The sequence below is a fragment of the Hyphococcus luteus genome (assembly GCF_002943565.1).
Classification (GTDB): Bacteria; Pseudomonadota; Alphaproteobacteria; order Caulobacterales; family Parvularculaceae; genus Hyphococcus; species Hyphococcus luteus.
This window is the reverse complement of record NZ_PJCH01000006.1, coordinates 57672-113756: the sequence shown is the minus strand read 5'-3', so window position 1 is coordinate 113756 and position 56085 is coordinate 57672. Positions and strand designations below refer to the sequence as shown.

General features: G+C 57.4%; 53 protein-coding genes (2 of these 53 running past the window's edge). 28 read left to right on the top strand and 25 right to left on the bottom strand.

The annotated features are described in order from the left end of the window. Together CW354_RS11270 and CW354_RS11265 are read left to right on the top strand one after the other, a co-directional pair. Positions 1–618 carry the 3' portion of a TetR/AcrR family transcriptional regulator gene (locus CW354_RS11270; protein ID WP_104830187.1) on the top strand. It extends 57 nt beyond the left edge of the window, so the window shows 618 of its 675 coding nt (coding positions 58–675); its start codon lies beyond the left edge, outside the window; the stop codon is at positions 616–618. Between the two features lie 35 nt (positions 619–653). After that, positions 654–2009: a spinster family MFS transporter gene (locus CW354_RS11265; RefSeq protein WP_104830186.1), complete on the top strand. Its 1356-nt coding sequence runs from the start codon at positions 654–656 to the stop codon at positions 2007–2009. A 130-nt stretch (positions 2010–2139) separates the two neighbouring features. On the opposite strand, the gene CW354_RS11260 is transcribed toward CW354_RS11265, so the two are convergent. Genes CW354_RS11260 through CW354_RS11250 form a run of 3 tightly spaced genes read right to left on the bottom strand, consistent with a single transcriptional unit; the run spans position 2140 to position 5740 of the window. Next, positions 2140–3537: a sulfatase family protein gene (locus tag CW354_RS11260; protein ID WP_104830225.1), complete on the bottom strand. Its 1398-nt coding sequence runs from the start codon at positions 3535–3537 to the stop codon at positions 2140–2142. A gap of 11 nt (positions 3538–3548) precedes the next feature. Beyond that, positions 3549–4937, bottom strand: a complete 1389-nt coding sequence (locus tag CW354_RS11255) for a sulfatase family protein (RefSeq protein ID WP_104830185.1) — start codon at positions 4935–4937, stop codon at positions 3549–3551. A 59-nt stretch (positions 4938–4996) separates the two neighbouring features. Then, positions 4997–5740, bottom strand: coding sequence for a TetR/AcrR family transcriptional regulator (locus tag CW354_RS11250; protein ID WP_104830184.1), 744 nt, complete (start codon positions 5738–5740; stop codon positions 4997–4999). 262 nt (positions 5741–6002) lie between these two features. Between CW354_RS11250 and CW354_RS11245 the strand changes: the two genes are divergently transcribed. Beyond that, positions 6003–8879: a TonB-dependent receptor plug domain-containing protein gene (locus tag CW354_RS11245; protein ID WP_104830183.1), complete on the top strand. Its 2877-nt coding sequence runs from the start codon at positions 6003–6005 to the stop codon at positions 8877–8879. A gap of 131 nt (positions 8880–9010) precedes the next feature. Here the strand turns inward: CW354_RS11245 and CW354_RS11240 are convergent, their stop codons facing one another. The 5 genes from CW354_RS11240 to CW354_RS11220 are packed head-to-tail and all read right to left on the bottom strand — an operon-like array spanning position 9011 to position 12980. Next, positions 9011–10675 carry a carboxylesterase/lipase family protein gene (locus CW354_RS11240; RefSeq protein ID WP_104830182.1) on the bottom strand — a complete coding sequence of 555 codons (1665 nt, stop codon included), beginning with the start codon at positions 10673–10675 and terminating at the stop codon, positions 9011–9013. Positions 10676–10705: 30 nt separating this feature from the next. Further along, a complete protein-coding gene (locus CW354_RS11235) occupies positions 10706–11395 on the bottom strand; it encodes a 4-carboxy-4-hydroxy-2-oxoadipate aldolase/oxaloacetate decarboxylase (protein WP_104830181.1) in 690 nt (229 codons plus the stop codon). Positions 11396–11401: 6 nt separating this feature from the next. Next, positions 11402–12256 carry a class III extradiol dioxygenase subunit beta gene (locus tag CW354_RS11230; RefSeq protein ID WP_104830180.1) on the bottom strand — a complete coding sequence of 285 codons (855 nt, stop codon included), beginning with the start codon at positions 12254–12256 and terminating at the stop codon, positions 11402–11404. A 3-nt stretch (positions 12257–12259) separates the two neighbouring features. Beyond that, on the bottom strand, positions 12260–12643 hold the full coding sequence (gene ligA, locus CW354_RS11225; protein ID WP_104830179.1) for a protocatechuate 4,5-dioxygenase subunit alpha: 384 nt from the start codon (positions 12641–12643) through the stop codon (positions 12260–12262). 19 nt (positions 12644–12662) lie between these two features. Further along, the gene (locus CW354_RS11220; RefSeq protein WP_104830178.1) at positions 12663–12980 is read right to left on the bottom strand and encodes a 2Fe-2S iron-sulfur cluster-binding protein; all 318 of its coding nucleotides are present in this window, start codon (positions 12978–12980) and stop codon (positions 12663–12665) included. 244 nt (positions 12981–13224) lie between these two features. Here CW354_RS11220 and CW354_RS11215 point away from each other — a divergent pair, with 244 nt between their 5' ends. Next, complete coding sequence (locus tag CW354_RS11215) at positions 13225–14679, top strand: MFS transporter (RefSeq protein ID WP_104830177.1); 1455 nt, start codon at positions 13225–13227, stop codon at positions 14677–14679. Here CW354_RS11215 and CW354_RS11210 read toward each other — a convergent pair. After that, positions 14642–16114: an MFS transporter gene (locus CW354_RS11210; protein ID WP_104830176.1), complete on the bottom strand. Its 1473-nt coding sequence runs from the start codon at positions 16112–16114 to the stop codon at positions 14642–14644. The genes CW354_RS11215 and CW354_RS11210 overlap by 38 nt on opposite strands. A gap of 144 nt (positions 16115–16258) precedes the next feature. Here CW354_RS11210 and CW354_RS11205 point away from each other — a divergent pair, with 144 nt between their 5' ends. Genes CW354_RS11205 through CW354_RS11195 form a run of 4 tightly spaced genes read left to right on the top strand, consistent with a single transcriptional unit; the run spans position 16259 to position 17589 of the window. Continuing rightward, positions 16259–16729, top strand: coding sequence for a hypothetical protein (locus CW354_RS11205; RefSeq protein WP_104830175.1), 471 nt, complete (start codon positions 16259–16261; stop codon positions 16727–16729). Between the two features lie 10 nt (positions 16730–16739). Next, entirely contained in the window at positions 16740–16886 is a 147-nt protein-coding gene (locus CW354_RS23415) for a hypothetical protein (protein WP_165793664.1), read from the top strand. Then, positions 16879–17340 carry a hypothetical protein gene (locus CW354_RS11200; protein WP_133162286.1) on the top strand — a complete coding sequence of 154 codons (462 nt, stop codon included), beginning with the start codon at positions 16879–16881 and terminating at the stop codon, positions 17338–17340. The genes CW354_RS23415 and CW354_RS11200 overlap by 8 nt, the downstream gene beginning before the upstream one ends. A gap of 9 nt (positions 17341–17349) precedes the next feature. Next, positions 17350–17589, top strand: coding sequence for a hypothetical protein (locus CW354_RS11195; protein WP_104830173.1), 240 nt, complete (start codon positions 17350–17352; stop codon positions 17587–17589). A gap of 26 nt (positions 17590–17615) precedes the next feature. Here the strand turns inward: CW354_RS11195 and CW354_RS11190 are convergent, their stop codons facing one another. Further along, a complete protein-coding gene (locus CW354_RS11190) occupies positions 17616–18260 on the bottom strand; it encodes an NADPH-dependent FMN reductase (RefSeq protein WP_207764769.1) in 645 nt (214 codons plus the stop codon). A gap of 30 nt (positions 18261–18290) precedes the next feature. Next, the gene (locus CW354_RS11185) at positions 18291–19514 is read right to left on the bottom strand and encodes an acyl-CoA dehydrogenase family protein (protein ID WP_104830171.1); all 1224 of its coding nucleotides are present in this window, start codon (positions 19512–19514) and stop codon (positions 18291–18293) included. A 186-nt stretch (positions 19515–19700) separates the two neighbouring features. On the opposite strand from CW354_RS11185, the gene CW354_RS11180 reads away from it, so the two are divergent. The 5 genes from CW354_RS11180 (at position 19701) to CW354_RS11160 (ending at position 23104) form a co-directional block, all read left to right on the top strand. Further along, positions 19701–20702 (top strand): amidohydrolase family protein, encoded by a 1002-nt coding sequence (locus CW354_RS11180; protein ID WP_104830170.1) that lies wholly within the window; start codon positions 19701–19703, stop codon positions 20700–20702. 13 nt (positions 20703–20715) lie between these two features. After that, complete coding sequence (locus CW354_RS11175) at positions 20716–21381, top strand: RraA family protein (RefSeq protein ID WP_104830169.1); 666 nt, start codon at positions 20716–20718, stop codon at positions 21379–21381. 4 nt (positions 21382–21385) lie between these two features. Further along, a complete protein-coding gene (locus CW354_RS11170; RefSeq protein WP_104830168.1) occupies positions 21386–22042 on the top strand; it encodes an RraA family protein in 657 nt (218 codons plus the stop codon). A gap of 34 nt (positions 22043–22076) precedes the next feature. After that, positions 22077–22370 carry a YciI family protein gene (locus CW354_RS11165; RefSeq protein WP_165793663.1) on the top strand — a complete coding sequence of 98 codons (294 nt, stop codon included), beginning with the start codon at positions 22077–22079 and terminating at the stop codon, positions 22368–22370. A 77-nt stretch (positions 22371–22447) separates the two neighbouring features. Then, the gene (locus CW354_RS11160) at positions 22448–23104 is read left to right on the top strand and encodes a GntR family transcriptional regulator (RefSeq protein ID WP_165793662.1); all 657 of its coding nucleotides are present in this window, start codon (positions 22448–22450) and stop codon (positions 23102–23104) included. Here CW354_RS11160 and CW354_RS11155 read toward each other — a convergent pair. Further along, positions 23099–23413, bottom strand: coding sequence for a hypothetical protein (locus CW354_RS11155; protein ID WP_104830165.1), 315 nt, complete (start codon positions 23411–23413; stop codon positions 23099–23101). The two genes, CW354_RS11160 and CW354_RS11155, sit on opposite strands and share 6 nt — an antisense overlap. A gap of 80 nt (positions 23414–23493) precedes the next feature. On the opposite strand from CW354_RS11155, the gene CW354_RS11150 reads away from it, so the two are divergent. Together CW354_RS11150 and CW354_RS11145 are read left to right on the top strand one after the other, a co-directional pair. After that, entirely contained in the window at positions 23494–24762 is a 1269-nt protein-coding gene (locus tag CW354_RS11150) for a Rieske 2Fe-2S domain-containing protein (RefSeq protein WP_104830164.1), read from the top strand. A 6-nt stretch (positions 24763–24768) separates the two neighbouring features. Next, positions 24769–25566: an amidohydrolase family protein gene (locus tag CW354_RS11145; protein WP_104830163.1), complete on the top strand. Its 798-nt coding sequence runs from the start codon at positions 24769–24771 to the stop codon at positions 25564–25566. Between the two features lie 5 nt (positions 25567–25571). Here the strand turns inward: CW354_RS11145 and CW354_RS11140 are convergent, their stop codons facing one another. Both CW354_RS11140 and CW354_RS11135 read right to left on the bottom strand, forming a co-directional pair. Continuing rightward, a complete protein-coding gene (locus CW354_RS11140) occupies positions 25572–26219 on the bottom strand; it encodes a GntR family transcriptional regulator (protein ID WP_104830162.1) in 648 nt (215 codons plus the stop codon). Between the two features lie 44 nt (positions 26220–26263). Next, on the bottom strand, positions 26264–27373 hold the full coding sequence (locus CW354_RS11135) for a zinc-dependent alcohol dehydrogenase (protein ID WP_104830161.1): 1110 nt from the start codon (positions 27371–27373) through the stop codon (positions 26264–26266). 267 nt (positions 27374–27640) lie between these two features. On the opposite strand from CW354_RS11135, the gene CW354_RS11130 reads away from it, so the two are divergent. From CW354_RS11130 to CW354_RS11115, 4 genes are all read left to right on the top strand, one after another. Next, positions 27641–28486, top strand: a complete 846-nt coding sequence (locus CW354_RS11130) for an amidohydrolase family protein (protein ID WP_165793661.1) — start codon at positions 27641–27643, stop codon at positions 28484–28486. A gap of 90 nt (positions 28487–28576) precedes the next feature. Continuing rightward, on the top strand, positions 28577–29620 hold the full coding sequence (locus CW354_RS11125) for an aromatic ring-hydroxylating dioxygenase subunit alpha (RefSeq protein ID WP_207764768.1): 1044 nt from the start codon (positions 28577–28579) through the stop codon (positions 29618–29620). A gap of 38 nt (positions 29621–29658) precedes the next feature. Then, positions 29659–30081 carry a VOC family protein gene (locus CW354_RS11120; protein ID WP_133162285.1) on the top strand — a complete coding sequence of 141 codons (423 nt, stop codon included), beginning with the start codon at positions 29659–29661 and terminating at the stop codon, positions 30079–30081. Continuing rightward, positions 30078–30620, top strand: coding sequence for an SgcJ/EcaC family oxidoreductase (locus CW354_RS11115; protein WP_104830158.1), 543 nt, complete (start codon positions 30078–30080; stop codon positions 30618–30620). The genes CW354_RS11120 and CW354_RS11115 overlap by 4 nt, the downstream gene beginning before the upstream one ends. 10 nt (positions 30621–30630) lie before the next feature. Here the strand turns inward: CW354_RS11115 and CW354_RS11110 are convergent, their stop codons facing one another. From CW354_RS11110 to CW354_RS11090, 5 genes are all read right to left on the bottom strand, one after another. Next, a complete protein-coding gene (locus tag CW354_RS11110; RefSeq protein ID WP_104830157.1) occupies positions 30631–31704 on the bottom strand; it encodes a TAXI family TRAP transporter solute-binding subunit in 1074 nt (357 codons plus the stop codon). 95 nt (positions 31705–31799) lie between these two features. Further along, complete coding sequence (locus CW354_RS11105) at positions 31800–33011, bottom strand: multidrug effflux MFS transporter (protein WP_133162284.1); 1212 nt, start codon at positions 33009–33011, stop codon at positions 31800–31802. Positions 33012–33035: 24 nt separating this feature from the next. Beyond that, positions 33036–33278 (bottom strand): hypothetical protein, encoded by a 243-nt coding sequence (locus CW354_RS11100; protein ID WP_133162283.1) that lies wholly within the window; start codon positions 33276–33278, stop codon positions 33036–33038. A 29-nt stretch (positions 33279–33307) separates the two neighbouring features. Beyond that, on the bottom strand, positions 33308–34735 hold the full coding sequence (locus tag CW354_RS11095) for an aldehyde dehydrogenase family protein (protein ID WP_104830154.1): 1428 nt from the start codon (positions 34733–34735) through the stop codon (positions 33308–33310). Positions 34736–34750: 15 nt separating this feature from the next. After that, entirely contained in the window at positions 34751–35605 is an 855-nt protein-coding gene (locus CW354_RS11090) for an MBL fold metallo-hydrolase (RefSeq protein ID WP_207764767.1), read from the bottom strand. A 130-nt stretch (positions 35606–35735) separates the two neighbouring features. Here CW354_RS11090 and CW354_RS11085 point away from each other — a divergent pair, with 130 nt between their 5' ends. The 3 genes from CW354_RS11085 to CW354_RS11075 are packed head-to-tail and all read left to right on the top strand — an operon-like array spanning position 35736 to position 39688. Next, positions 35736–37406, top strand: coding sequence for a GMC family oxidoreductase (locus CW354_RS11085; protein ID WP_104830153.1), 1671 nt, complete (start codon positions 35736–35738; stop codon positions 37404–37406). Beyond that, positions 37406–38608: a cobalamin-independent methionine synthase II family protein gene (locus tag CW354_RS11080; RefSeq protein ID WP_104830152.1), complete on the top strand. Its 1203-nt coding sequence runs from the start codon at positions 37406–37408 to the stop codon at positions 38606–38608. The genes CW354_RS11085 and CW354_RS11080 overlap by 1 nt, the downstream gene beginning before the upstream one ends. A 15-nt stretch (positions 38609–38623) precedes the next feature. Next, positions 38624–39688, top strand: coding sequence for an aldo/keto reductase (locus CW354_RS11075; RefSeq protein ID WP_104830223.1), 1065 nt, complete (start codon positions 38624–38626; stop codon positions 39686–39688). Positions 39689–39692: 4 nt separating this feature from the next. Here the strand turns inward: CW354_RS11075 and CW354_RS11070 are convergent, their stop codons facing one another. The 3 genes from CW354_RS11070 to CW354_RS11060 are packed head-to-tail and all read right to left on the bottom strand — an operon-like array spanning position 39693 to position 43731. Then, positions 39693–40787, bottom strand: coding sequence for an LLM class flavin-dependent oxidoreductase (locus CW354_RS11070; protein ID WP_104830151.1), 1095 nt, complete (start codon positions 40785–40787; stop codon positions 39693–39695). An 18-nt stretch (positions 40788–40805) separates the two neighbouring features. Beyond that, complete coding sequence (locus CW354_RS11065; RefSeq protein WP_104830150.1) at positions 40806–42338, bottom strand: SDR family oxidoreductase; 1533 nt, start codon at positions 42336–42338, stop codon at positions 40806–40808. Positions 42339–42342: 4 nt separating this feature from the next. After that, on the bottom strand, positions 42343–43731 hold the full coding sequence (locus CW354_RS11060; protein ID WP_165793660.1) for an MFS transporter: 1389 nt from the start codon (positions 43729–43731) through the stop codon (positions 42343–42345). A gap of 278 nt (positions 43732–44009) precedes the next feature. On the opposite strand from CW354_RS11060, the gene CW354_RS11055 reads away from it, so the two are divergent. From CW354_RS11055 to CW354_RS11030, 6 genes are all read left to right on the top strand, one after another. After that, a complete protein-coding gene (locus CW354_RS11055; protein ID WP_207764766.1) occupies positions 44010–45224 on the top strand; it encodes an acyl-CoA dehydrogenase family protein in 1215 nt (404 codons plus the stop codon). A gap of 314 nt (positions 45225–45538) precedes the next feature. Then, complete coding sequence (locus tag CW354_RS11050; protein ID WP_165793659.1) at positions 45539–48334, top strand: TonB-dependent receptor plug domain-containing protein; 2796 nt, start codon at positions 45539–45541, stop codon at positions 48332–48334. A 188-nt stretch (positions 48335–48522) separates the two neighbouring features. Continuing rightward, a complete protein-coding gene (locus tag CW354_RS11045) occupies positions 48523–49710 on the top strand; it encodes a WD40/YVTN/BNR-like repeat-containing protein (protein WP_108723958.1) in 1188 nt (395 codons plus the stop codon). Between the two features lie 23 nt (positions 49711–49733). Continuing rightward, positions 49734–51251, top strand: a complete 1518-nt coding sequence (locus CW354_RS11040) for an ethanolamine ammonia-lyase reactivating factor EutA (RefSeq protein ID WP_104830147.1) — start codon at positions 49734–49736, stop codon at positions 51249–51251. Then, on the top strand, positions 51244–52464 hold the full coding sequence (locus tag CW354_RS11035) for a cupin domain-containing protein (protein ID WP_104830146.1): 1221 nt from the start codon (positions 51244–51246) through the stop codon (positions 52462–52464). The genes CW354_RS11040 and CW354_RS11035 overlap by 8 nt, the downstream gene beginning before the upstream one ends. Positions 52465–52482: 18 nt before the next feature. Beyond that, the gene (locus CW354_RS11030) at positions 52483–52893 is read left to right on the top strand and encodes a DoxX family membrane protein (protein WP_104830145.1); all 411 of its coding nucleotides are present in this window, start codon (positions 52483–52485) and stop codon (positions 52891–52893) included. 19 nt (positions 52894–52912) lie between these two features. Here CW354_RS11030 and CW354_RS11025 read toward each other — a convergent pair whose 3' ends face one another. From CW354_RS11025 to CW354_RS11015, 3 genes are all read right to left on the bottom strand, one after another. After that, positions 52913–54073, bottom strand: coding sequence for an alpha/beta hydrolase (locus tag CW354_RS11025; RefSeq protein WP_104830144.1), 1161 nt, complete (start codon positions 54071–54073; stop codon positions 52913–52915). A gap of 31 nt (positions 54074–54104) precedes the next feature. Continuing rightward, positions 54105–55406 carry a spinster family MFS transporter gene (locus tag CW354_RS11020; protein ID WP_165793658.1) on the bottom strand — a complete coding sequence of 434 codons (1302 nt, stop codon included), beginning with the start codon at positions 55404–55406 and terminating at the stop codon, positions 54105–54107. A 224-nt stretch (positions 55407–55630) separates the two neighbouring features. After that, positions 55631–56085: the 3' portion of a hypothetical protein gene (locus CW354_RS11015; RefSeq protein WP_133162282.1), read on the bottom strand. It continues 94 nt past the right edge of the window; 455 of the gene's 549 nt are visible here — the last part of the coding sequence; the start codon falls outside the window, past its right edge; the stop codon is at positions 55631–55633.

Sequence of the window (56085 nt, the reverse complement as noted above, 5' to 3'; positions counted from 1 at the left end):
AAACGTGAAACAAACAGCCGCGATCGTATCTTGAACGCAGCCATGCAAGAGTTTTCTGCTTACGGATATTCTGGTGCGCGGATCGACAGGATAACACGCAATGCGGAAGCCAATCCCCGCATGCTTTACCATTTTTTCGAGTCCAAGCGCGGGCTTCTTGATGCTGTACTAAGTGAAATATTCAAACGTCGTCTGACTGAAATGGCGGAAACGCCGCACAGTATTTATTCGCTTTTGGAGCTTTACTTCGATGGCTTTGCAGCAGACCGTCATCGCGTGCGTCTTCTCGAATGGGAAGCGTTGGAAGCGAAATTACGCAAAGACGATTCTGATCTGACTAATTTCGACGACAGGCGCGATGTAGTGGCTAAGCGCGTGAAAATAATTTCTGACCTTCAAAGCGAAGGAAAACTGCCGAATGGCATAGATGCGGATTTGCTGTACCTGATTTTCGTCGCTCTCACCATTTATCCAATGAGTTATCCGCAGTCTGTCATGATTACGACCGGGGAAGATGCTTTTTCCGAGCGGTTTCGGGCCCGTTACCGCGCCGCACTTTTGAAGCTGGCTTTGCTTTTGGATACCGCAACCCGGGAAGAAAAAAGAGACAACAAATAAAGCCGCCAGCGCGTGAAGGCGTCACGCGCTCAGGCATGACGATTGTCGATTTAAATCGAACAATACAACTATGTCACGGGGTTGGATGGATGACAGATAACCATTTAAAGAATGCCGGCTCACAGAGCGGGTGGACGCCGTCTAATATCTATACGCTTATTCTCCTTACGCTAATTTATGCAATAAATACTGTTGACCGAAATTTGCTTGGACTTCTTATTCCGCTCATTAAAGGCGACCTCAATCTTTCGGACACTACAATTGGGTTGTTATCCGGGTTTGCTTTTGCCGCATTTTATGCAACTGCAGCGCTCCCTATTGCGTCGCTGGCGGACAGATGGAACCGTAGGAACATCATTGCAGCGGGCTTGGCGTTTTGGAGCGTCATGACGTTGTGTCATGGTCTTGTTCGCAATGCTTGGCAGTTGGCGTTGACCCGCTTCCTCCTCGGCGCTGGCGAAGCTTCCAGCGTTGCGCCGTCTAATTCCATTATCGCTGATCTTTTCAATTCAGAGCAACGGCCTGCCGCGCTTGGCTTTCTGGCGGCGTCGACATCAATTGGCGTACTGATTGCGTTTCCTGTGCTCGGTTTTGTCAGCGAGGAATATGGATGGCGAGTGAGTTTTATAGCGGCTGGCGCGCCGGGGATTGCGCTGGCGCTTATATTGTTTTTGACGGTGCGTGAACCGAAACGCATTGCGGATGCGTCCCATTCTGGATCGACTTCGCCGGTTGCGCTTGGCGAGGCGCTGACCCGCTTGGCGTCAAAACCGGCGTATGTTTTTGCGGTCGCAGCAGGGACGCTAATCAGTCTTAACATGGCCGTGATGCATACTTGGGTGCCGACATTTTTGTCACGCGTTCATGACCTCAGTCAGACTGAAATTGGAAGCTTTATTGGCGTTTTGCGTGGAGGCGGCGGTATTATTGGGGGGCTTGGCGGCGGCTGGTTGGCGACTTACCTGGGTCGGAAGGATCCGCGTTGGCGTTATCGTGTGCCCGCCTTTGCGATGTTGCTTATCGCTCCCGCGCAACTTCTTTTGATATTCGGCGGCGACTCGCTCTGGAAGGTCGGGTTGGCGCTTGAGACGCTTCTGGTGATGGCGCAGATCGGGCCGTTATTTGCGCTCCTTTTGGCGTCGTCGGACGAGCGCACACGTGCAGTAGCGATCGCCACCTTTTTGTTTGTCTCTAATATCATTGGTCAAGGCGGCGGACCCGTTATTTCCGGATTGGTGAGCGACGTCCTGACGCCTGCTTACGGCAATGAAGCTATTCGCTATGCGATGCTAATCTCGGTAGTGGTTGCGCTTGTCGCCGGCCTTTTTACGCTGATCGCTGGCAAGCTTCTCAAGGCGCCGCCGCCGCCAGTATTCCATTTGCAACGCTAATGCCGCAGCGTTTGCGAGCGTTACGCACGCCGGCCGCACCCGACCCAACTTATCGTGTTGCGACCCGCGGGAATGACGCGACGGCTATACGATTAATTTGTTGATCGAGATTGGCGCCAATTTAAAGGCGCTAATAACGATCGGAATAATTTCCCTTTTTGACATCATGGCTGTAGCTGTCTTCCGGATAAGGAAGCATCGTTGCATCCCATTCTTGATACGCAGTCTTCAGTTGCGCGAAGCGTTCGGGTTCTTTGTCTTTCAGATCGGCCCGCTCGCGCTCATCTTCCGCAAGGTTGAACAGATGTTCGAAACCGCCGATTTTTAGATATTTCCAGTCTCCATCGCGGATCGCGGATTGTTCGTTCGCCTTGAACCGCCAACACAGTTTGCGCTCGACGGCTGGCGCTTGCCCGGTGAGTTGGTCGAGGAGATTCTCGCCGTCGGAAGGAAAGCCAGGATCTTGTTGCGCGCCCGCCGCGGCGAGCAGGGTGGGCATCCAGTCCATCGACGTGATAACCTGTTCAGAGCGCCGGTTTTTCTTGATGTGACCCGGCCAGCGAACGATCCCCGGCACGCGTATCCCGCCCTCCAGAAGTTCGCCTTTGACGCCGACAAACGGCCAGACATCTGAATAACGCTCGCCGCCATTGTCGCTGGTGAATACGACGATGGTGTTTTGATCGAGGCCGGCGCGCTTCAATGCGTGCAGGACTCTTTCGATGTTTGCGTCCATGCTTTTGACCATGGATGCGAAGATGCGGATATTTCCGCCATCTTCATGATTCAAATCGGTCAGTGTTTCCGAAACTTGTTCATCATTCGGGCCGATCCAAGGCCAGTGCGGGGAAGTGAAGTGGAGACTGACGAAAAACGGCGTGTCCGACTTCGCTGAGTCTTCTATGATGTTGATCGCACGGTCGGCGAGCAAGTCCGTAAGGTAGCCTTCATCCAACGCAGGCGCGTCCTGGTCGATCAGCACAGTTTGTTCGGCGTAGTTTTCACTTACGGTGTTGTCCGGGGAGTGCCTGAAATAATCCGTACCCCCGCCATATATGCCGTAAAAACTGTCATAGCCGCTTTTGAGCGGGCCGTATTCAGGCGGCGCTCCCATATGCCATTTTCCGATAAGCGCAGTTTTGTAACCGGACTTTTTCAGGAGAGACGGAAGCGTCGGATGATCGGGCGGAAGCCCCAGATTGCGTCCTCCCGGCTCTTGCAGCCCGAATGGAAGGCGATACTGGTAACGTCCCGTAATAAGAGCGGTCCTCGTGGCCGAACACACCGCAGAGTTCGCGTAGGTCTGCATAAGCTGCAGGCCGTCCGATGCCAGCGCATCGATCGCCGGCGTTTCGAAATCCGTTCTGCCGTAACAGCTCAGGTCAGCGTAACCGAGATCGTCAGCCATGATGAATAGAATATTCGGCTTTTCTCCGCCTTGTTGTTTGGCGTTTGCGGCGGGGCTGATCGAAGCCGCCCCGATCGCAGCGCCGCCGGCGAGTACGGCGCGTCGGTTCCAGTTATGCATGCTAAACTCCATTAGTATCTGTCGCTGTAATTGCCCATCGTCACATCATGACTGAAGGTTGAAGCTTCATAGGGCAGCATCGTTTCGTTCCAGGCTTCGTAGTCGGCTTTGAGGCTGGCGAAGATATCGAGATTTCGTTCCTTGAGGTCTGCGCGCTCACGCTCGTCTTCCTTCAGATTAAACAAATGTTCGGCGCCGCCGATGCTGAGATATTTCCAGTTGTCTGATCGCAGAGCGGCCTGATCGTTCGCCTTAAAACGCCAGTAGAGCTTTCGCGAGCGGGTCGACCCGTTCTGAAACTCAGGCAATAGATTGACGCCGTCCGGCGGGTATGCCGGATCGGGAGACGCGTCCGCAGCGGACAGCAATACCGGCATCCAGTCCATTGACGTGACGATCTGGTCTGAAACGCTTTCCTTTTTTATTCGTCCCGGCCAGCGGATAAGACCCGGCACGCGGATGCCGCCTTCCAGCACCTCTCCTTTGACGCCGACAAAAGGCCATGAATCGGAAAAACGTTCGCCGCCATTGTCGCTTGTGAAGACCACGATCGTATCGCGATGCAGCCCCGCCTTGCGCAATGATTGCAGGACCCGGCCAATATTAGCATCGAGGTTTTTAACCATACGGGCGTATGTGGCGATGCTGCCGCCATCGAAATGGAAAAGGTTTGAGAGATTTTCCGATACTTCTTCGTCATCGGGCCCTTCCCAGGGCCAGTGCGGCGCCGTGAAATGCAGGCTGATGAAAAACGGCTTGCGGTGCTTATGGGCGGTTTCTATTTCCAGAACGGCCCGATCGGCGAGAAGATCGGTCATGTATCCCTCGTCCAAGGACGGTTCATCCTGATCCGTTAGAACGCCGTCGTTGCGCGACGCCGTTTCCGGCGCGTGCTGAAAATAATCGCCTCCTCCATAGACGCCGTAAAATCTGTCATAGCCGCTTTTCAGTGGTCCATAGTCCGGCGGCGATCCCAGATGCCATTTCCCGATGAGCGTAGTGCGATATCCAGCATCGCGAAGCAGCGAAGGAAGCGTTGGATGATCTGCGGGCAATCCTGCGCCGGACTTTCCCGGGCTGGGTTCTTCCAGTCCGAAAGGAAGCCGATATTGGTATCTGCCTGTAATGAGCGCAAGGCGCGTTGCCGAACATACCGGCGAGTTCGAGTAGCAGTCCGTGAGACGCAATCCGTCTTCGGCTAAGGCGTCTAATACTGGCGTTTCGAAATCCCTGCGGCCATAACAACTCAAATCCGCATAACCGAGATCGTCGGCCATGATGAACAGGATGTTCGGTTTGTCTTGTTTGGAACCCGCGGATGCGCCAAACGGAGCAAAAGAAGTCGTGGCGGCGGTTGCAGCCGCAACATTCAAGACCTTGCGGCGGTCCCATCTTGGCATCTTGCGCCCTCCCGTCGATTTTTTTCGTTCCTCTACTTTTGTAGAGAATCGGGGCGCGGTCAAGAGGCGATCGTTTTTATTATATTTGCATCGAGCGGCAGGTCTTCTTGCATCTTGTCGGTATCTGCGATGATCTTACGGATTACATTTTCATAGTATTCGATAGTGCGGTCGCGGCCGAAAACGGCGTTGGGCACGAGCACAAACGTCATGAAGCTGCCGCGCCTGAAATCGCCATACTCGGCGGCCGCGTGACGCGGATTTTTAGCTCCCAACAGACGGAACATTTTTTCATCGAGATCGAATATAGGCTGCATTGTTCGGCGCTGTGCTTCCATCAGCGACTTGTCGCGAATCGCCATGATGAAAAACTCGACCCGCGCAAGATTTCGATAGAGCGGAGGCGAGCTAATATATTGCTTATATGTTTCGAATTCTGTTTCCGCAAAATCGCTAAGTTTGACCTGTTTTTTTGAGGCGGCCTTTTGGAAGACGGTCTCGTAGCGTTTTCGATGCCGTTCGAGCGTTAGTGCGTTCAACCGTTCAAGGCCGGCGGCGATCAGATCGTCCTTGCGGCGGAAATAATAAGATGTCGAACCGTCGGGCAGGCGCAAAAAACGGTCTATTTCACGATGGGTAAGACCGCGGGCGCCGGCGCGACCAAGCACCTCAATAACAGCATCCGCGATCAGTTCCTGCCTCGATCGTTTCGCACGGGGCTTCTTCACGGAGGGTTTTTTGGTGGTTTTTTTTCGCCGACTGGTTCGCGTTGTTTTTGTGGAGGCGTTCATGGTCGCAGACATTTAGGTCAATCTATTGCGGTGCACAACCATGATCGCTTTCCAGAGCGTCCGTTCATCCGTGTCCGCATTTAAATTTGCACCTTTGCCTTGGGCTGTCTTGTGCGCCGCAGCAAATGCGCTCGATCATTACGGACCGAACATATGGTTATACAAAATCGACTAATCATATTGACAGCTGTGAAAAAGTCTGTTCGATTCCAGGCCATCTACAGAAGTAGAGGCGCGCTAGAAAAATCAGCGTCGCGTTGGGAGGGATCAGGAAATGCAAGGCTCAAATCATTACAGGACGCTGCGTTCGCAGCGCCGGCTATCTTTGTTATTGGGATCGGCATCGGCGGTTTCGATAATTGCTTTAACGCCAGTCTACGCTCAGGACGACGAAAGCGACGAGAACCGGGACGTAGTGACGGTGACGGGGACCCGCATCCAAGGCATCGACCCGGTCGGCTCGGAAGTTCTTACTGTCGGCGGCGATGACATCGCAAAGAGCCGCTATTCCAGCACTGCGGACCTTTTGCGCAAAGTTCCACAAGTGCTCTCATTCGGGGGCAATGAAGGGCGTGCGGGCGGCGCCGGCTTTCAAGGCGACGTTGTTAACGTTTCTTACGCCAACAGCCCCAACCTTCGCGGTCTTGGCACTGCGGCGACATTGAGTCTTGTGAACGGCCACCGCACGCCGGCGGTCGGCCCCAACAGCGACATCTTCGAACCGGACACGGTGCCGTCAATCGCCCTGTCGCAAATTCAGATCGTCGCCGACGGCGCCTCCGCCATATATGGTTCGGACGCTGTTACCGGCGTGATGAACTATATTATGCGCGAACCTTTTGACGGCGCGCAGGTTTCGGGCCGCGTAGGATTCGCGGACGACCACATGGACTGGAAAGCCGCGGTGATGCTCGGCAAGACTTGGGACACTGGCGGGATCATGGTCGCCTATGAGCACATCGATCGCGAAGCGCTCGCCGCGTCTGACCGGCCAAAACTTTATAATGACGATTTCTCGGAATATGGCGGGGACGGACTATCGCTCGCCACCGCGCCGGGCAATATCCTGACGCCGTCGGGCTACATGGGCATTCCTGCGGGCTCGTCGACGACGCTGACTCTGTCCGATCTTTTGGCGTCGCCGAATACGCAATCACGCTGGACGAATACCGATGCATTGCCGGCGATCGATTCCAACAGCTTTGTCGCAAAGTTCAATCAAGAGCTGGCGCCCGGGTTTGAGCTTTACGGCGACGGCATATTTTATCGCCGCAATATTACGATCCGGCAAACCCCCTATGACACCTTGGCAGGACCGCTCGTCGTTCCCGTGACGAACCCTTACCACCCGTGCAACAACGGCGGATCGGCTAATGGAATCACTTGTCCCGATCCGGTCACCGTTCAGTATAATTTCTTTGGCGACCTCGGTCCGCACTTGCGCGACGGTTATGAGCAGACCTGGAACGGCACGGCCGGTTTCCGGTTTGACCTTCCTATGCCGGACTGGACGGGTGATGTTTACTTCAGCTACGGCAAAGCGAAGAACAGCGTCAGAACGGATGATGGCGGCACTGCCCGCGGCACTCTTCCCAATGTTCTGGCAGGGGACTTCGGCGCCATTCCCGCCTTCAACCCGTTTTGCGACGGCACGCCGGGATGCAATGATCAGGCGACGCTCGATTATCTCGACTCATGGAGCACGACCAATTACTGGTTCAAACGCAAAATGGTGTCGGGAAGTTTCACCGGTCCTCTCTTCTCGATCACCGGCGGCGATGTCAGACTTGCGATCGGCGGCGAGCACTATCGGGACAGATTCGACTCGTTCAACATTTCCGGCGCCAGTCAGGTTGTGACGGAGGGCGTGCATTCGCTTAACGGCCGCAATGTCTCGGCCGCGTTCGGCGAACTATATGTCCCGCTTGTCGGCGACGCCAATTCGATGCCGGGCATTGTCAGTCTCGAGCTGACCGCGGCGGGCCGCTATGAAAACTATAGCGACTTTGGCGACTCTCTAAATCCGAAATTCGGCGTCAACTGGGAGCCGTTTGAAGACTTTGTCATCCACGCCAGCTTCGGCAAGTCGTTTCGCGCGCCTGTGCTCTCGTCTAATAACCCGAACGCGCAAGCCGGCACATATACGAGATTTCCTATCGACACCATGCTCATCGATCCCTCGCTTGGATATATGGGCGCGCCCGGTTTTACGACGCCGACCTACATCATTGGCGGCAACGGAACGCTTGGGCCTGAAAAAGCCAAGACCTATTCTGCCGGTTTCGAGTGGACGCCGTCCGATGTCGACGGCCTGACGCTTTCGATGAACTATTATCGTATCGATTACACAGGCAAGATCGACTACCCCGCTTTCAATGTGGGGCCGCTTGCGGCGCTCAACACGCCGTCGCTTTCTCCCTTTGTCTTTTTGAATCCGGGCGCCTTTTCTACGTCGACTTTGTCCCAAGCGGAGTTCGATGCGCTCATAGACGCCCTCAACAACGGAACGGCCCAGCCGGCTTTCTCTCCTTACGATACGGTTGATCGTCTGACTATCGGGCCTGCGCCGTCGCCCGGACCGGGCGGCACAATTGCCATCATCGACGCCCGCCGGAACAATATCGGCGTGGTCAAAACAAGCGGTCTTGACTTTACTGCGTACTATAACTTTGCAGCGCAGAATATTGACTGGACCGTGGGCGCGGTTGCGACTTATGTGCTCAAATATGATGAAGCGATCGCCCCCGGAGCGCCCATCGAAGACCGTGTGAATTACTTCGGCGGCCCGTTAAAATTCGCCGCGCGCGGCGAAGTGACGGCCGATCTTGGAGAGGTTCAGACCTCTCTCTATCTGAATTTCGCCAACGCCTATCATATCGAACGCCGTTTCATTCCAGCTGCGGCGCCGGACGAGTATCTGGACATAGACGCCTTTGCGACTCTGGATTTCAGCATCACCTATTCACCGGATGCGACGGGACTGCTCAACGGGCTCGATATGACTTTCTCCGTTGAGAATGTATTCGACTCCGATCCGCCGCTTGTGTTGAATGCAACGGGCGGAGCGAACTTCCCGGGATTGCAATACGACAATTCCCGCAACAGTCCGCTGGGACGGGTTCTCTCCATCCAGATCAGCAAGGCGTTCTAAATTATCACCCAGAGCCCGGTTGCGTCTTTATCAGAACCGGTTCTATCAACTGAAAGCCGGCGCTAACTGCGCCGGCTTTTTTTATGCGCAGGCAGCGCACAGAGAGTGCTGATTTGGACAAGCCGCACCTATCAGGGCTGGCGGCCTTCGGGCGTGCGGCGCCAGGCGAAATAGTCGTCGAGGATATCGTAGCGTTCATAGGAGGGCAGCGCGCCGGCATGAGGGCCGTTTTCAAGAATCATCACCTGGGGCTCATTTTCGGAGAATTGCGGCCAATGAGGCAGCTCGCCGTCGTTGGGATCGAGAGTCTTGACGAAGTTTGTCCAATAATCGGCCATTGCGTCGGAAAGCGCGGCGTCCTCCGGACGCCAGGGAATCTCCGGATAGACCTCGAGATGATCGAAGACATAAGGCATTTCCGCAGCGTGAGGAGCGCCTTTTACGTTGGCGAACGGATGATCTTCCGGGTAGGGCGGGCGTTGCGCGAAATAATACATGTAAATGGGTTTCGTCCCGGTGCGGCTTTGGAGTTTCGCCCAGGAAAGCGTGTGCCAGCCGAACATGACGTCGGTTGCAAGGTCGCGGGAGGCCTGCGTGGCGTCGTCGGGTTCGGCGGCGTAGGCCTCGAGCAGCGTTTCGGCATAAGGGCCAAAACGGTCGCGAGTCGCCTTTTCATATTCAGCTGGCGTCACCTGGCCGCCCCACATTGAAGCTTCGTCGGAGTTGAAGCCGATCAGCGCGGCGACATCGTTATATTCGCCTTGTTCGTAGAGCTCGTATTGGTCGCCTAGAATGACATAGCCGTCGAGAACTGGCCAGCTGAGCCGCATTTCTGGAAACGGGGCGTCGGGTGAGGGCAACGACGCAGCAAGGATATCCGCCGCAGGCACCGTGCGCATTTCAGCGATATCCGCCGCATTCAGTTTCTCGGCAAATTCGATACCGATGGCTTCGGCCTGGTCGAGGCGCTGGACATTTTCTCCGGGAAGGGGCGGTGAATGTGTGGGGCCGAAAGAGCCGCCGCTTTGAGAAATCGCGCCGCGGAAAAGCCCTTCCGCGAGGGGGGAGGTTGAAAGCATGGAAACCGAAATCGCGCCGGCGGATTCGCCGAAAATCGTCACTTTGTCCGGATCTCCGCCGAAATTCTCGATATTGTCCTGCACCCATTTCAGTGCTGCGATCTGATCGAGCAGACCGTAATTGCCGGAGACTTCTTGCGGAGACTCCGCGCTTAAAGCGGGATGAGCGAGAAAGCCGAATGGACCGACGCGATAGCCCATGGATACGACAACAACGCCGCGCGCAGCAAGTTCATCGCCATTCTGCACGGGATTTGACGTTGCGCCGGCCGCAAAGCCGCCGCCATAAATCCAGGCCATGACAGGCAGCCTTTCATCGGCGGATGCCGCTGGCGTCCATATATTAAGATAAAGACAGTCCTCGCTCGTATTGTGTTCGGGCGCTTCCAGATATTGGGCGTTTTGGTAACAGCTGGGCGCAAAACTTTTAGCTTCGCGCAAGCCGTCCCAGTTTTCCGGCGGTTCGGGCGGGCGCCAGCGCAAGTCGTCGACCGGCGGGGCTGCGAACGGAATGCCGAGAAAAATCGAAAGCGGGCTTTCGCGCACGCCTTCCACATGACCGTGTGTAGTGACGCCTATGGGGTCGGCAGATGCGAGATCTTGCTCGGGAGGCTCTTGCGGTTGGCTGCAACTTGCTGCGGCAAGCAGGAACAGCGCGGCGAAAGAAAGATAGAGATGGCCCCCGCCATGTACTCCTTTGACAAACATCAGCGACATGGAAGCCTCCCATTTATATGCGCCCCTTGGTCAGGGCAGGTCTTTTTGACTTATGTAACGGATTTCTTTCGCCTTCAGCTTTTCGCGAAGGTTGAACAGATCGAGGCTTTTCTCGCCGGCGCAAAGACGCCGGCGCATTTGCGCTTCTTTTTTCTCGCGCGCCTCAGAAAGGTTGGCGATTTCATCGACCCGATCGATATCGACAATGCAAACGCCGTCGTCATCGGCGATAACGACGTCGCCAGGCTTGACGAGGGCGCCGGCGCATACGATCGGCATATTGACCGCGCCAAGGGTCTCTTTGACGGTGCCTTGCGCAGATATGCATTTTGACCAGACCGGAAATGCTATTTCCTTCAATTCCGCCGTGTCGCGCACGCCGGCGTTGATAATCAAAGCTTTAACCCCATGAGCGATAAGCGAGCGCGCGAGCAATTCGCCGAAATATCCGTCGTCGCAATCGGAGGAGGGAGAGACGACAAGAATATCGCCGGGAGCGCATTCCTCAATCGCCACATGGATCATCCAATTGTCGCAAGGCGGCACCGTCACCGTCACCGCCGGGCCTGCGATTCGCGTTCCCGAATAAACCGGCCTCATATAGGGGGCCATCAGGCCGGTGCGGCCCTGCGCCTCATGAATAGTGGCTACCCCGAAGCGGCCGATTCGCTCTATCTGGGCGGGGGCCGGCCGGCGAATATTCTGCACGACAATGCTCATGCGGGGTTAATCCGCCTTGGCGTCGAGCACGATATGGCCGACAGCGGTGTTGGAAGCGGGCACATGATAAAACCGGTGCAATTCTTTTACGCGTTGAGGCAGGGCGCCGCGCATAATCAGCCACATGATGAGCTCTATGCCTTCTGACCCGGCTTCCGTCACATATTCCAGACGGGAGATGTCGGCCACTTCTTCCGGATTATCGGCCAGACGGGCGAGAAAATTCTGATCCCATTCCTGGTTGATGAGGCCGGCTCGTGCGCCTTGCAACTGGTGGCTCATTCCTCCGGTTCCCCAAACCTGGACATTAAGATCCTGGTCAAAGGCGGCGACCGCGCGGCCGATCGCCTTGCCAAGCTCATAACATCGGCGCCCGCTGGGCGTCGGATAGACTATGACGTTGACGGCGACAGGAATGACCATGCACGGCCAGGAGTCGTTGACGCCGCGCTTGCCGAACATCATGGAGAGAGGCGCCGTCAGGCCGTGGTCCACATCCAGTTCATTGGCGATTGTGATGTCGAAATCGTCTTCGATCACCGATTGCGCAATATGCCAGGCAAGATCCGGACACCCTATGACATCGGGTATCTGTCGCGGTCCATATCCTTCGTCTGCAGGCTTAAAGCTCTCGCCGGCGCCGATGACGAAAGTCGGGATAAGACTCATATCGAAAGCGACGCCGTGGTCGTTATAGACGAGAATAACGACGTCTGGCTTTTCTCTCTCGATCCATTTGCGCGAAAATTCGTAGCCGTCAATGATAGGCTTCCAGGCTGGCTCCTGCGTTTTGTCCGTATCGATGGCGCGCGCGATCAGGGGAACGTGGGATGTGCCAACGCCGGCTGTAATTCTCGCCATCGTTCAGTCTCCGGTGTTTTTTTCTTTGGCGGGCGCGCGCCCTCCATCATTCATCATTTGGATATAGTCCTCTTCCGTCATGCCGCACATTTGCGCGCAAACATGCGTAAATTTGAGGCCGTCGGAGGAGAAAATTTTTGCAAGATAATAAACATTGCCGCCCAGCGCGATCATGCGGTTGTAATCCCTGTCGAGAACCGCTTGTTTTTGTTCTTCGGTTAGTTTCCACTCATCAAGATAGGCGCGCTCATTGGCTCGAAAGCGCTGACGGTTTTCATCTTTCAAGAGCGAGGCGCAGACCTGGTTAAGGTGGTACCCCTTGCGGGCCAGCGTAGAGTCGAACACTGTCGTGCCGGGCACATTTCTGTATTTTCTTTCAAGGTCCACAGGGGCGGCCTTTCTCGCTCTAGTCCTCGGGCGCAATGGTTACATGGAGCCCGCTGAGCGCGTCATTAAAAACTATCTGGCAGGAAAGACGCGAATTTTCGCGCCGATGAAAACTGCTTTCGAGGAGGCTGTCTTCGTCATCGCTCATCGGCGGCAGGTCGTATTCATCGGTTTTGTCGACATAGACATGGCAGGTGGCGCAGGAGAGACAGCCCCCGCAAATGGCTTCAAGCTCGTCTACGCCAGCGGCCCGCACCGCCTCCATTACGGACTGTCCGACTTGGGCCTCCACAGTCCGGGTCGAGCCGTCGCGTAAAGTTACTGATATTTCGCTCATTTTCCTTGTCACGTTTCCAGGCTGCGAAGGGTAGCGGCGCCGGAGGTAGGGGTCAACAGATAGTATACCAATATTGTATTCGATTTTGCGGGGTGCTATGAGCGCTGAAAAGCCATTATCTGACCGCCCGCTGCGGGTTGCGCTCTCCGCGTCTGAACCTGTGGCATTCAGCGCGAGCGGCTATGGACCTGCTCCGGCGCGGCAGGCGCGCGGCTTTCGACCCTGTTGAGGAGACACGTCACTGATGAATGAGGCGGGTGAGAGCCTGAGCGGCGTGTCGGCGGAGGATGCAACGGGAAAGGGCGGCCTTTTCAAAAAGACGCTTGCGATCGCTATCCCCTCATTCATGACGCAACTCGACGGTGCAATGTTTATCGCCGCCCTACCGCCCATTGCGCGCGCGCTTGGCGTGACGCCTATGGAGCTCAGCTTTGGCGTTACGGCGTTTTACATTGCGCATGCGATTTTGCTTCCCGCCTGCGGTTGGCTGATTGACCGCATCGGAGCGAAGACCGGATGTCTTTTCGCCCTTGCGGCTTTTGCCCTCTTTTCCGCATTGACGGCTCTGTCGTCGTCATTGGCGATCTTCGTCATCTGCCGTTTCCTTCAAGGCGGCGCGGCTGCTTTGATGTTGATCAGCGCAAGAAACATTCTCCTGGCGGTTACAGACGATTCGAACCGCCTCAACGCCATGACCTGGGTGAGCATGCCCATGCTGCTGGCGCCGACGCTTGGCCCGCCGCTGGGCGGCATAATTGTGACCTGGTTCAATTGGCGTGCTATATTTCTGGTCAATATTCCCGTGGCTATCCTTGCGGCGGCGATGATCGCTATCCTGCTGCCGTCGGTCCGGTCGGGTTTGCTGCGCCGCTTTGACTGGGCCGGTTTCCTGCTGGTCGGCGGGTCCCTTATATGCCTTATTTCGGCGCTTGGGATGGTGAGCAACGAGGCGCCATTCTATCGGTTGTTTGCAGGTCTTCTCACGGTCGGTACAGTGCTTGGCGTCGCCGCCTACCGGCATTGCGAGCGGACGGAACACCCTATTTTCGACTTTTCTGTTTTCCGCACGCCGACATTTCGCATGAGCACCATAGGCAGCGGTCTTGGCGCCCGGATTGCATTCAGGGGGCTCTCCTTTGTTCTCATCATCATGCTTCAGTTGGGGCTCGGCATCAGCGTCCTTAAGGCTGCATTCATTGTCTTGGCGGTGGACGCCGGCGATCTTGTAACCAAACCGTTCGTCTCGCCGGCGATTAAAAGAATTGGCTATCGTAACGCGCTTTTCGCCACTTCGTTTATCGGCGCCGGGGGGCTTCTGTTTATTGCAATAGGGGCGGGCAATCAGCCTATTGCGCTGTTGATATGCGTTCTCGTTGTAATCGGCGCGGCGCGCGGCATCCTGTTTAGCGGCACAACCGGCCTGACCTATGTCGATATTAGGCGGGAGCAGCATAATATGAGCTCTGTTGTTTCAGCGACGAGTTTGCAGCTCGGCAACGCGCTGGCCGTGGCGTTCGTCAGCATTATACTTTTGATCGCCGGCGCTGTGACAGGGCGCGCGGGCGCCGACCCGGGACTTGCCGAAACCAAAATCGCAATACTGGCTCTCGGCATCGTCGCCGCGATTTCGGCGATCGGTTTCAGGAGCCTGCCGAAGACGGTTACGGTTGGGAGGCCCGATGTGGCTTCTTTGAAATAAGGTCGCCGCCGTCTTCGGGTTTAAGGGTGGCGAAGATTGCGACCGAACCGCTTACGAGCAGGGCGATGGTGACAAAAGGCAGAACGAAAGCGCTTGCGTCCGGTTCAGCGCCAGGAGACGCCAGGCCAAGAACAAGCGCTGCGATGGAAATGCCGATCGCCATTGAGATGCGTTGCGCCACCGATGAGATCGACGTCGCCGAACCGAGCTCTGTGCTGTCCAGGCCGGAAAAGTTGAGGGCGGCCAGCGTCGACAATTGCACGGAATGAAACAAACCTAAGACAAAAAGGTAAGTTGCAATCAGATATATTGGCGTCGCTGGGCTGAGCAACAATACGCCAAGCAGCATGAGAATCAAAATTACGCTGTTGACGACGAGCGTGCGCTTGACGCCTGCGTAATTTATCAATCTGTCGATTATGAGGCGCGTGGCCATCTGACCGAGGGCCAGTACGCCGAGCAATAACCCTGCCTCGAAGGGGCTGGCTCCGAATCCGAGCTGGAACAGCAGGGGGAACAGGAAAAGAATGGCGCCGAGCGCAAGCCGTGAAAACGCGCCGCCAAAGACGGCGGCGGAAAAAGAGCGGTGACGGAATACTTTGAGATCGAAAATTGGCGCAACTGTGCGGCTCAGATGGTGGAATAATGTCAGTGCGGCGATGATGAAGATTCCGAATGCGGCTGCCGCAACATAAGTCAGTTCTTGTTCATTTGCGGTGACTTCAAGCGCTGTCTGGAGGGCGGCGAGCATAATTCCCGCTAAAATGAAGCCTTTGAAATCGAAGCGTTGCGCATGCAGCGCTTTGAATTTTTCAATCAGCGAATAGCCGAGCGCGAAAACCAGCGCGCCGATAGGCAGGTTTATGAGAAAGATCCAGCGCCAGCTAAAGTGCGTTGTAATGAATCCGCCGACCACTGGCCCTAGCATCGGCCCCATCAGTCCCGGAATGACCATGTAGCTCATGGCGCGGACCAGTTCATCGCGCGGGAAACTGCGCGCCAGGAGAAGCCGGCCGACCGGCGTCATCATGGCGCCGCCGGCGCCTTGCATGCACCGACCAGCAGTCATGACCTCCAGCGAGCCGCTGATTGCGCAAATCAGAGAGCCCAGCGTGAAAATTGCGATCGAACAAAGGAAGATATGGCGGGCGTCGTACCTGTCCGTCATCCAGCCGCTTGCCGGCAAGAACACCGACAGGCTGAGAAGGTAGGATGTCATCAAGACACCGAGTTCGGTCGCGGAACGGTCGATTGAGTTTGCGATTTGCGGCAGGGAAGTTGCGACAATCGTTGTGTCGAGCCCCTCCATGAAAAAGGCGGCGCCGACGATGAAGGCCAGCGCATAGGACGGAGGCTGAGACGGCGTTTCATCAGCAGACGACTTGCGAGCGGTCTCGCCCGGCGCGCGGGTGCGAGACGGTGGTCTGTCCTGCATATGAAACACTCTTAAATTTGTTTAGCGCATATAATCTAACAATCTTGCGTTTTGTTCAATGCTAATCCATACTTTTCAACATGACCGGCGAAGGCTGGCGAGAGGGGTCGCGCAAAGACGCGGCAAAGCGGAGGGAAATCGCTAATGGGCCGGCTTGCGCATCCTGCGAAGTATGTTGTGGTCGCCGCTCAGGGCTTTTTCGGTGGACATTCGCTCTTTTCAGGGCTGAATTATTTTTTTCAATGGCTCCCGTCGCCGCAGGTGACGCATCCGCTCGCCGGTCCTTTCATCGATTCGATGACGGCCATGGGCCTGTTCGACGTCATCAAGGGCGTTGAAGCGCTTGTCGGCGCGCTATTGCTTTTAAATATTCTGACGCCGGTCGCCTTGCTCATGGAACTGCCGATCAGCATATCGATTTTTTACACGAGCGTGATTGTCGTCCATTCCGAGCGCTCGCTTTTTACCGGAACCCGCGAGCTCGTTCTCAATCTGTTTCTCATTGCGGCCTATTTCGGGTTTTACAAAGGCCTGTTGAAACTGCGTCCCGAGATGCGTCCATTGTGGCGCTGGGGAGCGCGCGAACCCATGACGGGTTCGCCTGGGCAGGGTTAGGACGCGCGTGATGCAGGACTATCGAATTTATTATGACTTGATCCCGATCGCGGCGATGATCATCGCCGTTATAGTCGCTGTTATGCGGGATTTGACCAGAAAAGACAGGCCGGCCGACAAGACGGCGCAACAAGAATCCGGAGAAGGTCATGAATAAGTTGTTTGGCCCGCAATTTCAGCATTACGCAATTATCTTCGTGCGTTATTTCTTTGGCGGTTTCAATCTGATGTCAGGGCTCAACTATTATGTGCGCTTCTGGCCCTGGCCGACACTGCCGCCTTCGCCGAGCGCGACCTATATCGATGTCACAATCACGCTGGGGCTGTTCGATGTGGCGAAGATCATTGAAATGATTGCGGGCCTGATGTTGATCTGCAATATCGGCGTTCCTATCGCATTAATATTGCTGTTTCCGGTCACGGTCACGGTTTTCATTCTCAACGCATTTCATTCGCCATTGCCGCATATTATGGCTTCGGGCACGCGCAACATGATTTTTCACCTGATCCTGTTTGCGGCATATTCGGGCTATTTTCTCCCGCTTCTGAAGATTCGTGCGAACCCGTCGCCGATCTGGCGAAATTTTCCATACATAAAAAAATATTTTTAGGAGGAACTGATGGATTGGAGTCTTTTCGCATTCGCGTTTGATGGACATGTCGACCATCACAGCATTAACCCGCTCGAAATGACCAACTATGAGCGCTTTGGATATATATGCGGTTTCGTAGCCGTGATTGTCGCGATTATCTGGGATCGGCTGAAGAAACGAAAAGCGGACGCCGCGCCGGAAACGGAAACGCTTTACACACCGGCGACGCGTAAGAGTTTGTCGGCTGAAGCTGGTGAGAAAAAGTAAGCGCGGCGAAAGAAGCCGTTTCAGCTTCAGCGACGCGCCGACATGCCTGCAAAAGTGACAACCTGTTCGGCCATGATATCGAGTTGGGTTTTCACCTGTTCGTCGACTATGGTCTTGGCTTCGTCGAATACCGGAAGCGACGTGTTCACCGCAACCGCCATTGGCGTCGGCCAGCCGCGCAGAGAATGTGTGATGGCGCGGAGGGTGGCCAACGTGCTGCCTGTCGCTTGCCAGCCGCCGGCGGCGGCGATAAGCCCGACAGCGCGGCCTTCGAAATAAGGCGCCTCGTCCTTATACATGTCCTGCACGTAATCGATGGCGTTTTTGATCAGGCCGGACACCGTGCCGTGATAACATGGAGAACAAAGAATTATCCCATTTGCAGCGCGCAAGGCTTCAATCATCCGTTTGGCCTTGTCTGTACGTTCATCATTGAATGGCGCGTAAATCGGCAGATCGAGATCGCCGCCCGTGAAGATGGACGTGTTTGCGCCACGCTCGGCGCACCGCTCAAGCGCATAGCGCAGGAGGCGCTCGCTTGAGCTTCCCTCGTTCAGGGCGCCGCCCAGTCCCACGACATGAATCTCGCCATGGGGGGCGTCGTCTTCCACAAGTCCCCCGAAAAAATCCTGAACGCCCATATGCCTGAGAAGGGGATTGTCGCTTGCCATGCGGTAAAACTCCGTTCTGTGATCTGCCGGTTAACGCCGGCCGGTGCGCAGCGCATATCCGGCGGCGTCGCCAAGTCCGGCCAAGGCGCGGCCATAGGCCGGCATTGCAATTTCGCGATTAAAAGCAAAATGCTGTGCGGCCGAATTGACGTCGCGCCAGATGCGCTGGATCTGCGCGCCGTCATAAATCGCGCGGCCGCCGGAAATTTCGAACATGCTTGTCGCGGCGCGGCGCGCGGTCTGCGCCGCCCACGACCAGTCTCGCGGAAAGCGCGCGCGATCTTCTTCGGAAATGTCGGATCGCGAAACGGCTGCATCAATCAGTGCAACGTCTGCGAGGACGAGGGTCATTGCGGCGTCGGTTTCGGCCGCCGCCTCGCCGATGCGTGCGAGCTTGCTCGAATGATGCGCAATTGCGAGCTCATCGGCATTGGAAAGGTCTGCCGCAGCTTCGCGGGCGGCGTTTTTTACAGCGCTGCGAGCCATGCCGATCGGCGCGCCGATGATTGAAAAGGGAGCGATGTCGGAAAAGGGCAGTTTGTAAACGCCCCGCTCATGCAAGGCTGCGCCCGGCGCGGTTCCCTTCAGCATATCTTCCAGGCGGCAGGTGCGCCATTGAGGAATAAACGCCTCGGCGATGCGAATTGAGCGGCTGCCCGTGCCGCGCATTCCTGCCGTGCGCCAGTCATCGATTATTTCAATGTCGGATCTCGGGATGTTGAAGAAGTAAGGCTCGAGACCGCCGTCTGGTTTACGAACGGCGTTGCCGACAATCACCCAGTCTGCGAAGTCGATGCCGGAACAAAATCTTCCCTCGCCCTCTGTCAGCCGGAAGCCGTCATTCGTTTTTTCCACCTGTCCGTTGAGGCGAAAGACGGTTGCGGCAAGAGCGCCGTTTGCGCCAAAGACTTCTTCTTGCGCCTTTAGCGGAAACAAATTGAGCATCCAGCTGTGTCCGGCGAGCACGCCGTAGATCCAGCCCGTAGATCCGCAATATTCGGAAAGCTGAGCCGTGACCCGGACAAGGTCGGCGAAACCGAGTTCCGCCCCGCCAAACGTCTTCGGAACGACAATGCTGAAAAGACCGAGCGCGTTGAGTTTATCCACGATCTCGGCGCTAACTTTGCGCTCGCGCTCTGCAACAGGCGCGTAGTCTTCAATCTCGTCTTTGAGGATGCGCGCCCGCTCCAAGGCTTCTTCGCCTGTTGACGGCGGCGCCAGAGGCGCGGTTTGCTTGGCCGTCGATTTTGACATGTGCGCTCCATTCCTCCCCAGGCTGGCCCGGTTTTCTTTGCCGCCCAGCCGGCTGCCGAGCCGCGGCTTTTCGCCTGCAGAACGGCGATTGACCGCGCTGCATAAATTGTTATACAAAATAGTATCCAATAATTTGGCGCAATACAAGATTAAGTCGGCGGAGCGTCCCGGGAGGGCCGGAAATTCATGATCATAGACTGCCACGGGCATGTCAGCGCGCCCGCAGATTTGTGGGTCTACAAATCGCTGTTGTTATCCCATCGCGGAGAGCACGGACGGAAGTTTCCCGAGATTTCCGATGAGGAACTGCTGCGCTACGCCAACAAGAAGGAGATGGCGCCCTGCGGCCATCTTGACATGCTCGATCGTGTGGGAACGAAGCTGCAGCTGCTCTCGCCGCGCCCGTTTCAGATGATGCACTCGGAAAAACCGGGCAAGCTCGTTCACTGGTTTACTGAAGAATCCAACAATATTATCGCCCGGCAGGTTGAGCTCATGCCGGACCGCTTTATTGGCGTCGCGGGGCTGCCTCAGGTCGCTGGAGATCCGGTCGAGGTCGTGCTCCCCGAACTCGAGCGCGCTGTGGTTAAGCTTGGCTTCAAGGGCTGTCTTCTCAATCCTGATCCGTTTGAGAATTCGGGCGTGGAACCGCCGCCGCTCGGCGACCGTTATTGGTATCCGCTATATGAGAAGCTTTGCGAACTTGACGTGCCGGCGCATATTCACTCGGCCGGATCGCGTTCCGAACGCGCTCCTTATACGCTGAATTTCCTCCTTGAAGAGACAATGGCCGTCTATGGCCTTCTGGTGTCGGACGTATTCAAAGACTTTCCAGACCTCAAAATAGTCGTCAGCCATGGCGGCGGCGCTATTCCTTTTCATGTGGGCCGCTTCAGAGCGTCCGCAATCCGCAGAGGCGGCGATTTCATCGAAGAAATGCGCAATCTCTATTATGACACCGTGCTTTATTCGGAAGAGGCGTTGCGCCTTTTGATCAAGACAGTGGGTGCGGACCGTTGCCTTTTCGGCGCGGAATGTCCGGGCGTCGGTTCTGCGGTCGATCCTGACACGGGCGTGACGCTCGATGACATCGCTCCGTTTATCAAGGGTTTCGAATGGCTGAGTGAGGAAGAGAAAACGATGATCTTTTCCGGCAACGCCAAAAAAGTGTTTAAGTTGGATATTTGATCGGAGCGAAGGCATGGCGGAACAAGCGGAGTTGCTCTCCCGGCTGCGCGCGCTCGATTGCTGCGCCCTGTCCGACGCGCTCGACAAGCTGGGCTTGAAAGGCGCCGTCACGCATCTGCCGCAGCAATCCGGCGCAGGGCGAATTGCGGGGAGGGCGGTCACCTTCAAGGTGGCGCCAGGTGAGCCGCCGCCGGGGCCCGTGCGCCATCTCGGCACGCAGGCGATTGAAGCCGCCGGCCCCGACAACGTTATTGTTGTCGAACAGCGCAGCGGCGTCGAAGCCGGATGCTGGGGCGGGCTTTTAACGCTCGGGGCCAAGAGCCGCGGCGTTGCTGGCGTGGTCGCGGACGGGCCCGTTCGCGATATCGACGAGGCGCGGGCTTGCCAATTTCCGATTTTCACCAATCGGACAACCAGTTTTACGGCGCGCGGCCGCGTCGTCGAAAAAACCTTCAATGAACCGATTAAGATCGGCGATGTGGAGGTCGCTCCGGGCGATTACGTTGCCGCAGACAACAGTGCGGTGATTGTTATCAAACCGGATAACATTTTGCGCGTTGTCGAAGCGGCGGAAGCGATCGCGGCGCGCGAACGGGCCATGGCGAAAGCGATCGGCGAGGGGAAATCGATCTCGGCGGTGCTTGGCGGCGATTACGAGCACATGCTGGCGAAGGAATAGCGAAATGGCGGAAGACGTGAATGTCAAACGCGCGGCGGAATACGATACGGCGACCCTGAGCGACGCGCTCGACCGGCTCGGCATTGTCGGTCAGTGCTACAAGATTGCCGGGCGTTCCGATGCGTTTCAGATGACCGGGCGCGCGTTCACCATGATTTGCGGACCTGCGTCGACGCCGCCCGGCACGGTCGGCGATTATATTGACGATGTGCCGGCCGGCGAGGTTGTGGTCATTGATAATGGCGGCCGCGAAGATGCGACCATCTGGGGCGATATCCTGACTGAAATCGCTCACCGGCGCGGAATCGCCGGCACGGTGATCGACGGCGTCAGTCGGGACGTCGCGCTTTGCCGCAAGCTTGGATATCCGGTGTTCAGCCGCGGCCACTGGATGCGCACGGGCAAGGATCGCGTACAGGTCGAGGAAATGGGACGCCCTGTGAATATCGGCGGCGCGCGCGTGGCCCCGGGCGACATCATGCGCGGCGACGCCGACGGCGTTATCGTCATCCCGCGCAGCCACGAGAACCGGATTTTGGATATTGCAGCGGAAATCGCCGCGGCCGAAGACAGCATCCGCGAAGCGGCGCGCAGCGGCATGCGCCTCGATGAGGCGCGCCGCCAGCACCGTTATCATTCTTTGCAGACACGCAAAGATTGAGCGGGCTTGTTTGACGAGAGGGAGGAGTACGCCCATGCCGCATTTTCTCGTGGAATATGAGGAGCTCGGAAATCCCGAGGCGCGGGAGGAGAAACGCGCCGACCACATCGCCTACCGCAAGGGGCTTGGCGAGAAGATGCCTCTGGCCGGGCCGCTGCTCGACGATCAGGGAGATCCGAATGGCAGCGTAGTGATCCTTGAGGCGGAAAACCTGAAGGACGCCAGTGACTTGGCTGCGTCCGACCCATTCGTGGGACATGGCGTGCTGCGCCTGGTCAGTGTTCGTCCCTTCCGGATTGCGGCAATGAAGCCGCCAGCAGCGCGATGAGAGAATCTGTTCAATTTTCTAACAACAGTGTAATACGGTCCGATATCCAAATATCGATTGAGGGCCACTTGCAGGAAATGGAAGAATTAACCGTCGCTGTCCCCGTGAAGATCGCGGACAGGCTGCGGGGGATGATCGCCCGGGGCGCGCTCCCGGCGGGACTGAGGCTCGGACAAAAAGAGCTTGCCGAACAATTCAACGCAAGCCGGGTGCCCGTTCGAGAGGCCCTGAAGCTTCTTAGTTCGGAAGGCATCGTCGATCACGATCCCAATCGCGGGTTCTTTGTCGCGCGTCTGTCGAGCGACGAAGCGCGCCAGCTTTTCCGCATGCGCGATCTGATCGAAGACGAACTCCTGACGACGATCGAGTGGCCGACTAAGGCGCAACTGAATGTTCTGCGCGCGCATGCGGCGCGCCTCGAGAAGCTTCTGGACGAAGGCGACCGTCTGTCCTGGTGGGATGAACACCGGCGCATACACGAAGAAATTTTCAATTTGTCGCCGAACAAGATCATCGTCAATGAAGCGATGCGATTATGGACGTTGACGGACCGCTTTCGGGCGATCCTTCCAATGCCGCGCAGAGAGAGCGCAGAGCGTAATATCGTCAACAAACATAATCTGGTTGAAGCTCTGGCTCAAAAAGACAGGGAAAAACTGCTGGCCGTGCGCCGGGAGCGGCGCCATGCTTTTCAGGAGCTGGTGCTCGAAACTCTCGAATATCGCAGCCTATAAATCGATCTCCCCGTCGAATGAGGCAAGCGCCTGGCGCAGCACTCCCGCCGCAGCGATCGGCTGGGGGTTGAGGCCGATCAGGTCATGGGCCTGATGCACAGCCTTTTGCAGGGCTGCGAGATCCCGCCGGGCTTGGCTGTCGCGGCGCTTTTCCTCGGCGCGCGCGCCTATGATTCGCCAGATTTGGTCGAGCTCGGCCTCGCGGTAAATGAAGTGCTCTTCCGACCGGGACGCGCGGATTCGCTCGGTCATTGCCTCAAGCGTCCGCCGGGAGACGGCCTCAATGTCGCAGATATCGTCCAGATCCATGGATTGCCCTTTTTTCGGCTGGAGTTTAATGTCTAACACATATAGAATACTATTTTGACTAACAATAGAGGAGTCTGGCCATGCTTTCACGCGAAGAAAACGAGCTTCTGGTGCGCGTTGGCCCCGGCACGCCCATGGGAGAACTGATGCGCCGCTTCTGGCTGCCGGCGCTCCTCGAAAGCGAACTTCCTGAAAGGGACGGCAAGCCGGTTCGGGTCCGGCTGCTCGGGGAAAACCTGGTGGCGTTTCGCGACACTGAAGGGCGGATCGGTCTGCTCGACGAACACTGCCCCCATCGGCGGGCGTCGCTCGCGCTTGCGGTTAATGAAGAATGCGGGCTGCGCTGTCTCTATCACGGCTGGAAATTCGACGTGAACGGACAATGCGTCGACACGCCAACGGAGCCGGAGGGATCGGGATTGGCGAAGCGCATGCGCGTGACATCCTATCCGGTGCATGTCGCCGGCGGGATGGTCTGGACCTATATGGGGCCGGCGGAGGAAAAGCCGGTCTTTCCCGAGTTTCCCTGGTTGTCCATGGAAGAAGGGCATGCCGAACCTTTCAAGTTGATGGAAGACTGCAATTACGCCCAGGCGGTGGAAGGAACGGTCGACTCCGCGCATGCGGGCGTGCTGCACCGCTCAAGTCCTTGGACCCATGAAGCAAAATATCCGCACGAAAAAGATCTCCGGCCGAAGCTCGAAGTGGAAATGACGAATTACGGTTTGCGTTATTGCGCCGTCAGATCGCTGAATGAGGAGATGTCTCATGCGCGGGTGACGCAGGTGGTGCTGCCATTCTGGACTTTCATCCCGCCCGATGGCGGGAATGCCCCTGAATTCCGGCGCGAACGGCGGCTAGTCAACGCCTTTGTGCCGCGCGACGACTATTCGACCTGGCACATTCAGTGGTTTTTTGACGAGAAGTATAAAATCGACCGCGAGCATCGCAATGAAGAGGGTGGGCACTGGCACGACGAGAACTTCCGCAAGCTTGTTAATAAGGACAACTGGTATAAACAGGACCGGGACATGATGAAAACTGAAAATCTCTCGGGCATTGTGGGCGTCGTTACTCAGGACCATGCGGTTAGCGAAACGCAGGGGCCGATTCTTGATCGCACCAAAGAACATCTTGGCCGGTCGGATATGGCGGTCGTCGCCTGGCGGCGGGCGGTGATGCGCGCGGCGGCGGCGCTGCAGGAAGGCGAAAAGCCGAAAGCAGCTACTGCGCATATCGACTGGTCGCAAGTGACAGCCGAAACCTTCACATTCCCCAAAACATCTGAGTGGAAAAAAGAATTGCCGCTGCCGAATGAATTTCGCGCCGACATTTCAAGCGCCGCCTGACCGCGGATGATTGTTGACGCGCATTGCCATGTTTCGACCCGCTGGTATGAGCCGGTCGAAACGCTGCTCTTTCAGATGGATCGTTGCGGCGTCGATAAGGCCGTGCTTGTGCAGCTTCTCGGCGCCGTCGAAAATGATGATATGATGAGCGCCTGCGCCGCACATCCCGACCGATTCCGCTTTGTGGCGGCGATCGACCCGGAATGCGACGATCCCCGGGGGGCAATGGAAAAAGCGGCCGATGCGGGTGCGGCCGGCCTGCGTTTTCGGCCCGGATTTCGCGCTGCGAAAGGAGATTCGCTCGGCCCATGGCGTGCGGCGGAAGAATTCGGCATGGCCGTCAGTTGCGTCTCTCCTGCGGCGCAGTTCGTGGACGGTTCGCTTGAGGAAGCGGCCCGGGCCTGTCCCCATCTTATGATCGTGCTTGAGCATCTTGGCGGGCTCGCCAGACCTGATGTCGGCGACCGTGACGCCATGATGCAGAAAGTGCTGGCGCTTTCTGCGCTTCCCAATGTTCTTCTGAAAGTTCCGGGCCTCGGTCAGCTTGCGCCGAGGCGCAAGTCATTCGATCAGGGCGATGAGCACCCTCTCGAACTCGATGGCGTGCACAGCATTCTGGAAAGAACGCGCGCCGCCTTCGGCGACGAAAGACTACTGTGGGGAAGCGACTTTCCGCCGGTCGCGGCGCGTGAAGGCTATGCGCAGGCGCTTGAATGGGCGCAGAATGCGTGGCGCGAAATCGGCGCCGATTCCAGTGCGATCTTCGGCGGAAACGCGATTCGCGTTTTCGGTTTTCCAGCGTGAAAAGCTCAGCGCATGGCGGTGTCGGCGGAGGCGTCCCCCAAAACCGAAATCAGCAGGTTTTCTACGCGGTCCCGGTCTGCGTGGTACTTGCTCAACAGTGCCGAGCGATCACGGCGTTCTAGGGCGTCCACCAGCGCGCGTTCGGGACTTCCGCTTTTATCACCGGGAAGGACGGCGCGATAGCGGTCGGTGAGCGACCATAATCGCAGCGCCTCGCGCAGCAGCACTTTTTCCGGCGACAATTCAAAAATCGAGCGCCGCAATTGTTCAAGCGCCGCCGCCCAGCCAAGCCGGTCGCGCATATCGGCGAGACGGTCAAGCTCTTCAAAGCCGCGGCGGAAATCTTTGAGTTCCTCGTCCGTCGGCCAGCGCACGCCGGCGAGCAGCTCGGCCTCGATCCAGCGGCGTAGCCGGTAGAGCTGCTTGGCTTCGTCGAGCGACAGTTTGCTAACGAAATATCCGCGATTGTGATCGTGCTGGAGAAGATCTTCTGCTGCGAGTTGCTTCAACGCTTCGCGGACCGGCACCTTGCTCATGCCGAATCGCTTTGCGAGTTCCGCCTGTCCCAGATGCTCGCCCGGCGCCAATGCGCCTCGAATGATCATGGAGCGCAATGTGTCGACGATTTTGTTCGGTGAGGTCTTGGCCGTCATAGGTTTGAAAGTCCAAATTTAGCGTTTTCTATTATGGAGTTGTTCTAAGCCTTTTTCCAAGGGCTGACCGTCACGTGAATAGCGTTGTCAACATGGCGGCCTGCAGTGGCCAGCACTGCTTTGTGGACATCTTCAAGGCCGTAGTCGTGAGAACATAAAAGTTCGACCGGCCACCGACCGGAGGCGGCTAATTTAAGGGCTGATTCGACTGCGCGGTAACTGTGGCCGCGCGGCGCTTTGACAGTGAGATAGCGCTTTTTGATTTCGCCGATCGGTGCCGATTGCCCGAGGCCGTTGAGGCTGAGCCAGGCCCCCTTTGCCGAAAGCGCGATGGCCTGCTCCGCGATTTCGCCCGACGGGTCGCCGGTCGTGTCGACCACCACATCGACTCCGCGCCCGCCCGTGGCCTTCATGACCGCCTTTGACAAATCCTCTTCTTCGGTATTGACGGCTATATCGGCGCCGAGTTTCAGACTGACGTCGAGACGCGCGCGGTCGCGGGTCAGCCCGGCGATGATGACGGTTTGCGCGCCTGCGGCTTTTGCGGCAAGGGCGCAACCAAGTCCCTGCTGTCCGGGACCGAAGACAAGAACATGGCTGCCGAACTTTGCGCCGCCGTCCAGCACCGCCCATTGGACGCCGTTGCCGAGAGGAATAGCGAGCGTGGCGACGCGCGCATTCATGCCGTCGGGAACCCTATGAATGACGGCGTTTGGCGCAAGATACATGTATTCGGCGAAACCGCCCCAGAGATGCGGGGCGATATCGGCGTTGCAGGTGCCGTAGCGGACCGTGTTGAATCTGTCCTTCACGTTGAAAAAATCGGCTTCCATGCAAAGGCGGAAATCGCCCTGCAGGCACCATTCACAGCGCCAGCAGGGAAGATATTCATGCAAGGCGATGCGATCGCCTTTCTTAAGGCCCCAGCGTTTGGCGGCGATTTCGCCCAGCTCTTCGACTGCGCCCACATTTTCGTGCCCCATAATGCAGGGGGCCGTATTCGGCTTGCGGTACATTTCCGGATCGCTGCCACCAACGCCGGCGCATTCGACCTTCAGCAGCCCTGCGCCGGGCGGTATTTCCGGGCGTTCGAATTCGCGAATCTCGCATGTCTCGATGTCAGTTTTGACGCTCGCGCGCACCGGGCTTTTCATTTCAGCCTCTTTCTCCCCAGGATGCGGGCCCACGGTTGGCGCGTCTTTACGCTGAGACGTCCGGGCAACCCTAAGTTTATATGCCTGCAGGTCTTTTCAACTTGGAATTGTTTTGACGCCGCATTCGAATATTATACTCTTTTGTATAGATATAATGTCTCGGAGATGGCTTTGTGTCAAAGTCGCAATCATCAGCCTCTATTAAAATGACTAACGAAAATGTAGAATATTATGCAGAATTTCAATTCCGCGACAGAGGCGCAGACAATGCACATCATCGACAGCCACGCGCATGTGGTTTCCGACGAGCCCGACCGGTTTCCGGCTGTTTCCGAAGCTTATCGTGCGGCGCTTCAGGCCGAGGACGGGCCCATGACATGGCGCCGTCTGCTCGGGGAAATGGATGACGTTCATGTTGCGCGGTCTTTGATCGTTCAAAGGACCCAATATTACCGCTTCGATAATAGCTATCTCCTTGAATCAGCTTCACTTTCAGGCGGGCGCTTGGTTCCTGTCTGCGCCGTGGACGGGCGCAGCGAGGGGGCTGGCGCAATGGTGCGCGCCCTCGCCAGGGAAGGCGCGGCCGGCTTCAGGCTGATGGCGAAAATAGGCGAGGAAAGCTTCGACTGGGTCGCCGGGCCGACGGCCGAGAAGGTCTGGCGGGCCTGCGCGGATCATGGGTTGCCGCTTTGCGTTCACTTCTTTCCCTGGAATCGCGAGGCGGGAATACCGCTTATGCTGGAGATGCTTGAGGGCGTGCGCGGCCTGCCCGTGGTGGTGGATCATCTCGCGAATGGAGCAATCGAACTGGAAGGCGAGGGGGGCGTCGATGATCTTGTCAGAGCTATGGCGGATTATGACGAGATTTACTTGAAATTCACCACTATTCCGCTGGGGCGCCTCAAAAGCGAGGGCATTCCGGCGGGCGAGATTTTGGCGAATTTCGCGACTCTTTTTGGCTGCGAGCGGCTGATGTGGGGATCGGATATCTCTCAATCGCCTGGCGCTTATGGGGACATGGTGGGACTCGCCCTCGAAGCGACGGCCGCCTTCAGCGTGGAGGAGCGCGCCCTTATGCTCGGCGGCGCGGCGTCTGCGGTGTATTGTCTTTGAGGCGGTGCGGCGAGATTCAATTCTTGAAGTGGTATACCAAATTGTCTAACAAGTTTGGGTGAGGACAGAGCGTCGATAGGGTAACGGACAGTGACCTTTCTCAAGAATTGCTGGTATGCGGCGGCCTATTCCTCGGAAGTTGAGGACAAGCCTTTCGGTAGAATGCTGCTCGGCGCGCCGGTGGCGATTTATCGAAAGACAGACGGTTCTCCCGCGGCGCTTCACGACCGCTGCCCCCATCGCTGTGCGCCGCTTTCGAGAGGCGCGGCCCATGGCGACAATATCGAGTGTCCCTATCACGGGCTGAAATTCTCGCCGGACGGCGCTTGCGTCTATAATCCGCACTACGATGAAATTCCGCGCGCAGCGCAGGTGCGCAGTTTTCCTGCGATAGAAAAATACGGATTCATCTGGATCTGGCCGGGAGCGCCGGAAAATGCGGACGAGTCGTTGCTGCCCGATTTCGGGTTTCTAACACGTTCGGATTATTCGACCGTTTCCGGGTATCTGCGCGTGGAGGCGAACTACCAGCTTATTGTCGACAACCTTCTCGACCTAAGTCACGCCGCCTATCTGCATCCTGATTTTGTCGTGCCGGGCATGTCCACGGAAGCTCGCCTTCGGGGGACCGAGGCTGAACTGGTGCGCGACGAGCGAAGCATTACTGCAAAAAGGATCCGCCGGGCCCAGCCCCCAAACGGACCCACGCGCAATATATTCGGCTTCGATGATGAACGCATGGATTCGCGCTCGCATATGCAATGGTTTCCGCCATCCCTGTTGAATTTCGATCTCGGCGCCGTGCGCACGGGCGAACCGGAAGAGACCGGTCTTTGCATCCCTGCAGTTCACGCGATTACGCCTGAAACGGAAACAACCAGCCATTATTTCTTCGCCCAAGCGCGCAATGTAAAGCTTGACGATCCGAAAGTGGACGAGGCGCTCCTCAACATGCTCGATACGGCCTTCCGCACGCAGGATGAGCCGATGATTGAAGCTCAACAGCAGGTTCTATTGACGAGCGATTCCAATGAGGAACTCGATCGTCTCCTGTTACGAACGGATGCGGCGCCGATCGCCGTGCGCAGAATGCTGTCTAAACTCATAGCGGAAGAACAGTCCTCGGCGGATTGAACCCTGCCGGTTGGGCGCCGCCGGAAGAGGCCGGCCTCATGCTGTATCACGCGGCGATATGCATCAGAGACGTTGAGAGAAGCGCCCGCTTTTATGACAGCGTGCTCGGCGTTATTGGCATGCGCCGGGTTTGGGATCTCACGCCGGATGCTGTCGGCTATGGAATCGGACGGGCCGAGTTCTGGATACAAACGCCGGCGCATCAGAAATCCGGAAATTATTCCCAACATTGTCATTACGCTTTCGCATGCCCTGACAGGGATACGCTGAAACGCTTGTTCGAGGCTGCGATGGAAGCGGGTGCGAAAAGCGAGGCCGAACCGGCGCTCGTGCCGGAAATCCGCGCCGATTATTTCGGCGCCATGTTTCAGGATCTGGACGGCAACAAGGTGGAGATTCTGGTCTATCGCGAGCCGGAACACAGTGAGGATTTCAGCAACAGACGGAAGGATGACTTATGACGGATTCAGCGAACGACGCCGGGCCCTCCTTATCCCGGCGCGTATTTGCAGCCGCGCCGATCGCCGCCGGTGCGGCGGGGCTGTTTGGCGCGTCGCAAGAGGCGAGCGCGGCCGGGGCTGTAAAACTGAGCGCCGGAGACCGCTTGGAGATCATGGAGCTTCTCAGCCGCTACGCCTGGGCTTATGATTGCAATGACCCTGAAGCGGCGGCCGCCGCTTTCACGCCGGACGGCTCCATCGAAGCGTTTGGGCAAATCACCAAAGGGCGTGAGGCGATTGTTAAGCTGATTGAGAGCGTATACGAAATTCGCGGGGATAAAATCTGGACCCACCTCATCGATCACTATGTGTTCCAGCCCACGAAGGAAGGCTGCCGGGTTTTTTGCTATTGGACACAGGTCGAGAAAATTGCGCCGAACGAAAACGGCAACATTCGCGCGACCGGCTATTATGTCACCGATTGCGTGCAGCATGACGGCGCCTGGCTGATCGAGCGGCGCGCCATCGTTCCTTGGGATGGAAGCAAGCTTCCCTGGTGAAACGGGAAGCCTACTTGATATAGCCCCGTTCGCGATAATAGCGTTCCGCTCCAGGATGCAGGGGCACTCCCTGATTCTTGAAGACGGCGCGCGGCTCCAGTGAATACCGGCGAATCAGCCAAATAAGATCGCCGCGGGCCTCGTCAATGGCTTTCGCGATATCGTAAGCGGCGCCGTCCGGCGTATCGGCCCGGGCGAAAAACGCTTCTCCGTTGCGGCCAACGGTCTCGATTTCACGATCAACGCCCCGGAGAAGCCCCCATTTCACGGTCACGTGCTGATAGTCATCTTGGGCGGCCAGGTCTTCCAGCAGCGCGTCCGGAAGTTGCAGAAAGACGAGATCGTGAGCATAGCTGAGATTCGTCCAGTGGACGCTTTCAAGATTCTGCGCGGGGCTGGCGAGGTCGTCAATGATGACGTCAAATTCGGTATCCGCATCCGCTCCCATGCCGAGATTTATTGATCCGCCCCATTTCTCCACATTTTCTCTGGTCAGGCCGTAATAGGCGAGCACTTCGTTCGCGCCCTGTCCGAATGCGAGAATTTTCACTGGCGTTTTGTTTTTGCGAATGTCGTCAAGGCTGGCGATGTCGCTGTCGGGATGCACGGCGGCCAAAAGAAAAGTCGGGTCTTCAATGCGAGCGATGAGACGCAGATTTTCATAAGGTCCGTCTTTAGCGTAAACGCCACGGCCGTGATAAGCGTCTGCGAGCATGCCGCTTGCCGTTATGCCGAAATCCACCGGAGCGTCGAAACGCGTTTTCGTGCCGTGTTCCAGATCGCTTTCCTGCAGCGCAGGCGGGGCGCCGGCTTCGGAGACGAGGCGCGGCGCCCGGTCGCGATTGCAGTTGCGGCACAAAACGATGTCGTAGCCATAGCCGGCCATCGCTTCTTTCAGGAACTCGCCGAGTTCGCCCCATGGACAGCCTTGGGGGCAAGCCGCAGCAAAAACCGGGCGTTTATTCGCCCAGCCAGTGTCGCCGACTTCAATCGTTTCGCCGACGGGGCCGCCGCTTTGTTCCGCCATGACGGGCGCTGCGAACAACAGACAGGCGGCGGCGATAAGGTTTTGAGCGCGGATCATTCTCCCCTCCAAATTATTATACAATTTGTTTAGTCAATATATCGTATTTTTAGCTGCAAGGCGAGATCGGAGCCCGATTTCGCTTGATCACGGCCTTAAACCACGCCGGGCCTGTTGTTTTTGAGTAAGAACACGGCGCCGGCGGATATTGCGAGGCACGCCGTCATGACCAGGAGCGCCGGGCGCGCGGTGTTGTCGAACAGGGCGCCTGAGGCGAATGCTGCGGCCGTTCCGCAAAAGAACGAAGCGCCGCCCAGGAGCGCCGAGGCCGAGCCCGCGCGCTCAGGATCCACGGACAGCGCGCCGGCGGTGACATTGCCCTGTATCATGCCGACTAAAGTGGTGGTTGCGAAAAAACAGGCAAGCACGACCCAAAGCGCATGCGCGCCGAAAAGGGACGCCATGCAAAGCACGCCCGCGAGCACGGCGCCGGCGAGCCCCATTTTCTTCAAAAGCCAGTCTGCGCGCCGGTGTTTGAGCAATATGCGGTTGATCTGACTGCCGGCGACAAGGCCGGCGGCATTTGCGGCGAAAGCAAAACCGAATTCGATCGGCGTAAGGGCGAAAAGGCCGGACAGAACCGGCGAACTTGCTGCGATATATGCGAACATGGCAGCGAGGTTCATGCCGGTCGCGACGAGGTAGGATCGAAATCCCGGTATCTTCAGTAAGGCTGCGTAAGCTTTGAAAGGGTTTTCGCTGCGCGCGCGACTGCGGGTTGCTTCCGATCGCGTTTCGGGCAGCATCAAGAAAACCGCCAGCGCTAGACCCGCGCCAAAGGCGGAAAGCAGAAAGAAGACGATCCGCCATCCGGAAGCGGCGACGAGAAAGCCGCCGAAAAGCGGGCCGAGCACCGGCGCGGCGCCGGCGACAAGCGCGAGCAGTGAGAAAAAGCGCGCCGCTTCCTGATGATCGAAACAGTCGCGGATCACGGCCCGGATAATCACCATGCAAGCGCAACCCCCAAGCGCCTGCGCGAACCGTGCGCCAATCATTACGCCGATAGCCGGGGCCAATGCGCAGGCGAGAGAGGCGGCCGTATAGACCGCAAGGCCAAGAATCAGCACCGGGCGGCGGCCTAAACGGTCGGAAGCGGGCCCATAGGCGAATTGACCGAAAGCAAGTCCGGCGAGATAGATGGCGACAGTGGCCTGCGCCGCTTCCGCGCTTGCATCGAACTCCGCGGCCATGTGGTCGAGGCCGGGCAAATATAGATCGATCGACAGCGGCGCGACCGCCATCAGCCCGGCGAGCAACGCCGTCAGTTTTTGCCTGCTTGCAAGGCCGGGTGCGAATGCGGACGTCACGGCGTCCTTTTGTGCGCGAAGCGTCTAGCGCCGTTCGTTATCTGCTGCGCTGTTTTTATCAGGACGTTTTGAGGATCCGGCTATTTTGAACAGCACGATCGCGGCGACAGCCATGACCACAATCAACGGCGACCATTTTGCGGCTGAGATGGCGAAGTGAGCGAGTGCATGCGTTGCGCCTTCGGCGTGTTCATGTCCGCCATGGGCGTAAACCGCGGCGGGCGCAATTGATGCAAACAAGGTCGCCAGGATTGTTTTGAGGTTCATTTGTTTCTCCATCGTAGAAAGGCTTTTTGTTACGCATCCCATGGGGCGGCGCGAATGATCGCCTTTGTTTCAAGATAAGATTCGAGGCTGTAAACGCCGAACTGGCGTCCGTTGCCTGAGCGCCCATAGCCGCCAAAAGGGGCCCGGAAGTCAATGGGCGGATAGTTTATGGATACATATCCCGCCCTCAATCGCGCGGCGACGCGGGCGGCGCGTTGCGCGTCGGAAGACTGAACGTAACCGGTTAGCCCGAACGGCGTGCCGTTTGCGATGGCGACCGCTTCATCGTCATCTTCATAAGGTATAATGCACAGAACCGGCCCGAAGATTTCTTCCTGTGCGATTGTCATGGTCGGCTCCACGTCGGTGAATATGACCGGTTTTATGAAGAAGCCTTTATCCAGGCCGCCGGGCCTCTGTCCGCCGGCGGCGCGCCGCGCGCCTTCTTTCTCGCCGGCGGCGATCATGGCCAGAACGCGCTGATATTGCGGGCGGTTGGCGAGCGGGCCGAGCTCAGTGCCTTCGTTCAGGGGATCGCCGACCACAAGCGCCTGCGCAGCGCTGACAGCGATTTCAACGATGTCCTTGTAAAACCGCCGCGGCGCAAGCATGCGGCTGGGCGCGCCGCAGGTCTGGCCGCTATGAAACATCATTGCAGCGACGCCCGTCTTGACCGCCGCTTCGATGTCCGCATCGTCGAGAATGATATTGGCGCCTTTGCCGCCAAGCTCTTGATGAACGCGTTTGATCGTGGGCGCGGCGGCTTGCGCGGCCGCGCCGCCGCCGGCGGCGGAGCCCGTGAAGGAGATCATATCCACATCGGGGTGCGCGCTCAGCGCAGCCCCGGCGGCGGCGTTTCCGAATACCAGATTGAAGACGCCGTCGGGCAGACCGGCTTCGGCGATCGCTTCGGCGACGAGACGCGCAGAGAAAGGCGCGTGCTCGCTCGGTTTTGCAATAACAACGCAGCCGGCGGCGAAAGCAGGCGCGGTTTTGCAGATGAGCTGGCTTGCGGGCGCGTTCCAGGGCGTGATGGCGCCGCTGACGCCAACCGGATCGCGAAGGATTTTACAGCCGCCTTCTATCGTCTCAAAATCGAAGGCGTCGAGAACCTCAAGCGCAATTTCCATGTGCCTCATCGCCATGGCGGCTTGTTGACGGGCGAGACGGAGAGGCGCGCCCATCTCTTGCGTCAGCGCTTGCGCAATCGCTTCTGATTTTTTCTCATAAGCCTGCAAAATGCGCTCGATATAGGCGCAGCGTTCGGCGCGTGTCGTTTGCGACCAGCCGGGAAATGCAGCTTTGGCGGCTGCGACGGCGTCGTCGATATCGCTCTTGGCGCCGAGGGCAACGGACCCGAATTCTTCTTCCGTTGCCGGATTGACGACAGGAAACTGCGTGTCGCCTTTAGACGCACGCCATGCGCCATTGATGAAATGCCTGTCAGCCTGCTTCATAACGCAATGTTTCGTTCAGGTTTTGAGTCGAAAAGCGTCGCCGTCCCGGACGATGCGTCCGGCCGTGGGCTCGGCGAAATGAGTGCCAAGCACCAGTACAGGCTTGCCGGCAAGTTCGGCGAAAACGCGGCGGCGCGTATCGGTGGATTGCGACTTGTCGCTGTCGAAATTGGTGGCCCATTCGGGGTGGGCGAGCTGGCATGGATGATGCGCCATGTCGCCGGTAATGAAGGCGCGCTCGTTCTTCGATTCGAGTTCGACGCTCACATGGCCCGGCGTGTGCCCGGGCGTCGAAACAAGTCGGGCTTCCTCGCAAATTTTGTGATCGGTCTCGACAAGATCGACAAGGCCGGCCTCGAAGACGGGGCGTACGGAATCGTCGAAAACAAGTTGGTGCAGTTGGTCGAATTCCTGATCGCGCCAGAAATCGAATTCAGTCCTGCCCATAAGATAGCGCGCCTTCGGAAAGGTCGGGACCCAGCGCCCGTCGACGAGACGCGTGTTCCAGCCCACATGATCTATGTGTAGATGCGTGCACAGGACGACATCGATATCCTCGGGTGAGAATCCTGCGGCGGCAAGGTTTTCCAGAAACGGCGTCTTCAACTTGTCCATAGGCCCGCCGCCGCGGTCTTTGTCGGAACCGATGCAAGTGTCGACCATGATCGTGACGGAAGGCGTTTCCACGACGAAGGCGTGGAAACTCATTTTGATGTTCCCCTCCTCATCGGCGAAATTCGGACGCAGCCAGTCAATAGCCGCGACCGCTTCGCGGGTGGCGTCGGGCATCAAAAAAGCGCCGTCGGCATGGGGCTCTTCCATATCGACGATGCGGGTTACCGTGATGTCGCCAATGCGCCATTTCAGCATGGGCGCTCATCCTCCTGCGAAAGACGCCGCAGTTTGAAGATTGTCTTACTAAAATGCATACATTCTGGTATAAACCATGAAAAGAAGAATGCAATCCCCGTAATTCTGGCGGGCGGTGAAGGGAAGGAAATTGGCGGATTACGACTATATTGTGATCGGAGCCGGTTCGGCGGGGTGTGTTTTGGCGAACCGCCTGTCCGCAGACCCGTCAATCCGGGTTTTGCTGCTTGAGGCCGGCGGACCTGACAACCATCCGCTCATGGCCATGCCGCTCGCATTCTTGAAGGTAATGAAAGAGCGCGCTTACAACTGGAACTACGAGAGCGAACCCGAACCTTTCGCGGATGATCGGCGAGTGATGCTGCCGCGAGGCAAAACGCTCGGCGGCACGTCATCCATAAATGGCATGGTGTATTCGCGCGGGCACCCGGACGATTACAATGAATGGGCCGATCTCGGACTTTCCGGCTGGGACTTTGAAAGCGTCCTGCCGTATTTTCTGCGTTCGGAGCGCAACTGGCGCGGGGAGGGGGCGCATCACGGCGGGGACGGCCCGCTTGCCGTCTCGAAGATGCGGTCTGACGATGAAATTTTTCCGCGCGTCATGTCGACCGCGCGCGCGCTTGGCTACGATGTTCTCGACGACCATCATGGAGACATTGCGGAAGGATTCGCGCCTGCGGAGTTCACTGTTGACAAGGGACGCAGAGCCTCAACATCAGCGGCTTTTCTGCGCCCTGTGCTTAGTCGGCCGAATCTTACTGTGAAGACGCGCGCGCTGACGCGGCGTATTCTTATCGAAAAATGCGAAGCCGTCGCTGTTGAGTATGAGCATGGCGGCAAAGTCGAGACAGCCCGGGCTGAAGCCGAGATCATTCTGTGCGCCGGCAGCTTTAACTCCCCGCAACTGCTCCTGCTGTCCGGGGTCGGCCCGGCTGACGAATTGCATGAGGCCGGGGTTGCGCCGGTGCATGATCTGCCCGGGGTCGGCCGCAACCTTCAGGAGCATCCGATAACCAGCGTAGGTTATTCGCTGACCCGCCCTGTAGGGTTTGAATCACGCCTTCGCTTCGACCGGCTTGCGCTGACGACCGCGCAGTGGATGTTTTCCCGTTCCGGCGACGCCGTGCAGCTTCCCATTACAGGCATGGGCTTCATGCGCACGAAGAATGGACTCAACCGCCCCGACATCAAGGCTAATTTTTATCCAACCGGAATCGATTCGCGCATCTGGATGCCGCCCTTCCGCAAAGGCATCGGTCATGTCATGTCGGCCATGGCGGTAATGCTTCATCCTGAAAGCCGGGGCTGGGTGAAGCTTCGTTCGGCCGATCCAAAAGCGCCGCCGCGAATAAGACTTAATCTATTGGAGGCGCCCGAGGACCGCGCCGTTCTTCGCCGCGCCGTGCGCCGTCTGCGGGAATTCTTCCGGACGCCGCCCATATCGGAACTGATCGGCGAAGAATTGTGGCCGGGCCCCGGCATTGAAACTGACGAAGCGCTCGACGCCCTTCACCGCCGCACTGTCGTCACAGCGCATCATTCCGCCGGCGCGTGCGCTATGGGCGTCGGCCCCGATGCGGTGACGGATGCGCGCTTGCGCGTGCGCGGCATAGCGAAACTGCGGGTTGCTGATGCTTCGGTTATGCCGCGGGTTGTTGGCGGCAACACCAATGCGCCGGTCATCATGATCGCGGAAAAAGCGGCGCAATTGATTTTGGACGACAGGAACGGCGTTCAGAACGCGCCTGAGCGCTACAGCCAATATAACAGAAAAGACGCAATCAGGGAGTTGAGCTAATGACGCAAACGCAAGATCGTATTCTCGCCACGCATGTGGGCAGCCTTGTCCGGCCGGAAGGGCTGGTGAAATATCTGCGCGCCATCGAGGATGGCGCTGACTATAACAAAAGCGCCTACGAAACCTGCTTGAAAGACAGCATCGCAGACGTCGTGCGCAAACAGGCTGACGCTGGTATCGACGTCGTAAGCGACGGCGAATATGGCAAGGGCGTCAACTGGGCGTTCTATATTCATCGCCGCATGACCGGCATCCGCCAGCGTGAAATGACGCCGGAAGAGGAAAAAGATCCGATGCTGAGCCCGCTGGGCGGACCCGACAGGGAGTCGTTTGCGGACTTTTATGCAGAGTACGACAATGTGGGATTTACGCGCCGCCGCCGCATGAGGGTGATATGCGACGAGCCATTGAAATACACCGGCTATGATCAGGTGCGGCGCGACATCGACAATTTAAAAGCCGCTGCCGGTGCAGCGAATGTCGAAGGCGCTTTTTTGCCATGTGTCGCCCCTGCGAGTGCTCTTCCCAACGTCAAGGACGAATATTACGGGACTGAAGAGAAGTTCTTGTTCGCGCTCGCGGAGGTTCTTCGCGAAGAGTACAAGGCCGTCGTCGATGCAGGGCTTAGCGTGCAGATCGATGATGCGTTCATGACGACTCAGTTTGAGCGCATGGTGCCGCCTAAGTCGGTCAAGGAATATCAGCGTTGGGCGCAGATGCGTATTGATGCGCTGAATCATGCGCTGGAAGGCATACCAACGGAAAAAACCCGGTATCATATATGCTGGGGCAGCTGGAACGGCCCGCATATGTTCGATGTGCCTTTCGAATATCTGGTTGATCTCGTGCTGACCCTCAATGTCGGACACTATCTTTTTGAATCGGCCAATCCGCGTCATGAGCATGAATGGCGGATATGGGAGTCCCGCAAGCCCGCGCCCGGCCGCAAGCTTGTTCCCGGCGTCGTAAGTCACGCGACCAATGTCGTCGAGCACCCGCAGCTTGTCGCGGACCGTCTCTCCCGGCTTGCAAGGCTCGTTGGCCGTGAGAATGTCATGGCCGGGACGGATTGTGGCTTCGCACAGAGTCCGTTTTTACGTCGCGTGCATCCGAGCATCCAGTGGGCGAAACTGAAAATGCTCTCCGAAGGAGCGCGGCTTGCCAGCGATGAGTTATGGGGTCGGAGCCGGTCTGCAAGCTAGATGAAGGAAAGCGGCATGCGTTACAAGCTCCTGGGCCGAACCGGATTGCGCGTCAGCGAGGCTGCGCTTGGGACCGCAACTTTTGGAACGGCCTGGGGCTGGGGCGCTGAAGAAAAAGAAGCGCGCAAGATTTTCAACCGCTATGCAGAAGCCGGCGGCAATTTTCTGGATTGCGCCGACGGCTACCAGAACTCGGAATCGGAAAGCCTCATCGGCGGCTTTCTTGAGACCGACCGCGATCATTTTGTGGTCAGCACAAAGTATGGCGGCGGCCCGGGGCGCACGCATTCCGTCTCGAAGACCGGCGCAAGCCGCAAAAACATGCTCCGTTCGCTGGAGAAAAGCCTCCGGCGTCTGCGGACCGACAGGGTCGATATATTCCAGGTTCATTTCGACGACGGCGTTACGCCGGTTGAGGAGATCTTGCGGGGCTTCGAGGATGTCGTGTCGGCGGGAAAAGCGCTCTATGCAGGGTTTTCCAACTTCCCGGCCTGGCGCATCGCGCGCGCCGCGACGCTGGCCGAGGCGACGCATGGGCCGTCAGTTGCATGCATTCAAGCGGAATACAGTCTCGCAGAGCGGTCCATTGAGCGTGAATTGTTGCCTATGGCGGAAGGGCTGGAAATAGGGGTTATGGCCTGGGCGGCCCTCGGGGGAGGACTGTTAAGTGGAAAATATCGAAAACAGGAAAACGCTGACAGCCGCATGAGCAAGGGGGGAGGGCGCGTCCTTAAAGAGGCCGGACCGCGCGAGACGGCCATTCTTGATGCGGTGGAGGCTGTCGCGAAGGAGACCGGCGCAAGCGCGGCGCAAGTTGCGCTCGGCTGGGTTCGCGCGCAGAACGCAAAGCGCAAGGCGTCGATTATTCCGATTATCGGCGCCAGAACGCTTGAACAGCTTGAAGAAAATCTTGCCGCCTTTGCAATGACGCTCGACGAGACGCATGTCCAGCGCCTCGATGCGGCGAGCGCAATTGTGCTTGGCTATCCCCATGATTGGCTTGCGAGCGATCTCGTGCGCAATCTGGGATCCGCCGGCCATGCGGATGAAATTGACGAACCCGGCTATCCTGTCGCATAAAGCGCTATGCGGGTTGGCGGAGACCCGCCTGTTCAAGCAGCGGCAGGACATCCTTGATGAAGCCGCGCACATCCCGCTGATAGTCAATGAAGGTCATCACGGTTCCGTCGAAGCCTGCGTCAGAGAACGCTTTGAGCTTCTCGGCGATCTCCTCGGGCGAGCCGATCATATGCGCGCCGCCGAAACCGGCGAGGGCGCGGTGTTGAATCTCTTTAAGGATTTCCGGCGGCGTGGTTTCCGGTGACGGAATGAGAGAAGGCGGCAAGCCTTTCAGCGCGTCGAAATCGCCGTAATCATGAATGGCGTGACGATAAAATTCATTCGCTTCCTTTGTCGTGGGCCGGCATATGATCCAGGCGCTTGTCCAGACTTCGAATTCTCGGCCGAACTCCTCGCGTCCAATGCGGCGGAGTTCGGCGACGCGGGACCGGGTTTCGTCGAAGTCTTTTTCAAGAACATCCTGAAAGGCTAGATCGGCGTATTGCGCGGCGAAGCGCATGCCGTCCGGCGAGCGGCCGGCGTTCATGATCGGCGGATGCGGACGCGCGATCGGAAGCGGTTTTGAAATTGCTCCCGCCGCCTTGAAATAGGCGCCCTCAAAATCGAATGGTTTCTCTTCCGTCCACAGGCGCCGCACGATCTCCACCCATTCGCGCGCATAGTCGTAGCGGGCGTCCGCGCTCATCACCGGAGAGCCAAACATGGCGAACTCAGCCGGGTTCCACCCGCAAACGACATTGAGGCCGAAACGCCCGCCGGAAATGTGATCGATGGTGGCGCATTGTTTGGCGGCGACGATTGGGTGGATGACCGGCGCATGGACCGTCGCAAAGACATTGATGCGTTTTGTCGAGGCGGCCAGCCCCGCCGCCCATGTCAGGGTTTCATAGTTTTTACCCTGAAAATCCGTTTTTCCGCCGAGTCCTTTCCAGCGTCCGAGCGGAATAAGCGCATCGAGGCCGCCTTCGTCGGCGGCGCGCGCCACATCGAGCACATTGTCCCATGAAAGTTGATACCGCTCAGGCGCAGTCGTCGCTGTAAAACCGCCGTCAAGATTGAATGCGAAGACCCCGAGTTTCAGCTTCTTGTTCTGCGTCATAAACCGGATCCCGTTTTATCAGCCGATTGCGTTCTTCAGAAAATCGACAAGACGCGACCAGTGATGTTCGCTCGCCGCCTTGTCATAAGAAGCGTCTTCGATCGCGAATCCATGATATGTCCCATCATAGATTTCAGTTTCCGCTTCCAAGCCTGCTGCGGCGAGCCGCTCTTTAAGGGATGTGATCGCCTCCGGCTTCATGAACGGGTCCGTTTCGGCGCAACCGAAATAAAAAGTTGCTTTGGGTTTTTTCTCCGCAACAAGGCGGTCCGGACTGTCAGGCGCATCCGTGGACAGATGGCCTCCATGAAAACTTGCAACCGCGCCGATTTCGGCGGGATAGGCGGCGGCGGTCCACATCGCCATGGCGCCGCTCATGCAATAGCCGACGCATCCAAGCGCGGTGTTTTTGACGCCGGAATGCGCGCGCAGCGCACCGATATAAGCGCCGGCGTCGCGCTCTAGCAGGTCCCGGTTCAGGGTGCTGGCGATATTGAGGAGGCGTCCGAAATCGACGGAGCGGTGTACGGATAGCGGAGGATTGAACGGTTCGGCGACGCGATAAAACAGATTTGGAAGGAGAACTGCAAAACCGGCGTTTGCGAGCCGTTCCGCCATGCGCTTGAATGCGGGGCGCACGCCCATAATATCTGTATAAAGAATGACGCCGGGGCTTTGATTTTTGTTTTTCGGCAAAAACAGAAAAGCATCCGCTTCCCCATCTCCCGTGTCGATGAGAATTTTTTCGCCGCCGCTGAGATCCACCGGTTGCGGTTTTTCAAACGACATGCCAAGCCCCAGAGACTGTCCGCCGTCGACGACGACTTCCGTCCCGGTGATGTAAGAGGCCTCGTCAGAGGCAAGGAAAACGGCGAGCGGCGCGACGTCTTCCGGTTCGCCGACGCGTCCGAGCGGCGAAGTTTCAATCTGTTTGTGCAGATTGGTGAACGGGTCATCCATCATTTCGCCGAGGCCGCCTGCGCGGATGAGGCCGGGGCTGATTGTATTGACCCGAATGCCGAAGGGGCCGCCCTCGAGCGCCATATGAACGGTGAGCGCATGCACGCCGGCCTTCGCGGCGCCATGGGCGGACATGGGCATGTCATTGCCGCGGCGTGCGATGATCGAGCCGGTGTTGATGATCGAGCCGCCGTTTTTCATCAGATAAGGCCAGGCCGCCTGGGTAACGAAAAAGATGAGGTCTAGCTCATTGCGGATAGTGAAATTCCATGTCTCCGTCCGCATTGAGGGAAAAGGGCCGACGCGGCCATGCGAGGCATTGTTGTAAAGAATGTCGATGCGTCCGGCGCGTTTTGCCGTTTCCTTGACCCATGCGGCCGCTTCTTTCTCGATAGAAAGATCGACAGGCGCGGCTGAGTTGATTTCGCATCCCGCCTCGCGGGCGAGATCGACGGTTTTATCTGCGCCGGCCTGATCGATATCGCAGCCGAAAACGCGCGCGCCTTCCTTTGCAAAGAGCAGCGCTGCAGCGCGTCCCTGGCCGCTGGCGATGCCGGTGATCAGCGCTGTTTTTCCATCCAGCCTGCCCATCGGATCAATTCCGTTCGAGAGCGGGCGTCTTTGCAAAGAGCGGCGTCCCGCCAGGTTCGCGATTAGGCGGAATTTGGCGTGATACGAAGGCCGCTGCAGTGACGGAGATCATCGTTGAGACGGCGATCAGGACGAAATACCCCGTCGATCCGCCAGCAGTGAGGGCGATCGTTCCGGCGAAAGAGCTTGCGACCGCGCCGAGGCGGCCAAGACCAGCGGCGGCGCCGACACCCGTCGCTTTAACCGTAGGCGGATAAATTGTCGCCGCAAGCGTGTAGACCAGGTTGTGCAGGCCTGCGGAAAACACGCCCATAACGACAAGCGCGATTGCAGGAACAAGAAGGCCTGCCCTGGGATCGAGCGGGAGAATGGCGAGCAGGAGCGCGCTCAAGACGCCGCCAACGCCGATAATATAGCTTATGTTCCGTGTGCCTATCGAGATAATGATCCACCCGGAAAAGACGCCCCCAATGCAGCCGCCAAGATTGTAGGCGGTCATGCCGGCGCTGGTCTGGGCCAAGTTAAATCCACGCTCGGAAAGCATGGTGGGAACCCAGCTGAAGACCGCATAAGCGCCAAGCAGGCAGAAGAAAAAGGCAATCCAGAGGGCCAGCGTGTCGCGCCGGATGCCGGCGCCGAAGAGCTCTTTGACCGAAGCGGAAGCGGTCGTCGCTTCTTCGTCAATCAGTTCAGCATCGTCTGCAATTTCGTATTTGCAGCGTCTTAAAACAGTCAGCAACTCTTTTCGGCGGTCTTTACATCGTGAGAGAAAGCGCGGTGATTCCGGCAACGCGGCGAAGAGAAGCGCGCTGACGCCCATTGAAAGGGCGCCCGCAATTAAAAATAATCCCTTCCATCCGAGCACAGGCAGGACGAAAGACCCGAGCACGCCCGATAAAAATCCGCCGACAGGAATAAAAACCATGCCGAGAGCAATCGCGATCGGACGGCGTTTCGCCGGCGTGAATTCCGAAACCAGCGCTGCGCCATTGGGAATCGCGGCGCCTAGGGCAAGGCCGTCAATGAAACGAATCCACATTAACTGGTGCGTATTCACTGCCAGTGTCGCAACCAGAGTCGCTGCGCCGAAGACGGCAATGCTGAGAATGAGGCCGAACCGGCGCCCGAATCGGTCGCCTAAAGCGCCGCCGCACACCGCGCCGATGCCGACGCCAGCCATGCTCAGCGCGGCCACTTTTGCGAAGGCGTCGCGCTGCTCTCCCCAATCGGCAATCAGTGCAGGGATCGCCAAGCCAAGCACGTGATTGGCCAGTCCGTCGACTATGAAGGCGAGCGCCGCCAGCGCCACGATGAGTTTCTGGTAGCCGGCCCAATCTCCATCGTCGATCAAGGCCGCAATATTGACGGCGGGCGGTGTATTGGCGTCGCTCATGTGGTGAATCTTCCTCCCGAGACCGGTTTGGCTTTGTTTTTCAGGTCCGAAGGCAAGAGTGCATACAAAATTGTATAAAAGCAACTCACCGACTTTTCCGGCGAAAGACAGTCTAAATAGTTGAAAATTAAACATATTTCCGCATTTCAGCGTGCGCCGAGCCACTTGACGGCGGGAAAAATAATATGCAAAAGAGTATCCGATTTTGAGATGAGCGGTTGCCAAAGGCTCCGCGCAAGAGGGAGGCGGCGATAGTGGGCGTTAATCAAGAGGCTGTCTTGAAGAAAAATGCCGCCGTTGGTCCCGCGCCCGAGGCCGGCGTCGATGAAGAAAGCATTTTGCGGGATGTGGCGGCGCTCATGCCGGCGATTCGAGAACGCGCGGCGGAGGTCGACAAAAATCGGCGGGTTGCATCGGAAACCATCGACGAACTCAAACAAGCCTCACTCTTTGCGCTCATGACTCCGCGGGCCTATGGCGGCATGGAAAAAGGCTTCGCCCCTCTGGTAGAGGTTACGCGTGCGCTTTCTTCTGCTTGCGGCTCGACTGGCTGGGTTTACGGGGTTCTTGCCGGGCATAACTGGATGGTCGCACTGTTTCCGCAACAGGCGCAGGACGAGGTCTTTTCCGTAGATCAGTCTCTTACCGCTTCGGTATTTCGTTTGTCAGGCGAGGTTACAGTCGAACAAGATGGCTATCGCTTGAAGAACGGAGAGGGACGATTTTGCAGCGGCGTGGATTTCGCGGATTGGGTTGTCGTCGGTTGTGCTGTCAAGCGGGACGATGACGTTCTTGAACCCCGTTACTTCCTGATTCCCATGAGCGAAGTTGAGGTTGTCGATGACTGGCACACTGCCGGGATGCGCGGCACGGGAAGCAGATCCATACGAATAAAAGACGCGTTTATTCCTGAATACCGGACGGTTCTTTCGGCCGATATCATGAAAGGCACGACGCCCGGCGCAGAGATTCACAAAGAGACCGCGGTTTATTCAGCGCCGTTTCCCGTCGCGCTTCCGTTTTCTTTAATCGGCGCGCCATTGGGCATGGCTGCAGGCGCGCTCGAGGTTTCTCTCGAAGGCTTAAAAAAGAAGTTCGGGGCAATGGATCCCGATCAGGCGGGTGAAAGCGGGTCTTTATTTGCGCGATTGGCTGAATGCTCGACAGATATCGAAGCGGCGACGACGCTTATTTTGGCCGATGCGCGTAAACTCGATAACGCCTCCGACATGAGCATTCTGACACCGCTGGAACGCGCGCGCATGCAGCGCAACCTTGCTTACGCAGCTCAAAAGGCTCGCTACGCGACGACAAAGCTTTTTGAATCAGCCGGCGGCTCTGGGATTTACGACGGGTCGCCCATCCAACGCTTCTGGCGCGATGCAAACTCGTCGACCGCTCATACCGCCTTCGGTTGGGATCAGGCGGCAAGCGGTTATGGCCGTATTGCGCTTGATTTGCCGCCAAGCCGCTTTTCGGGCTTGCGCCGGTAAGGCTTGCGGCGCTGCATCTGTATGTATGAATGCTTTCGCGTCATGCGAAGGCTATCTGACTTTTTGCGCAAATATTCAGCCTACGGCCTTCTTTCTTAATGACAGCCGAGGGATGTGAAAACGCCACACCTCTTCAAAAAATACATATCGGCTAAAATTTATGTAGCTAAGATAGTATACCAATATAGCATACAATAATATGATGCTCCGCATAATCCGCAATAAAGCGGGCAATATGGGTGAGGGAATGCATCATGACAAAGAAGGCAGAAAAGAGAATCGCCGTTTCTAGCTGTCGGCCAGGCATGTTGGGAATGACGGTGTCGGCAATCGCGCTGGCGTTTGCTGCGCCAGCTATTGCACAGGACGAGGAAGTCGAAGACGAACTCGTCGTAACCGGAACGCGCATTCAGGGAATCGATCCCGTCGGGTCGAATGTTCAGGCTATAGGCCAGGAGGATATCGACAATGTCGGTCTGACAAGTTCCGCCGATCTGCTGCGCAAATCACCGCAGGTGCTGTCATTCGCGGGAACGGAAAACCGCGCCGGCGGACGTGAAGTCCAGGGTGAGACGCTCAATACGACATATACAAATTCGCCGAATTTGCGCGGTCTTGGCACCGCGGCGACGCTCAGTCTGGTCAACAATCACCGGGTCCCGCCGATGGGGCCGAACATGCAGGTTTTCGACTCTGCGACGATTCCGTTGATTGCGATGGAGCGCATCGAAATTTTCGCCGACGGCGCATCAGCAATCTACGGGTCCGATGCAATCGCCGGCGTGGTCAACTATATCATGCGCAAACCTTTTGACGGCGCGGAAATCAAGTCCGGTTTCGGATTTGTCGATGGCGCGCAGCGCTGGGATATCAGCGGCGTCTTTGGCCAGGAATGGGATACGGGCGGCTTTATGGTGGCGGCCGAGCACCTTCACCGCGATCATCTGGAAGCCACGCAACGCCCGGACCTTTATAGCGACGACTTCTCGTCCTATGGCGGAGCGCCGTCCTCAACATTCGCCATTCCCGGGAACGTTGTCGTCGGAAACGATATTTACGGCATTCCGTCGGGCGGCGGCGGCGATGTCAATCTCTCGGATCTGTCGACAAGCGTGAATCGCACGAATATCTGGCTCGAAGCAGATGCAAGTCCTGAAATCGATCAGGACAATGTCGTGTTCAACTTCTATCAGCAATTGTTTGAGGGGGTCGAACTTTTCGGCGACGGTTTCTATTCCAACCGCGAGTTCGAGATCGATCAGACCGGTCGCGTCGGGCAGACCATGACTGTCCCGGACACCAACCCTTATAGTCCCTGCAACGCTGCAAATGCGCCTTTCACGAACCCTTACGGGATCATGTGCTCCGGCGCGCTGACGGTGCAGTATAATTATGTGCAGGATTTCGGGGGAGATCGCCGGTTCGGCTATGAAGAAGTCTATAATGGCGTATTTGGTCTGCGTTTCAGCCTGCCCCATGAATGGAGCGGAGAGTTTTTCGGCGCGAAAGGGCATTCCGAAAACCGTTCGAACAATGACACGTTGATCCGCGGTTCGCGGCTTGCAGAGGTCCTGGCGGGGTCTGTAGGCTCCGTTCCGGCGTTCAACCCTTTCTGCGACGGCACGCCCGGATGCAACAGCCCCGAAACTCTTTCCTATATTCAGGGCTTTAATGAAACCGGTTTCGAATTCGACCGCACCCATTTTTCGGCGAATTTAGGCGGCCCCATTTTTTCCGTGCCCGGCGGCGATGTCAGCATCGCAGTTGGCGGCGAATATTATAAAGACGTGTTCGTCAATATCGTCACTGGCAATACGCGCGGACCGGAATCGACAACTCTTACGCCCAGCCCGGCGCGCAAGGTCAAGGCAGCCTTCGGCGAGTTGTACTTGCCCGTGGTTGGTTCCGGCAACGCAATGCCGATGGTCCAGTCGCTTAACATCTCCGCGGCTGTGCGCTTTGAAGATTATAATGACTTCGGCAGCACGACGAATCCGAAAATCGGGGTGGACTGGGTCCCGGTTGAAGGGGTGAAGATTCGCGGCAGCTATGGGACGTCTTTCCGCGCGCCCAGCCTCGCTGACAATAACCCGGCCTCCACAGCGGCGTTGTTGCCGCGCGTCGCCGCGGGCTCCACCATTACGGATGCGAGTTATACCGGCGGCGCAGGTTCCCAACCGGTGACTTACATTGTCGGCGGGAACAGCGCTCTCGGGCCGGAAACGGCGCGCACATGGTCTCTTGGAATTGAGTGGACGCCGCCATCGGTCGAAGGGCTTACGGTCGATCTCACTTACTACAATGTGAAATATGAGGGCAAAGTCGATTTCCCCGCCTTCAACGCCGGCGCTTCGGCTGCGCTCAGCGATCCGGGCTATGACGCCTTTGTGCTTCGGAATCCGCGATTCTTCTCTTCGTCGAAAGTTTCCATGGCGGAATTCGACGCCGTCCTCGCCGCGCTTGCGGCGGCGGCGCCGGTGCCGGAGGTTTCGGGCCTTTTCACTCAATATGAAACGGCGTTCCGGCTTCCGCTTCCCGGGTCGAGCGATCCGAATACGGTGATCGCCGTAATCGATGGCCGCCGGAACAATGTCGGCGTTGTGAAGACAGACGGTCTCGACTTCTCAGCGCGCTATAATCTTGATACGGACTTTGGCGGCTTGCGTTTCGGCGCGCTTGCAACCTATGTTTTGAACTATGAGGAAGCAGCGACGCCATTCCTTCCTCTGTCAGAGCAAGTCAATAATTTCGGTTATCCGCTGAATTTCAGGGGACGTTTGGAAGCTGGCGCCGATATGGGGCGGTTCTCCGGCACTGTCTTCCTCAACTACACGAATTCTTATGAAATAGAATCGAAGTTCAGCGCCGTGCCGTCGGCTACGGACATCGACTCTTATACGACTGTCGATCTGTCGCTGGTTTATCGTACAGAGGACATGTTCGACTGGGCGCCGGCGAACGACATCACGTTTGTTTTCGCTGTGCAGAATGTCTTCGACCAGGATCCTCCATTGGTGCTGAACAACACTTCGCCTGGTGTCCTGTTCGATCCTTCCTATGGCAGCGCTCTCGGGCGGCTGGTCACTTTTCAGCTCAGAAAAGCATTCTGAGTTGAGTGGTTGCAATCGGCTGCCGGGAAGTCGGCGGGAGATTGCACCTTCCTTGACTTGCCCTGCGGGTCCGCCCGCAGGGCTTTTTTTTGGATTCTGATGGATTTCCAATGAAATCCGCTGTTATCCGCCTTTCAAAATAGTATCCAATTGTGTTAGTCAAAACAGAGATAAATTGGAGGTGGACGATGATTGCCTGCCTGTCGCCGAATGGCCAGAATCAGACCGAGGGCGTCGAGCCCGTAGACAAGCTTTTCGTTGGCACGTTGCGCGGCGTTCATGCCTTGCTGCGCGATGCAAGCGGAGAGTGGCGCGCTGAGGCGCGCGGACTTGAAGACCGCCATATCAGTTCGCTGCTTTACGACGAGGGCTCTGGGCTGATGTTCGCCGGGATCCATGGACGCGGCGAGGAAGGCGGAATCTTTGTCAGTGAGGATGAAGGGCGAAGCTGGACGCCGCGTTTCTCAGGCATTGATAAGACTCACGTATATTCTCTCGCATCCGAGCAGCGCGACGGCGAGACAATTCTTTATGCAGGGGTTGAACCGCCCGCCCTTTATCGCAGCCGCGATCTCGGTGAAAGCTGGGAAGAGTTGTCGGCGCTGAACAAAGTGCCGGGCACAGAAAAGTGGACGTTTCCGCCGCCGCCGCATATCGCACATGTTAAATGCATGACATTAAACCCTGCTGAGCCGGGCTGCATCTATGCGTTGGTCGAGCAGGGCGCGCTATTGAAATCTGAAGACGACGGCAAGAGCTGGCGCGAACTCGATGCATACGCCTCTGAGGATGACAGCTTTTATCGGGATGTTCACCGTGTGGCGGTTGCGCGCTCCGATAAGAACCGAATTCACTTATCTACCGGAGACGGCCTCTATTACACGGAGGATGGCGGCAAGACATGGGAGCATCAGCAAAAGCGTACGGATCGCGTCGGCTATCCGGACCCGCTTTTCCTGGACCCGCGTGACGACGACACGGTTTATTTGGGCGGCGCCGGCGATGCGCCCGAAACCTGGCGCGTCGAAGGCGGCGCCTTTCCCGGCTTCATTGTCAGCCATGATCGCGGCCGCACATGGGCGGAACAAATGAACGGCCTGCCTGATCCGATCGAGGGCAATATAGAAGCTATGGCGATGCATTCTTCGCCAAAGGGGCTCGCCTTTTATGCGGGCACAGCGGTCGGCGAAGTATTCGGAACCGAAGATGGCGGCGAGAACTGGGCCCGGATCGCAAGCGGTTTGCCGCCGGTTTCGAAAGCGCGGCATTATCGTCATTTTCTTTCTGCGGAAGAGAAAAAAAGGATTGAAGAAGAAGCCAAAGCGGAGCGGCGGGCGGAGGGGCTTGCCGACAAGGAATACAAAACCAATGCCTGAAAAATACAGGCGGGCGGTGCGCAATGCCGCATGATGCGCCATGGGAGCATTATCACGATCTCGGAGATCCGTTAGCATCGCCCGGCGATACAATCAGTCTGACGACAGTCGGTTTCGACATCGGTTCGTCCACATCGCAGCTTGCGTTTTCAGGCATAACGCTGGTCCGTGAAGATGCGCATTACGTGGTTGCCGAGCGCAAGCTGCTGCATGAATCCAAAGTCATACTCACGCCATATTCCGCGCCCGGCGTGATCGACAGTAAAGCCCTTGGCGCGTTTATCGATGAAGAATACGCAAACGCAGAGATAGAACCGGGCGACGTAGACAGCGGCGCCGTGATTTTGACGGGCCTTGCGCTTGCCTCGCAGAATGCACGGCCAATTGCAGACGCTGTCGCCGATGATTCCGGAAAATTCGTCGCTGTTTCGGCCGGCGATCTTCTCGAGACGCGGCTCTCCGCCGCCGGAGTCGGCGCCGCGGCGGTTTCCGCCGGAATGGAGGGGGTCCTCGCGCATATCGATGTCGGCGGCGGCACGACAAAAATTTCTGTTTGGCGTAACGGCGAGCTTATCGGTCTTTGCGCCCTTGATGTCGGCGCGCGGGTCGTAAAAACGGATGAAAAAGGCGTCATTGTCCAGATCGAAGAACCGGCTCGCAAAGTGCGCGAAGACCTCGATCTCGATCTTTGGGAGGGAGAACCTCTAAAGCCGGAGATCGCCGAGCGAATCGCGGGCGCTTTGGCCCGCAATGTGCTGCGTTACGTCAATATTCTTGAAGAACCGCCGCGCGGCCAATCCCTTTTGCGCACAGATCCGCTTTATGAAGAGGGGGCTGCGCCGCATATCGACGCTGTTCTGTTTGCCGGCGGCGTTTCGGAATATATATATGGCCGTGAGACCCGCACATTCGGCGATCTCGGGCTTTTGTTAGGCCAGGCCCTGCGCCGTGAGGTCGATAAAACAGACGTGGAGCTCGTTCCGTTCGATCGGGGAATTCGCGCGACAGTGCTCGGCGTTGCGCAGCACAGCGTACAGCTTACCGGCAATACGATTTTTGTCTCAGATCCAAGTCTGCTTCCGATTCGCAATGCGCCCATTCTGAGACCGAAATTCGATCTCGGCGATGACGCTATCGACGGCGAAGGTTTCAAAAAGTCGATCGCTGATGCGCTTCCCTTGTTAGAGGGAGGCGCGGCGACAACATGTCCGGGCGTGGCCTTTGCCTGGCGGGGCCCGGCGACCTATAGCCGTCTTGGCGATGCAGCCTTAGCTGTCCACGATGCATTGTCGCCCCGGCTCAGAGAAGGTTCGCCATTTCTGGTTGTCATCGACGGCGATGTCGCCGGCGTTTTTGGAGCGCGGCTTAGCGAAATCGCCGGAAACGCGCGAGGCGTCGTGTGCTTGGATGGCGTCCACGTTCATGAATTCGATCACATCGATGCAGGCGAATTGCTTCCCGCGAGCGGAGCGCTGCCTGTTGTCATCAAGTCGTTGCTTTTCGCAAGTTCGGTAAAACAGCAGGCCCATTCTCATGACTGATATGAAACTCGAAAGTTATAAAGCGCCGAAAGGCGAAGAAAACGCCGGACTGAAACGCTGGGAGCGGCAAAAGACCGGGTATGAAATTTTCATGCAGGAAGAAGGGATACCCGTCTTCCGGGGCATTGGCGTGCGCGACACGCGAGAGCTGGAGCTCGGCGACTGGCCGCGGCGCGGCGCGCGCGGCCAATTTCTCTATCTCGACGGGCTCGAAGGCTCTAAAGGCATGTATGTGATGGAAATTCCGCCCGCCAAATCGACGGAGCCGGAAAAACATCTCTATCATGAATTTTTCATTGTCGTAGAAGGGCGGGGGACTGTCGAAATCTGGAGCGACGAAAAAACGGGATATCGCCACAATTTCGAGTGGCAGCCGGGCTCGATGTTCCGCATTCCACCCAATGTCAATTACAGATTGATCAATTCGACAAACAAGCGCGCGCTTTTTATCGCGGCGAACAATGCGCCGGGCATGTTCAACATGTTTCGGGACCGCGAGTTCATTTTCAACAACGATCATCCGTTTCCGCAATTCTTCGGCGGAAAGGGGTTTTACGATGCAAATGAACAGCTTGTCGCCACCCCCTACAACAAACGCGCGGCGATCCGGGCGAACTTCTTCCCGGACATAATCAACTGCGAGTTGCCTCTCGATAATCAGCGTGCGCCCGGATACCGGCGCATCACGCCTATGTGGCACGGTTTCGAGAACGAACAGACCGGTTTTGTCGCCCAATATCCGATCGGGCGCTATTCTATGGCGCACTACCATGAATCCGGCGCCGTACTCGTATGTCTCGACGGCGAAGGCTACACCTATAATTGGCCGCGCGAATATGGCTTCACGCCATGGAAGGACGGCAATGAAGATCAGGTGCGCATCATTGAATATGTGAATGGCGGCCTCGTCGCCGCGGCGCCCGGCGGCGGCCAATGGTTTCACCAGCATTTCGGCGTCGGCTCAAAACCCTTGCGCTTGTGCAATTTCTGGGGCGGACCAAACGCTGTGCCGAATGAATATCTTAACCGGGAAACCGGCGTAAGCGCGCTCGCAACGACGCGCGAGGGCGGGCAGTCTATCGATTATCGGGACGAGGATCCTTTTGTGCGCGAGGAATTCGAACGGCGCTTGGCTGAAGCGGGCGTCGCATCGACCATGCCGCCGGAGATTTATACCCATGGAGCGCCACAGGCGGATCCGAATGCATCCTGACCAAGGTGGGAGAACAAAATGCAATATGCGGTGTTGGCTTGCCGGTTGATCTTCGGCGCCTGGTTTGTCTTCAATGGCCTGCTTTACTGGTTCGCCGATCACATGCCCATGGGGCATCATCCGGTGCCGATCCAGCTTATGGAGGCATTGCTGGTCAGCGATCTTCTTCTCATCGTAAAAATTATTGAAGTCGCAACTGGCCTGATGCTGCTTGCAAATGTGTTCACGCCGTTGGCGCTTGTCGTCGCCTTTCCCGTAACACTGGTCATCGCCTATAACGATCTCGTTCTTGAATGGCCGTTGACCCGCCCGCTCATTGGCGGCGGGCTGACGCTCCTTATTCACGTATTTTTGTTGTTCGCATATCTTCGGTTCTATGCGCCAATGCTTGTCTTTCGAGCGCAGCCGGGCCCGCCAATCGTCAAATAGGCTTGCCTCGACAGAGGCCCTATTTGACGTGATCGTCGAGCCAGTCGGCGATGACCCCAGCGACGGCGTCGCTGTTCTTTTCGCTCATCATCACATGGCTGTTGCCGTGAACGCCGACGGAGCCGAGGGGAATGTGAACCGCGTTCACGCCTGCGTCCTGCAGGAATTCGGCGGTGCAATGATCATATTGCGCATGATAGGAGGCCTCGCCCGTCACGATGAGAACGGGAACGTCCTTGAGATTGGGAAGCGTGCGCTGTTCTCCCGCCATCGGCCAGCAGCCGATAAGGTCTTCGTCTGCCGGCGCCAGTCTTTCAACCGGCGCAATCTCGGCCGGATCGTCGACGGGCGGATCGAAGGTGAGCGGCGCGTAGGTGGGGCCGTAAGGCCGGGCGATGTCTTCCAGATCGGAACCGGGCAGCGCGTTTACAAAGGGCGGTCCGTTGGGCTCGACCGCCACCACGGCCTTGACAAGTTCGGGGCGCGCATCGGCGATAAGCCAGCCAAAAGTGCCTGACCTGGAATGCGTGACAATGATCGCGGGCCCGATCTTCTCGAGCAGTTTTGCTGTTTCCTTTTGAACCAGCTTGTCCGTGCGCGCGACCACTTCCAGGGGCGGCGGCACGTTGCCTGGTCGCAGGGCCTCGACGGTCGGCACGCCGCGGGAAACAAAAGCTTCGAAAATAGGGTCTCCCCGTTTTCCCGTTCCCGGAAACTGCGTGTGTTTCGAGGCTTGCGGCCAGAGGGGCGTTTCTTCTGTGTTCGTGAACATTCTCTCGGCGGCTTCAGGATTATGCGGCGTGATAATCAACTCCGGGTCGACAAGGCTGTTATAGCCGGAGCGGCCGATCATCGGCGCGTCGGTAATGTAAACGGCGTAGCCTTTTCGCAGGAAATATTCGCGCCAGCCCTCGCGCCCGTCCGGCGTCATGCCCCAATAGGCGCCGGTGCTACCGCCGCCATGATAAAAGACGACAGGATAGGGATGTTTTTTCTTCGCCGGAATCTGGAATTCAACATACATCCGATCCGCGATGACCTTGCCGACCTCCGTGTCGTATTCTTGTCCGCTAGTATAGAAATAGCCCTGTTTTTCGATAACGAGCGGCCCTTCGCCAGCCGAGGCGGAGGAGGCGGTTAAGGCAAGTATGAGGGAAATCAGGAAATTCGTACGAGGCATAAAATTTCTCCCGTGCAGTTTTCAACAGGACTCATCTTGAGGCCGCAGCTTCCGGTTTCACGCTTTTATTGATTGTGAGACAGACGATTGACGCGCCCAGAGAGAACAGGGCGGCGACGGTGATCGAGTAACGAATGGCGGCGGCGCCCATTGACGGCGCCAGCATGTCGTTAAGCACGCCGACGATTAGTGGTCCTGTCGTAAGGCCCAATAAATGGACAACGAGAAGCAAGAGCGCTGTGGCGACGGCGCGCGTTCGCGCGTCGGAAGTCATCAGGCACAGCGCGAACATCGGGCCGACCTGCGCCGAACCGAAAAATGTTTCCAGCGCCATGCCGACCTTCCATCCGACGCCCGAGACGGCGTAAAGCATTCCAAGATCCGACATGAGAAGCAGAATCATGAAGAGCGCCGGCGTCCAGACAAGCCACCGCTCGTCTCGTTGGGCGAGTTTCGTCGTGAGAAAGCCCCCGGAAATGGCTCCGAGGATGCCGGCGGGCCCTCTGATGAACCCGATATAGGCGCCGATGTCCTGTGGATTGAGCTCATGAATGCGCGCCAGGAAGGTGGGGATCCATGTTTGCACGCCCGCCAGCGATACGCCGACAAGCATGGAGGAAAGCACAACGAGCACATAACTGCGCGTGCTCAGGAGACGTTTCATCGTGGAAATGAAGTCTGCTGGCGCCGTTTCCGGCGGTTTTTCTTTATCGGTGGCGCCGCGTTCAGGCTCTTTGACAGTGAAGAAAAAGATCAGGGCCAAGAGGATGCCGGGCGCGCCGGCTGCAATGAACGCCATGCGCCAACCATGATGATGCGCGATCCAGCCAATGATCGGGAAACTGAATAGTATGCCGAGCGCATTTGCCGTTTGTAAAACAGACAACGCCAGTGTGCGGCGCGTTTTGTCGAAAAGATCGCTTACCATGGAGTTTGACGGAGCGATGCCCGCCGCCTCGCCGGCGCCGAGCAGAAAACGCGACAACGCCATCTGGATGGCGTTTTGGACAAGGCCTGTGCAGATTGTGGCGATGCTCCAGATCGTGAAGCCGATCGCGATAATATTGCGGCGGCTCCAGCGATCCGCCAGCCAGGCGACGGGAAGACCGGCGAAGGTGTAAAACAGCGCAAAAACAAGGCCCGACATCAAGCCGAGCATTGTGTCGGACATGTTCATGTCCGCTTGAATAAGAGGCATCAGCAGACCGAATATGTTCCGGTCAGCCGTATTGAAGCCGTAGATGATGGTGAGAAAGGCGAGAGTGTATGCCGACCGCAGGGTCCACGCGCCGCTTTCGGGCCGGTTCTTCGCCTCGCTTTGCGCTGTCGCCACGTCGATCTTTCTTCGCCGGTAAGGCGCCCGCCCTGTCCGGGCCCGTGCGCCGCCATCAACGCCCGGCGCCGCCGGGCAGCCAAACTTCAAGCTCAGAGAAGAATGAGTGCGCTCCGTCCCCGACGCTTTTTGCGTTCTTGATGGGCGGATGCGCTGCTTTCCTCCGCCGTTAAAATAGAATACTATTTTGAATACAATTTCAAGAGAAAATCAGGCTGCGGTGCTTATTGCAGGCGTAAGAGTTTAAGGCTGCTCCAGGGTATAAGCCATTCATTGACCATGCCGGCGATCCAGATCGCGTTTATCCCGGCGAGAACAAGCGCCGGCGCCCCCAATACGATCAGAGCTGCGCGTTTTCCGCCAGCATTCTTGCCTGCAGCGGTTGTTGCGTTGAGCTGATGTGCGGGCGTTGCGCGAAAACTCATCATCGGGCTGTAGTAATTCCAGAATGCGAGCATGAGGAAGGCGTGAATAAATAGCACGCAAGCGCCGCCGAAAATCACGTCAAGCAATTCGGTCGCTAGATATTTCCAGGTTACGGCGCCGGTGAAATATTGCACAAAGGCGTCGAGAATGAAGGCGTCTAGCAGAAAAGTCATGATCGCCACCGGCGCCGCGACAGCAAGCGCCAGCGGCACGAACCGGTTAGCGAGCAACGCCGCGCCTGCCATGATTTCAA

What these genes read in the sequence shown, in the direction of transcription:
- CW354_RS11265 (WP_104830186.1), top strand. Translation starts at nt 654, where the DNA reads ATGACGATTGTCGATTTAAATCGAACAATACAACTATGTCACGGGGTT.
- CW354_RS11260 (WP_104830225.1), bottom strand. Translation starts at nt 3,537, where the DNA reads ATGCATAACTGGAACCGACGCGCCGTACTCGCCGGCGGCGCTGCGATC.
- CW354_RS11255 (WP_104830185.1), bottom strand. Translation starts at nt 4,937, where the DNA reads ATGCCAAGATGGGACCGCCGCAAGGTCTTGAATGTTGCGGCTGCAACC.
- CW354_RS11250 (WP_104830184.1), bottom strand. Translation starts at nt 5,740, where the DNA reads ATGTCTGCGACCATGAACGCCTCCACAAAAACAACGCGAACCAGTCGG.
- CW354_RS11245 (WP_104830183.1), top strand. Translation starts at nt 6,003, where the DNA reads ATGCAAGGCTCAAATCATTACAGGACGCTGCGTTCGCAGCGCCGGCTA.
- CW354_RS11240 (WP_104830182.1), bottom strand. Translation starts at nt 10,675, where the DNA reads ATGTCGCTGATGTTTGTCAAAGGAGTACATGGCGGGGGCCATCTCTAT.
- CW354_RS11235 (WP_104830181.1), bottom strand. Translation starts at nt 11,395, where the DNA reads ATGAGCATTGTCGTGCAGAATATTCGCCGGCCGGCCCCCGCCCAGATA.
- CW354_RS11230 (WP_104830180.1), bottom strand. Translation starts at nt 12,256, where the DNA reads ATGGCGAGAATTACAGCCGGCGTTGGCACATCCCACGTTCCCCTGATC.
- CW354_RS11220 (WP_104830178.1), bottom strand. Translation starts at nt 12,980, where the DNA reads ATGAGCGAAATATCAGTAACTTTACGCGACGGCTCGACCCGGACTGTG.
- CW354_RS11215 (WP_104830177.1), top strand. Translation starts at nt 13,225, where the DNA reads ATGAATGAGGCGGGTGAGAGCCTGAGCGGCGTGTCGGCGGAGGATGCA.
- CW354_RS11210 (WP_104830176.1), bottom strand. Translation starts at nt 16,114, where the DNA reads ATGCAGGACAGACCACCGTCTCGCACCCGCGCGCCGGGCGAGACCGCT.
- CW354_RS11205 (WP_104830175.1), top strand. Translation starts at nt 16,259, where the DNA reads ATGGGCCGGCTTGCGCATCCTGCGAAGTATGTTGTGGTCGCCGCTCAG.
- CW354_RS23415 (WP_165793664.1), top strand. Translation starts at nt 16,740, where the DNA reads ATGCAGGACTATCGAATTTATTATGACTTGATCCCGATCGCGGCGATG.
- CW354_RS11200 (WP_133162286.1), top strand. Translation starts at nt 16,879, where the DNA reads ATGAATAAGTTGTTTGGCCCGCAATTTCAGCATTACGCAATTATCTTC.
- CW354_RS11195 (WP_104830173.1), top strand. Translation starts at nt 17,350, where the DNA reads ATGGATTGGAGTCTTTTCGCATTCGCGTTTGATGGACATGTCGACCAT.
- CW354_RS11190 (WP_207764769.1), bottom strand. Translation starts at nt 18,260, where the DNA reads ATGGCAAGCGACAATCCCCTTCTCAGGCATATGGGCGTTCAGGATTTT.
- CW354_RS11185 (WP_104830171.1), bottom strand. Translation starts at nt 19,514, where the DNA reads ATGTCAAAATCGACGGCCAAGCAAACCGCGCCTCTGGCGCCGCCGTCA.
- CW354_RS11180 (WP_104830170.1), top strand. Translation starts at nt 19,701, where the DNA reads ATGATCATAGACTGCCACGGGCATGTCAGCGCGCCCGCAGATTTGTGG.
- CW354_RS11175 (WP_104830169.1), top strand. Translation starts at nt 20,716, where the DNA reads ATGGCGGAACAAGCGGAGTTGCTCTCCCGGCTGCGCGCGCTCGATTGC.
- CW354_RS11170 (WP_104830168.1), top strand. Translation starts at nt 21,386, where the DNA reads ATGGCGGAAGACGTGAATGTCAAACGCGCGGCGGAATACGATACGGCG.
- CW354_RS11165 (WP_165793663.1), top strand. Translation starts at nt 22,077, where the DNA reads ATGCCGCATTTTCTCGTGGAATATGAGGAGCTCGGAAATCCCGAGGCG.
- CW354_RS11160 (WP_165793662.1), top strand. Translation starts at nt 22,448, where the DNA reads ATGGAAGAATTAACCGTCGCTGTCCCCGTGAAGATCGCGGACAGGCTG.
- CW354_RS11155 (WP_104830165.1), bottom strand. Translation starts at nt 23,413, where the DNA reads ATGGATCTGGACGATATCTGCGACATTGAGGCCGTCTCCCGGCGGACG.
- CW354_RS11150 (WP_104830164.1), top strand. Translation starts at nt 23,494, where the DNA reads ATGCTTTCACGCGAAGAAAACGAGCTTCTGGTGCGCGTTGGCCCCGGC.
- CW354_RS11145 (WP_104830163.1), top strand. Translation starts at nt 24,769, where the DNA reads ATGATTGTTGACGCGCATTGCCATGTTTCGACCCGCTGGTATGAGCCG.
- CW354_RS11140 (WP_104830162.1), bottom strand. Translation starts at nt 26,219, where the DNA reads ATGACGGCCAAGACCTCACCGAACAAAATCGTCGACACATTGCGCTCC.
- CW354_RS11135 (WP_104830161.1), bottom strand. Translation starts at nt 27,373, where the DNA reads ATGAAAAGCCCGGTGCGCGCGAGCGTCAAAACTGACATCGAGACATGC.
- CW354_RS11130 (WP_165793661.1), top strand. Translation starts at nt 27,641, where the DNA reads ATGCACATCATCGACAGCCACGCGCATGTGGTTTCCGACGAGCCCGAC.
- CW354_RS11120 (WP_133162285.1), top strand. Translation starts at nt 29,659, where the DNA reads ATGCTGTATCACGCGGCGATATGCATCAGAGACGTTGAGAGAAGCGCC.
- CW354_RS11115 (WP_104830158.1), top strand. Translation starts at nt 30,078, where the DNA reads ATGACGGATTCAGCGAACGACGCCGGGCCCTCCTTATCCCGGCGCGTA.
- CW354_RS11110 (WP_104830157.1), bottom strand. Translation starts at nt 31,704, where the DNA reads ATGATCCGCGCTCAAAACCTTATCGCCGCCGCCTGTCTGTTGTTCGCA.
- CW354_RS11100 (WP_133162283.1), bottom strand. Translation starts at nt 33,278, where the DNA reads ATGAACCTCAAAACAATCCTGGCGACCTTGTTTGCATCAATTGCGCCC.
- CW354_RS11095 (WP_104830154.1), bottom strand. Translation starts at nt 34,735, where the DNA reads ATGAAGCAGGCTGACAGGCATTTCATCAATGGCGCATGGCGTGCGTCT.
- CW354_RS11090 (WP_207764767.1), bottom strand. Translation starts at nt 35,605, where the DNA reads ATGCTGAAATGGCGCATTGGCGACATCACGGTAACCCGCATCGTCGAT.
- CW354_RS11080 (WP_104830152.1), top strand. Translation starts at nt 37,406, where the DNA reads ATGACGCAAACGCAAGATCGTATTCTCGCCACGCATGTGGGCAGCCTT.
- CW354_RS11075 (WP_104830223.1), top strand. Translation starts at nt 38,624, where the DNA reads ATGCGTTACAAGCTCCTGGGCCGAACCGGATTGCGCGTCAGCGAGGCT.
- CW354_RS11070 (WP_104830151.1), bottom strand. Translation starts at nt 40,787, where the DNA reads ATGACGCAGAACAAGAAGCTGAAACTCGGGGTCTTCGCATTCAATCTT.
- CW354_RS11065 (WP_104830150.1), bottom strand. Translation starts at nt 42,338, where the DNA reads ATGGGCAGGCTGGATGGAAAAACAGCGCTGATCACCGGCATCGCCAGC.
- CW354_RS11060 (WP_165793660.1), bottom strand. Translation starts at nt 43,731, where the DNA reads ATGAGCGACGCCAATACACCGCCCGCCGTCAATATTGCGGCCTTGATC.
- CW354_RS11050 (WP_165793659.1), top strand. Translation starts at nt 45,539, where the DNA reads ATGACGGTGTCGGCAATCGCGCTGGCGTTTGCTGCGCCAGCTATTGCA.
- CW354_RS11045 (WP_108723958.1), top strand. Translation starts at nt 48,523, where the DNA reads ATGATTGCCTGCCTGTCGCCGAATGGCCAGAATCAGACCGAGGGCGTC.
- CW354_RS11040 (WP_104830147.1), top strand. Translation starts at nt 49,734, where the DNA reads ATGCCGCATGATGCGCCATGGGAGCATTATCACGATCTCGGAGATCCG.
- CW354_RS11035 (WP_104830146.1), top strand. Translation starts at nt 51,244, where the DNA reads ATGACTGATATGAAACTCGAAAGTTATAAAGCGCCGAAAGGCGAAGAA.
- CW354_RS11030 (WP_104830145.1), top strand. Translation starts at nt 52,483, where the DNA reads ATGCAATATGCGGTGTTGGCTTGCCGGTTGATCTTCGGCGCCTGGTTT.
- CW354_RS11025 (WP_104830144.1), bottom strand. Translation starts at nt 54,073, where the DNA reads ATGCCTCGTACGAATTTCCTGATTTCCCTCATACTTGCCTTAACCGCC.